45 protein-coding genes and 2 tRNA genes are annotated in these 47392 nt (G+C 30.3%); 39 read left to right on the plus strand and 8 right to left on the minus strand.

Annotated elements, in window-relative coordinates; translation table 11 throughout:
- Nucleotides 1-1048: 1048 nt before the first annotated feature.
- Genes panD through ELQ16_RS07970 form a run of 5 tightly spaced genes read left to right on the plus strand, consistent with a single transcriptional unit; the run spans nucleotide 1049 to nucleotide 7010 of the window.
- Complete coding sequence (panD, locus tag ELQ16_RS07950) at nucleotides 1049-1432, plus strand: aspartate 1-decarboxylase (protein ID WP_134239022.1); 384 nt, start codon at nucleotides 1049-1051, stop codon at nucleotides 1430-1432.
- A complete protein-coding gene (locus ELQ16_RS07955) occupies nucleotides 1429-2508 on the plus strand; it encodes an FUSC family protein (RefSeq protein ID WP_134239023.1) in 1080 nt (359 codons plus the stop codon). Before panD ends, ELQ16_RS07955 begins: the two co-directional genes overlap by 4 nt.
- A gap of 48 nt (nucleotides 2509-2556) precedes the next feature.
- Nucleotides 2557-3729, plus strand: coding sequence for an efflux RND transporter periplasmic adaptor subunit (locus ELQ16_RS07960; RefSeq protein ID WP_134239024.1), 1173 nt, complete (start codon nucleotides 2557-2559; stop codon nucleotides 3727-3729).
- Entirely contained in the window at nucleotides 3726-5660 is a 1935-nt protein-coding gene (locus ELQ16_RS07965; protein ID WP_134239025.1) for an ABC transporter permease, read from the plus strand. Before ELQ16_RS07960 ends, ELQ16_RS07965 begins: the two co-directional genes overlap by 4 nt.
- 3 nt (nucleotides 5661-5663) lie before the next feature.
- Nucleotides 5664-7010, plus strand: coding sequence for a TolC family protein (locus tag ELQ16_RS07970; protein ID WP_134239026.1), 1347 nt, complete (start codon nucleotides 5664-5666; stop codon nucleotides 7008-7010).
- A 490-nt stretch (nucleotides 7011-7500) separates the two neighbouring features.
- Here ELQ16_RS07970 and ELQ16_RS07975 read toward each other — a convergent pair.
- The 3 genes from ELQ16_RS07975 to tgt form a co-directional block, all read right to left on the minus strand.
- Nucleotides 7501-7577: transfer RNA gene (locus ELQ16_RS07975), tRNA-Arg, on the minus strand.
- 38 nt (nucleotides 7578-7615) lie between these two features.
- The gene (locus ELQ16_RS07980) at nucleotides 7616-8377 is read right to left on the minus strand and encodes a CorA family divalent cation transporter (protein WP_134239027.1); all 762 of its coding nucleotides are present in this window, start codon (nucleotides 8375-8377) and stop codon (nucleotides 7616-7618) included.
- A complete protein-coding gene (gene tgt, locus ELQ16_RS07985; protein ID WP_134239028.1) occupies nucleotides 8367-9497 on the minus strand; it encodes a tRNA guanosine(34) transglycosylase Tgt in 1131 nt (376 codons plus the stop codon). Before tgt ends, ELQ16_RS07980 begins: the two co-directional genes overlap by 11 nt.
- Before the next feature lie 106 nt (nucleotides 9498-9603).
- Here tgt and ELQ16_RS07990 point away from each other — a divergent pair, with 106 nt between their 5' ends.
- From ELQ16_RS07990 to ELQ16_RS10195, 7 genes are all read left to right on the plus strand, one after another.
- A complete protein-coding gene (locus ELQ16_RS07990; protein WP_134239029.1) occupies nucleotides 9604-11007 on the plus strand; it encodes a COG3400 family protein in 1404 nt (467 codons plus the stop codon).
- A gap of 107 nt (nucleotides 11008-11114) precedes the next feature.
- Nucleotides 11115-12170: a 3-dehydroquinate synthase gene (gene aroB, locus ELQ16_RS07995; RefSeq protein WP_134239030.1), complete on the plus strand. Its 1056-nt coding sequence runs from the start codon at nucleotides 11115-11117 to the stop codon at nucleotides 12168-12170.
- A complete protein-coding gene (locus ELQ16_RS08000; RefSeq protein WP_134239031.1) occupies nucleotides 12167-13711 on the plus strand; it encodes a mechanosensitive ion channel family protein in 1545 nt (514 codons plus the stop codon). The genes aroB and ELQ16_RS08000 overlap by 4 nt, the downstream gene beginning before the upstream one ends.
- A complete protein-coding gene (gene mtaB / locus ELQ16_RS08005; protein ID WP_134239032.1) occupies nucleotides 13708-14958 on the plus strand; it encodes a tRNA (N(6)-L-threonylcarbamoyladenosine(37)-C(2))-methylthiotransferase MtaB in 1251 nt (416 codons plus the stop codon). Before ELQ16_RS08000 ends, mtaB begins: the two co-directional genes overlap by 4 nt.
- 2 nt (nucleotides 14959-14960) lie before the next feature.
- Entirely contained in the window at nucleotides 14961-16562 is a 1602-nt protein-coding gene (locus ELQ16_RS08010) for an AAA family ATPase (RefSeq protein WP_134239033.1), read from the plus strand.
- A 2-nt stretch (nucleotides 16563-16564) separates the two neighbouring features.
- Nucleotides 16565-17098 carry a molybdopterin adenylyltransferase gene (gene mog, locus ELQ16_RS08015; protein ID WP_134239034.1) on the plus strand — a complete coding sequence of 178 codons (534 nt, stop codon included), beginning with the start codon at nucleotides 16565-16567 and terminating at the stop codon, nucleotides 17096-17098.
- Nucleotides 17099-17177: 79 nt separating this feature from the next.
- The gene (locus ELQ16_RS10195; protein WP_243832615.1) at nucleotides 17178-18017 is read left to right on the plus strand and encodes a hypothetical protein; all 840 of its coding nucleotides are present in this window, start codon (nucleotides 17178-17180) and stop codon (nucleotides 18015-18017) included.
- On the opposite strand, the gene msrA is transcribed toward ELQ16_RS10195, so the two are convergent.
- From msrA to aspS, 4 genes are read right to left on the minus strand one after another with little or no spacing between them, the layout of a single operon-like run.
- Nucleotides 18014-18508, minus strand: a complete 495-nt coding sequence (gene msrA / locus ELQ16_RS08025; RefSeq protein WP_134239035.1) for a peptide-methionine (S)-S-oxide reductase MsrA — start codon at nucleotides 18506-18508, stop codon at nucleotides 18014-18016. The two genes, ELQ16_RS10195 and msrA, sit on opposite strands and share 4 nt — an antisense overlap.
- A 42-nt stretch (nucleotides 18509-18550) precedes the next feature.
- Entirely contained in the window at nucleotides 18551-19069 is a 519-nt protein-coding gene (gene ppa, locus ELQ16_RS08030; RefSeq protein WP_134239036.1) for an inorganic diphosphatase, read from the minus strand.
- A 9-nt stretch (nucleotides 19070-19078) separates the two neighbouring features.
- Nucleotides 19079-19654 carry an adenylate kinase gene (locus ELQ16_RS08035; protein WP_134239037.1) on the minus strand — a complete coding sequence of 192 codons (576 nt, stop codon included), beginning with the start codon at nucleotides 19652-19654 and terminating at the stop codon, nucleotides 19079-19081.
- Nucleotides 19651-21402 carry an aspartate--tRNA ligase gene (aspS, locus tag ELQ16_RS08040; RefSeq protein ID WP_134239038.1) on the minus strand — a complete coding sequence of 584 codons (1752 nt, stop codon included), beginning with the start codon at nucleotides 21400-21402 and terminating at the stop codon, nucleotides 19651-19653. Before aspS ends, ELQ16_RS08035 begins: the two co-directional genes overlap by 4 nt.
- A gap of 90 nt (nucleotides 21403-21492) precedes the next feature.
- Here aspS and ELQ16_RS08045 point away from each other — a divergent pair, with 90 nt between their 5' ends.
- The 25 genes from ELQ16_RS08045 to ELQ16_RS08170 all read left to right on the plus strand — a co-directional run bounded on the left by ELQ16_RS08045 (nucleotide 21493) and on the right by ELQ16_RS08170 (nucleotide 44678).
- Nucleotides 21493-22353 carry an NAD(+) kinase gene (locus ELQ16_RS08045; protein WP_134239039.1) on the plus strand — a complete coding sequence of 287 codons (861 nt, stop codon included), beginning with the start codon at nucleotides 21493-21495 and terminating at the stop codon, nucleotides 22351-22353.
- Nucleotides 22353-23876, plus strand: a complete 1524-nt coding sequence (locus ELQ16_RS08050) for an AAA family ATPase (RefSeq protein ID WP_134239040.1) — start codon at nucleotides 22353-22355, stop codon at nucleotides 23874-23876. Before ELQ16_RS08045 ends, ELQ16_RS08050 begins: the two co-directional genes overlap by 1 nt.
- Nucleotides 23877-23950: 74 nt before the next feature.
- Nucleotides 23951-25186 (plus strand): diguanylate cyclase, encoded by a 1236-nt coding sequence (locus ELQ16_RS08055; protein WP_134239041.1) that lies wholly within the window; start codon nucleotides 23951-23953, stop codon nucleotides 25184-25186.
- Entirely contained in the window at nucleotides 25177-25983 is an 807-nt protein-coding gene (locus ELQ16_RS08060; protein WP_134239042.1) for a TatD family hydrolase, read from the plus strand. Before ELQ16_RS08055 ends, ELQ16_RS08060 begins: the two co-directional genes overlap by 10 nt.
- Nucleotides 25983-27110 carry a lytic transglycosylase domain-containing protein gene (locus ELQ16_RS08065; protein WP_134239043.1) on the plus strand — a complete coding sequence of 376 codons (1128 nt, stop codon included), beginning with the start codon at nucleotides 25983-25985 and terminating at the stop codon, nucleotides 27108-27110. The genes ELQ16_RS08060 and ELQ16_RS08065 overlap by 1 nt, the downstream gene beginning before the upstream one ends.
- The gene (locus ELQ16_RS08070) at nucleotides 27055-27882 is read left to right on the plus strand and encodes a septal ring lytic transglycosylase RlpA family protein (protein ID WP_134239044.1); all 828 of its coding nucleotides are present in this window, start codon (nucleotides 27055-27057) and stop codon (nucleotides 27880-27882) included. The genes ELQ16_RS08065 and ELQ16_RS08070 overlap by 56 nt, the downstream gene beginning before the upstream one ends.
- Nucleotide 27883: 1 nt before the next feature.
- Nucleotides 27884-28372, plus strand: a complete 489-nt coding sequence (locus ELQ16_RS08075) for an HAD family hydrolase (RefSeq protein WP_134239045.1) — start codon at nucleotides 27884-27886, stop codon at nucleotides 28370-28372.
- A 17-nt stretch (nucleotides 28373-28389) separates the two neighbouring features.
- Entirely contained in the window at nucleotides 28390-28866 is a 477-nt protein-coding gene (locus ELQ16_RS08080) for a hypothetical protein (protein ID WP_134239046.1), read from the plus strand.
- The gene (lptA, locus tag ELQ16_RS08085) at nucleotides 28851-29312 is read left to right on the plus strand and encodes a lipopolysaccharide transport periplasmic protein LptA (protein ID WP_134239047.1); all 462 of its coding nucleotides are present in this window, start codon (nucleotides 28851-28853) and stop codon (nucleotides 29310-29312) included. The genes ELQ16_RS08080 and lptA overlap by 16 nt, the downstream gene beginning before the upstream one ends.
- A complete protein-coding gene (gene yihA / locus ELQ16_RS08090) occupies nucleotides 29309-29896 on the plus strand; it encodes a ribosome biogenesis GTP-binding protein YihA/YsxC (RefSeq protein WP_134239048.1) in 588 nt (195 codons plus the stop codon). The genes lptA and yihA overlap by 4 nt, the downstream gene beginning before the upstream one ends.
- Nucleotides 29896-30390, plus strand: coding sequence for a hypothetical protein (locus ELQ16_RS08095; protein WP_134239049.1), 495 nt, complete (start codon nucleotides 29896-29898; stop codon nucleotides 30388-30390). Before yihA ends, ELQ16_RS08095 begins: the two co-directional genes overlap by 1 nt.
- Nucleotides 30390-32189: a penicillin-binding protein 2 gene (mrdA, locus tag ELQ16_RS08100; RefSeq protein ID WP_134239050.1), complete on the plus strand. Its 1800-nt coding sequence runs from the start codon at nucleotides 30390-30392 to the stop codon at nucleotides 32187-32189. The genes ELQ16_RS08095 and mrdA overlap by 1 nt, the downstream gene beginning before the upstream one ends.
- Complete coding sequence (locus ELQ16_RS08105; protein ID WP_134239051.1) at nucleotides 32189-32716, plus strand: rhomboid family intramembrane serine protease; 528 nt, start codon at nucleotides 32189-32191, stop codon at nucleotides 32714-32716. The genes mrdA and ELQ16_RS08105 overlap by 1 nt, the downstream gene beginning before the upstream one ends.
- A 572-nt stretch (nucleotides 32717-33288) precedes the next feature.
- Nucleotides 33289-33363: transfer RNA gene (locus ELQ16_RS08110), tRNA-Gly, on the plus strand.
- A gap of 129 nt (nucleotides 33364-33492) precedes the next feature.
- The gene (locus ELQ16_RS08115) at nucleotides 33493-35016 is read left to right on the plus strand and encodes a hypothetical protein (protein ID WP_134239052.1); all 1524 of its coding nucleotides are present in this window, start codon (nucleotides 33493-33495) and stop codon (nucleotides 35014-35016) included.
- Nucleotides 34997-37183, plus strand: coding sequence for a carbamoyltransferase HypF (hypF, locus tag ELQ16_RS08120; protein ID WP_134239053.1), 2187 nt, complete (start codon nucleotides 34997-34999; stop codon nucleotides 37181-37183). Before ELQ16_RS08115 ends, hypF begins: the two co-directional genes overlap by 20 nt.
- Before the next feature lie 72 nt (nucleotides 37184-37255).
- Nucleotides 37256-38014, plus strand: a complete 759-nt coding sequence (gene hypB, locus ELQ16_RS08125; protein WP_134239054.1) for a hydrogenase nickel incorporation protein HypB — start codon at nucleotides 37256-37258, stop codon at nucleotides 38012-38014.
- Nucleotides 38014-38295: a HypC/HybG/HupF family hydrogenase formation chaperone gene (locus ELQ16_RS08130; RefSeq protein ID WP_134239055.1), complete on the plus strand. Its 282-nt coding sequence runs from the start codon at nucleotides 38014-38016 to the stop codon at nucleotides 38293-38295. Before hypB ends, ELQ16_RS08130 begins: the two co-directional genes overlap by 1 nt.
- Nucleotides 38279-39370 carry a hydrogenase formation protein HypD gene (gene hypD, locus ELQ16_RS08135; protein ID WP_134239056.1) on the plus strand — a complete coding sequence of 364 codons (1092 nt, stop codon included), beginning with the start codon at nucleotides 38279-38281 and terminating at the stop codon, nucleotides 39368-39370. Before ELQ16_RS08130 ends, hypD begins: the two co-directional genes overlap by 17 nt.
- Nucleotides 39367-40341: a hydrogenase expression/formation protein HypE gene (gene hypE / locus ELQ16_RS08140; protein WP_134239057.1), complete on the plus strand. Its 975-nt coding sequence runs from the start codon at nucleotides 39367-39369 to the stop codon at nucleotides 40339-40341. Before hypD ends, hypE begins: the two co-directional genes overlap by 4 nt.
- Complete coding sequence (gene hypA / locus ELQ16_RS08145) at nucleotides 40341-40685, plus strand: hydrogenase maturation nickel metallochaperone HypA (protein ID WP_134239058.1); 345 nt, start codon at nucleotides 40341-40343, stop codon at nucleotides 40683-40685. Before hypE ends, hypA begins: the two co-directional genes overlap by 1 nt.
- Nucleotides 40686-40688: 3 nt before the next feature.
- On the plus strand, nucleotides 40689-41564 hold the full coding sequence (locus tag ELQ16_RS08150; RefSeq protein ID WP_134239059.1) for a hypothetical protein: 876 nt from the start codon (nucleotides 40689-40691) through the stop codon (nucleotides 41562-41564).
- A 67-nt stretch (nucleotides 41565-41631) separates the two neighbouring features.
- Nucleotides 41632-42468, plus strand: coding sequence for a hypothetical protein (locus ELQ16_RS08155; protein ID WP_134239060.1), 837 nt, complete (start codon nucleotides 41632-41634; stop codon nucleotides 42466-42468).
- The gene (locus tag ELQ16_RS08160) at nucleotides 42456-43271 is read left to right on the plus strand and encodes a hypothetical protein (RefSeq protein WP_243832616.1); all 816 of its coding nucleotides are present in this window, start codon (nucleotides 42456-42458) and stop codon (nucleotides 43269-43271) included. The genes ELQ16_RS08155 and ELQ16_RS08160 overlap by 13 nt, the downstream gene beginning before the upstream one ends.
- Before the next feature lie 684 nt (nucleotides 43272-43955).
- Nucleotides 43956-44678 carry a hypothetical protein gene (locus tag ELQ16_RS08170; RefSeq protein WP_208335086.1) on the plus strand — a complete coding sequence of 241 codons (723 nt, stop codon included), beginning with the start codon at nucleotides 43956-43958 and terminating at the stop codon, nucleotides 44676-44678.
- 133 nt (nucleotides 44679-44811) lie between these two features.
- Here ELQ16_RS08170 and rpoD read toward each other — a convergent pair whose 3' ends face one another.
- Nucleotides 44812-46695: an RNA polymerase sigma factor RpoD gene (gene rpoD, locus ELQ16_RS08175; RefSeq protein WP_134239062.1), complete on the minus strand. Its 1884-nt coding sequence runs from the start codon at nucleotides 46693-46695 to the stop codon at nucleotides 44812-44814.
- Nucleotides 46696-46859: 164 nt separating this feature from the next.
- Here rpoD and ELQ16_RS08180 point away from each other — a divergent pair, with 164 nt between their 5' ends.
- Both ELQ16_RS08180 and ELQ16_RS08185 read left to right on the plus strand, forming a co-directional pair.
- Nucleotides 46860-47024 carry a hypothetical protein gene (locus ELQ16_RS08180; protein ID WP_243832617.1) on the plus strand — a complete coding sequence of 55 codons (165 nt, stop codon included), beginning with the start codon at nucleotides 46860-46862 and terminating at the stop codon, nucleotides 47022-47024.
- Nucleotides 47025-47203: 179 nt separating this feature from the next.
- Nucleotides 47204-47392, plus strand: coding sequence for a hypothetical protein (locus ELQ16_RS08185; protein ID WP_134239063.1), 189 nt, complete (start codon nucleotides 47204-47206; stop codon nucleotides 47390-47392).

The following is a 47392-nucleotide window of genomic DNA, read 5'->3' on the forward strand; positions in this document are numbered from 1 at the left end:
TTTTGAGAGTACAACTCGAAGAAATCCCTTGCGTGGTGCGTCATTCTAAGCTTTTTTTGTCATGCTGAGCAATCCTTTGCGTTGCTTGGTGACAAACCCTCACCATTGCGAACCTCGGAACTTCTCACGCAATAAATTTTAAGAAAATTTTGATAGAATTACTCCGTTTAAGTGGTTAATTTCTCTTGGTGGGAAAGGAATTGCTATGTTAGATAGGTTTTTAAACATTGTTTTAAAACTGCTAAAAATAGTAAAAGAACTGATTAAAATAATTAACCAGCTCTAATTTCTCTTCAAAAATTATAGAAAAGCCTTGCTTAACCTATACTTAAACAAAATCCACGCCAAGAGTGCAAGGCTCTTGGCTTTACTAACATTTCATTTTTTAACAAAACAAAAATTTCCTTAAAACAAAAATCCTTTGCGTTGCTTGGCGATAAACCCCAGTGTTGCGAAGATCAGAACCGCTCACGCAATAAATTTTAAGAAAATTTTGATAGAATTGCTTTGTTTAAGTGGTTAATTTCTCTTGGTGGGAAAGGAATTACTATGATAAATAGGATTTTAGATATTGTTTTAAAATTACTAGAGATAGTAAATGAGCTGATTAAATTACTTAATCAGCTATAAAAAATTTTTCATCAAAAAATTATAAGAAAGCCTTGCTTAACCTATACTTAAACAAAATCCACGCCAAGAGTGCAAGGCTCTTGGCTTCGCTAAACACCCCATTCACTCATATTCTAAGCCTTCTTTTTTCGTCATGCTGAACGAATGCGAAGAATTTCTATTCAATCACCCATTTTATTCAATAAAAGAAAAATTTCTTTAAAACAAAGTTCCTTTGCGTTGCCCAGATGACAAAACCACACAAAAACCCATTATCCTTTTATCCATTGCTATTTTATAGCGCTAAGTCTTATAATTGCTATTAAGCTAATATCTTAAAGCCTTGTAAAATAGCTAAAAAACACTTAAGATTTTATAGATATAATTTTATACTTTAAACCAACTTATTTATAATTTATTTATTTTTTAAGGAGAAAAAATGCAAGTAACCATGCTAAGAGCCAAAATTCACAGAGCCACAGTAAAAGAGGCGCGTTTGGATTATGTAGGAAGCATTACCATTGATGAGGCTTTGCTTGAAAAAAGCGGAATTTTAGAGTATGAAAAAGTTCAAATCGTAAATGTCAATACAGGTGATCGTTTCGAAACCTACACTATAGCCGGAGAAAGAAATAGCGGTATGATATGTTTAAATGGTGCAGCTGCAAGACTTGCGCAAATTAATGATAAAGTCATTATTATGGCTTATGCAAATGTGGATATCAAAGAGGCTAAAAATCACAAACCTTGTGTGGTTTTTGTAGATGATGATAATCAAAGCACGCAAATTTCTCATTATGAAAAACATGGAACTTTGGCTTGAAAAAGTATTTTTCAAAACTAGCGCCCATTTTTAAATTTAATCCTTGTCAAAGAGTTTGGCAACTTCCATTTTTTGCAGCTTTGGGTGTGGGTTTGATTTTAAGTGTTGCTATGTTTTTTCAAAGAATGGATTATGGACTTATAGCGATTTTGGGCGTGGCGGCATTTTTATATGTGCCAAATACCCCAATGCACCATAGAATGGCTGTGGTGATGTGCGTTTCTTTTGGTATAAGTCTTTCTTTCTTTTTGGGTTTATTGGCTCATTTATCGCCTGTTTTAACGCCTTTTGTTGTGGCTTTTGTGGCAGCTTGTAGTTCTATTTTGGTGCGTTATTATGATTTGGGAGCGCCGGGTTATTTTTTCTTTGTGTTTGCTTGTATTTTAGGGACTTTTTTACCTTTTGAAGTTAAAGATTTTATCACTTTAATAGGACTTATTTGCTTAGGGACTATGGTGGCAAATGTGATGGCTTTTTTGTATTCCTTAAGCGTGATTTATGTTTTTAAAAATAGCTTGCCCAGCGAAGTTCCGCCTAGAGGGCATTTGGGCTTTAATACCACTGTGGTGGATTCTTTAATTATGGGTGCTTTTGTGGGTTTTGCGATGTTTTTAGGCTCGTTTTTATCTTTGGAGCGTAGTTATTGGGTTGGGGTAAGCTGCACGGCTGTAATGCAAGGAATTAGCGTAAGCGCTATTTGGATTAAACAGTTTCAAAGGATTATTGGCACTTTTATTGGGGCGATTTTTGCTTGGTTTTTGTTAAAAATTCATTTTTCGCCTATTGCTTTTATTTTGCTCATGATGTTTTTGATGTTTATGACAGAATATGTCGTGTTTAAAAACTATGCCTTGGCGATGGTTTTTATCACTCCTTATGTGACTTATTTAGTAGAGAGCGCGACTTCTATGAGTTATGATGCGGATTTAATCACAAAAGCAAGATTTATCGATGTGGCTTTAGGAAGCATTTTGGGACTTTTGGGCGGTTATGTGATGTATAATCAAAAATTAAGAATTTATTTTTTACATTTCGCTCATAAAATTTTCAAATTTAAAAACAACAAATTCACATAAACTTCACTTTTATAAGATAAATTCTTTGTTTTATCTTTAAGGAAAAAAATGAAAAAAACACTAATTATTCTTATTTTGCTCACTGTTTTTATATTAGGAATTTATTATTTTTACTTTTATAAAAAAGAAAATTTTAGCTATCTTACTTATGAAGTAAAAACTATGGATATTTCAGAAAATATAGAAGCTATAGGCGAAGTTTATGCAAAATCACAAGTTGATGTTGGCGCTCAAGTTAGCGGACAGATTACAAAGCTTTATGTGAATTTGGGCGATCATGTAAAAGCAGGGGATTTAATCGCACAAATCGATAAAGACAAACAACAAAACGAATTTGATATCACAAAAGCCCAGCTTGCAAGCGCTAAGGCAAATTTAGAAAGCAAAAAAGTTGCTCTAGAAATTGCCACAAGACAATACGAAAGAGAGCAAAAGCTTTATAAGTCAAAAGCCACTTCGCTAGAAAGTTTAGAAAGCATTAAAAATAATTTTTACTTACTCAAAGCCAATGTTGCAGAGTTAAACGCCCAAGTAACCCAGCTTGAAATTTCACTCAAAAATGCTCAAAAAGATCTTGAATATACTACTATTACTGCTCCAAGTGATGGACAAATTGTCAATATCGCTGTTGAAGTAGGTCAAACCGTAAATGCCTCGCAAAATGCTCCTACTTTGGTGCGTTTGGCGGATTTAAGCGAGATGGAAGTAAGGATGCAAATCACCGAAGCAGATATCAATAAAATCAAAATCGGCGAAAAGGTGAAATTTAGCATACTTAGCGATCCGGATAAAAAATACGAAGCCACAATTTCAAGCATAGATCCTGCCGATACGGTTTTAAGCGATTCTACAAGCACTTCAAGCTCAAGTGCGAATTTAAATTCAAGCTCCACAAGCAATGCCATTTATTATTACGCGCGCTTTTTTGTCAAAAATGAAAACAATTTCTTACGCATAGCCATGAGCACAGAAAATCAAATCGAGATTAATCATGCAAGCAATGTCCTAGCCGTACCAACCATAGCCATAAAAAACGATGAAAAAGGTTATTTTGTCGAAGTTTTAAAAGATGAAAAAGTGCTTAAAAAACACATAGAAATTGGCATTAAAGACAGCTTAAATACTGAAGTGAAGCAGGGCTTGCAGGTAGGGGATTTGGTTATTGTTAATAAACAAAGTCAAAATGTAAAAAGCCAAAATATAGGCAGAATTCCAAGATGATAAAGCTTAGCAATATCTGCAAAAGTATCAATCAAACACCCATTTTAAAGAATGTTTCTTTAGAGATAGAGAAGGGCGAATTTGTTGCCATTATAGGCCAAAGTGGGAGTGGTAAAACTTCACTTTTAAATATCATAGGTACTCTTGATAGTCCAAGTAGCGGATCTTATATTTTTGAAAATTACGAAGTTACAACCCTTAGTAAAGATGAAAAAGCAAGGCTTAGAAGAGAAAAAATTGGTTTTATTTTCCAGCGCTACAATCTTTTATCTTTATTAAGTGCGGGTTCGAATGTTGTTTTACCAGCCATTTATGCAGGAAAGACCACAGAAGAAAGAGAGCAAAAAGCAAAAAAAATTTTAAGCGAATTAGAATTAGGACATAAATTTAATGCAAGACCTAATGAATTAAGCGGTGGTCAACAGCAAAGAGTGAGTATTGCAAGAGCTTTGATTAATGGCGGAGAGCTCATTTTAGCTGATGAGCCAACTGGTGCATTAGATAGTAGAAGCGGCATTATGGTGCTTGAGATCTTGCAAAAGCTTAATAAAGAAGGTCATACCATTATTTTAGTTACTCACGATAAAGACATAGCCGCTAAGGCAAAAAGAGTGATTGAAATCAAAGATGGCGAGGTTTTAAGCGACACTAAACAAGAGCAAAGCCAAAGTAATTATGAAATTCATAAAATGCCTAAAGAAAAAAAGAATTACACTCTTTTTAAAAACCAAATTTCAGAATGCTTTAAAATGTCTATTACTTCTATCATCGCACATAAATTAAGATCTGTTCTTACTATGTTAGGTATCATTATAGGCATTGCTTCAGTTGTTTGTGTCGTGGCTTTAGGGCTTGGGACCCAACAAAAAGTACTTTCATCTATCAGTGCCATAGGTACAAATACTATACAAATCGTTGCAGGTAGAGGACTTGGAGATATAAGATCAGGTCGTACTAGACTAAGTTTGAGTGATTTAAATGTTTTAAATGCTTTACCTTATTTAGAAGCTGCAGAAGCTGATGTAAGGGATTCTAGTATAGTAACTTATGCTAATACTTCTTTGCAAGCAAGGGTAAATGGCGTTGGGGTAAATCGTATGAAAATTCGCGGTTTAAAACTCGCTGCAGGAAGATTTATCAATGATATTGATATCAAAGAAAATGCCAATATCGCCGTGCTTGATGATAATGGACGCAAAAATTTATTTCATGGCATTAGTGCAGAGCAAATTTTAAACAAAGTTGTTATTTATGATTCTCAACCCTTAAGAATAGTTGGAGTCTTGCAAAGACAAGATGATCAAAGTGGCTTTGATCCAACCAATGGCACAGTTGAGCTTTATGTGCCCTACACTACAGTGATGAATAAAATCACCGGAGATAAACGCCTAAGATCCATAGTAGCAAAATTAAAAGATGGTGTAGATCCTAATTTAACCGAACAAACTATAGCCCAAGTTTTAGAAATCAAACGCGGTAAAAAAGATTTTTTTATGGTAAATTCTGATGCTATACAAAAAGCAGTAGAAGCTAATACTCTAACTCTAACACTACTTATTGCCTCTATTGCAGTAATTTCTTTGATTGTTGGCGGTATTGGTGTGATGAACATTATGTTAGTTTCGGTGAGTGAGCGAACAAGAGAAATTGGCATTAGAATGGCTATTGGAGCAAGAAAAGAAGATATTTTGATACAGTTTTTACTTGAAGCGGTGTTAATTTGTACTATAGGTGCGATTTTGGGTGTGGCTTTGAGCTTTGGTGTGATGTATGTTTTTAATCAACTTAGCAAAGATTTTTTAATGATAATGTCTTATAATTCCATATTTTTAGGGCTTTTAAGCTCTGTGATGATTGGTATTATTTTTGGCTTTTTCCCTGCAAGAAATGCAGCCAATTTAAATCCTATCAATGCTTTATCTAAGGAATGATTTATGAAAAATTTATTTTTTTTTATATTTTTAAGCTTTTTTTTATATTCTTGTGCAAGTAAAAATTCGCCCATTACTATAGAAAACAATTTAACCCAAAAAGAATTCAGCGAATTTAATGCTTCAAGGCTTTGGTGGAAAAACTATCAAAATGAAAAATTAAACCAAATGCTTGATTTTGTGATTTTAAATAACAAAGATATTAATGTTGCAAGGGCAAATCTTTTAAGTACTGTGGCAAGGTACAAACTCATTGATTTTGATCTTTATCCAACTTTGAGTGCGAATTTGGGTGCAGATATTGCTAGAGATTTGAATTTAGGTAGCGAGAGTAAAAGCTTTTCAAATGCCTTGAATTTAAGTTATGAGTTAGATATTTATGGTAAAATTTCAGACAGTGTAAAAGCTAAAGAATTTAGCGCAAAAGCCAGTGAATATGATCTTGAAAATTTAAAACTAAGTATTGTAAATCAAAGCATTAATTATCTTTTTGAACTTTTGTATTTTAATGATGTGGAAAAATTACTAAATGAATATATTTTAAATTTAGAACAAATGAAAAGCATTTATGAATTTAAACTTAAATATGGTAAGATTGAAGAGCTTGATTTGCTAAATATCGAGCAAAATCTTTTAAGTGCTAAGCAAAATCTTTTAAGCAATCAGCAAAACAAAGAACTCATTATTAAAAATCTTCAAGAACTCATTGGAAAAGAGCAGGGTTTTACTTATATTTCTTATTTTCAAAATCTTTCTTTGTCAGATTTTAAGGAATTGGCTATTGATTTTGATATTCCTTTATATATTTTTGCTAATCGTCCTGATGTAAAGTCAAAAGCCAATAATCTTCAAGCGGCATTTAAAGATTATCAAAGTATAGAAAAATCAATATTTCCAAGCATAAGTCTAGGGGCAAATTTAAATGGTGATGCAAGTGAATTAAATGATAGTTTTGAATTTTTGATTTTAGGTGGAAATGTAAAAATTTCCCTGCCTTTTTTAGACTATGGTAGAGTGAAGCAAAACATTAAAATTTCACAATACGCCTATGACATTTTAGTTTTTGAATACGAGCAAATTTTACAAAGTGCTTTGAATGAATTTAGGCTTTGTTATAAGGATTATGAATACAATACAAAATTATTAGAAAATGTAAAATTAATTAATGCCAAACAATTCCTTATCAAGGAAGCTTACCTACAAAAATACGAACTTGGGAAAAGTGAGCTTAAAGATTATTTAGATGCGAGTAATTCTTATATTACTTCGGCCCAAGAAATTTTGCGCTCAAGAGTGAATCTTTTAAAAACCATTAATCAATATTTTCAGATCACAACCATTTTACCTTAACCTTTTAGATCCTTCGCGTTGCTTGGTGACAAACCCTCACCATTGCGAACCTCGGAACTTCTCACGCAATAAATTTTAAGAAAACTTTGATAGAATTATTTCGTTTAAGTGATTAATTTCTCTTGGTGGGAAAGGTGCTACTAATGATAGAAAAGATTTTAAATGTAATTTTAATATTATTAGAAGTAATAAACGAGCTGATTAAATTGCTTAACCAGCTCTCTTAAAACACCAAAAAAATTATAAGAAAGCCTTGTTTAACCTATACTTAAACAAAATCCACGCCAAGAGTGCAAGGCTCTTGGCTTTGCCAGCATTTCATTCACTTGTGAACAACTCCTAGTTATTCTAGAACCCCTTGTCATATTAAGCACAGCGAAACATCTCTTTTTAAACCATCTATTTTTCTTAAAACAAAAGATCCTTTGTGTTTGGATGACAAAATGATGAAAAGTTGAATGATGGTTTGGATAAATAAACGCAGATAAAGTGGTGCGCCCAAGAGGATTCGAACCTCTGACCTTTTGAACCGCAATCAAATGCTCTATCCAGCTGAGCTATGGGCGCAAAAAGTGTAATTATATCACTATTTTCTTAAAATTAAGTTATTTTTTTGACTTTTTTGTTATTTTGTCATCAAAATCTAATTCTTTTTCCTTTTTGTTTTTATAAAAAATAAGCCCAAAAATCAGTATAAAACAAATAGTAGAAAAGATATACCAAGTGCCGTTTTTATTTCCATCAAAAAACAAACCCTCGGTATTCATTCCAAAAAATCCTACGATAAGATTTAAGGGTAGAAAAATTGCCGAAAGCACACTTAGAAAATAAATGCTTTTATTCATTCTTTCATTTTTCATAGCGCTTACAAGCGAATACATTTCATTGAGTCTATTTAAGCTTTCTTTGGCTGTTCTTAAAGAAATATTAGTGCTTAAGAGTAGGGGTTTTAGGGCTTTTTTGCAAAAATTTTGTTCACTTATAAGCAAATTTAAAGCTTCGCTAAGCAAATTTAAGGTTTTTATGTTTTTATTGATTTTTTGCTTTAAAATGAATATTTTCTTAAAAAAATGTTTGATTAAAATTCCTTTTAAAAGTACATTCTCTTTGTGTTCTAAGATGCTTTCAAAATGAAAATTATTTGCCTTACATTCTTCTATATTAAGGCGTATAAGAGCTATGAAATCTTCAAATTGATAATTTTGAAATTCGCAATTTTCTAATTTATAAATTTGATTTTCTTCGAAACCAAAAATATAGATTTTATCGGCGTTTAAAATAAAAATTTTTTGTCCTAAAAAATCTGTATAAAGTGTATTTAAATTTTTATTAGCTAAAAATTTAGCTAAGTTTTCATCATAGTGCATTTTTAAACCTTTTGGCATAAAATTCTTTTTTAAATTCAGTAAATTTACCTTTTTTGATAGCTTCACGCATTTTACTGACTAAATCAAGATAATAATGCAAATTATGCAAACTAGCAAGGCGAAAAAAAGTAAGTTCTTTGGCCTTAAAAAGATGATTTAAGTATCCACGCGAAAAATTACGACAAGTATAGCAAGAACAGGTATTATCGATGGCTTCGTGATCGTTGATAAACTCGGCTTTTTTGATATTAAATTTACCAAAGTTTGTAAAAAATGTACCATTTCTTGCATTTCTTGTTGGCATAACACAATCAAACATATCAACGCCACGCTCTACATTTTCCACCAAATCTTCAGGCGTTCCAACGCCCATTAAATATCTAGGGCGATTTTCATCCAAAAAAGGATTTAAATTTTCTACCGTTTCATACATTAAAGCATTTTCTTCCCCAACACTAAGCCCGCCAATTGCAAGTCCATCAAAATCCATTTCATTTAAAGCTAAAGCGCAACGCTTTCTTTCTTCATAGTCAGTCCCACCTTGTATGATACCAAAAATATTTTGTTTCAATCCTATGCCTTGACTTTGCTTAAATTTATGATAATTTATAGCTTCTTTCGCCCATTTTATCGTGCGATCAACTGAAATTTTAATTCTTTCTTTGCTTGCAGGAAGTGCAACTAAATCATCTAAAATCATCATAATGTCAGAATTAAAATCATACTGAGTATCCAAAACGCTTTGTGGGGTAAATAAATGCTTACTCCCATCAATATGGCTTTTAAATTCTATCCCTTCTTTAAAATGCTTAGAATTTGCAGAAAGTGAAAAAGCTTGAAAGCCTCCGCTGTCAGTTAAAAAACTTCGATCAAATTTGCTAAAACCATGCAAACCGCCAAATTCTTTTACGATTTTTGATCCTGGTCTTAAATACATATGATAAGTATTAGCAAGGATGATTTTTGCATCGAGTTCATTTTTTAAATCAAGCGCATCAAGGCTTTTTACTGCACCGATTGTGCCAACGGGCATAAAAATTGGAGTTTCAAAAGTGCTATGTGCTGTGGTAATTTGACAAACTCTTGCGTGATTATCTTTGTGTTTTACTTTAAAATCCATAATTTCCCTTAAATTTTATAAAAATTAAAATTGTAACAAAAGCTTACTTAAAAAATTTATTCTAATTTTTGCTATAATTAGCCTTTTTCTTTCGGAGTTTTTGTGAATGAATAATATTTTAATTATCCTAGATGGCTTTTTGGCAAAACATTTTTTAGAAAGACTTTGTTTACAAAAAGGTTTAAAGCATTATTTTACGATACTTTATTATAATGAAGATAGTGTAAATTTAAGTATTAAAAACGAATATATAGAATTTGTTAAATTTGATCCTACAAGTACTGCTAAAATGCAACGCATTATGATGAAAGAATTCTCACAAGTTTTTATTTATATGCAAGATGAATTTGATGTAAGAAAAACTTATGAAAACTTAAGAAGTTTTAATAAAAAGCTTGATATTGTGATTATGGATTTTTGGGGGTTGCCTATTAATGATGAATATTGTGATTTAATTGATTCTAAAGCTACGCTTTCACATAGACTTTTGGATTTTTTGCCTGATGTGGCCTTAACAGCACAATTTATTGGACTGGGTATTGGCGAAATTATGGAGATTAAAATTCCAGCTGGTTCAGCTTTTGCTTATCGTCATATTGGTTCTATTGCACAAAAAAAATGGCGCATTGCACTTATTTATAGAAATAATAAAATATTTTTTGTCAAGCCTTCTTTTATGCTTCAGCCTAATGACAGTATTTTGGTGGTGGGCGAACCTAGTGTTTTGCAAGGTGTATATCATAATGTTAAAAAAGACAAGGGGCAGTTCCCAAGTCCTTTTGGAAGTAATATTTACTGTTTTTTGGATATGAAAACAATGACTCAAGAAACTCAAGAAAAACTTCTAAGCACTTGTTTGTCTTTGCATGCAAAAATCAACAATAAAAAGCTTTTTATAGAGGTTTTTAATCCTACTTTGGGTCAATTATACGAGAAGTTAAAAAATTTAGATATTGAAAATATGAATATTTATTTTAATTATACGCAAATTAAAAAAGAATATTTGGATTCTTATTTAATAAATAATAATATCGGGGTTTTTGTGGTTGATAAAAGTTTTTTTGAAAAAAATAAGAAAAATTTATATGAATTAAAAATTCCGCTTCTAAAAATTGGCGAAAATGATTTTGATAAGCTTAATGAGGCTACGATTTTAAGCTCTGGAGAAAGTGAGATTGAGGCACAATCTAATGTCGTGATGGATCTTAGTGCTCAGCTTGATTTGGGCGTAAAATTGTATCATTATGAGTCAACTCATTCTGAAGAGAGCTCTTTTGTTTTGGAGTATTTTCAAAGTCTTGCTAGGCTTTATAATAAAAAAATAGAAATCATTCATACTAAAGACGAAAATCCTATTTTAGCTATGACAAAAAAAAGCGATGCTTTGCAATTTATCAGTTTTAATTCTAGGCTAACAAGTACCAATCTTGGTAAAAGTTTTAGTATGGATCTAAATCGCTTGTATTATAAAATGGATAAGAATTATCAACTTTTCATACCCGTAGAGTAAAAATAACATTTTATATCAAAATTTTTATTTTATTTTGACAATAAGACAAGAATTAGCCTGAATTTGTTACAATAAAAACTTATTTTAAAATATACAAAAGTGATAAAATGCAAATAGATATAAATTTAAAAGAAAATGCGTATAAAGTTTATGTTGATGAGTTAAAAAATTTAGAGTTTGACACTAAGGTTTTTATACTTTCAAATCCAAAAATTTTAGGTCTTCATTTAAAAAGCTTGCTTTTAAAAATCAAAGCCAAAGAAGTGTTTATTGCTACGGTTAAAGATGGGGAAGAATATAAAAATTTAAACACCATAGAAGAAATTTTAAACCAAATGTTTAATTCTAAACTCGATAGAAAAAGTGTGCTTATCAGCTTTGGTGGCGGAGTTATTAGTGATATGGGAGGATTTGCGGCAAGTATTTATCAAAGGGGGATAGATTTTATAAATATCCCTACAACACTCTTAGCTTGCGTTGATGCTGCAGTGGGTGGAAAAACAGGTATTAATAATGCTTTTGGTAAAAATCTTATCGGCACTTTTTATCAGCCAAAAGCCGTGTATTGTCAGAGTGAATTTTTGAGGACTTTAAGCGCGAGAGAATTAGCCGCTGGTATGGCTGAGTTTATAAAAATGGCCATAATGTTTGATAAAAATTTGCTTGAATTTATAGAAAGTATCGATGCAAAAGCCTTTTTAAGTGCAAGTTGTGGGGATGAAATTTTAACTAAAATTATCGCAAAAAGTATAGAGCTTAAAGCTAGGGTTGTGGAAAATGATGAAAAAGAAAGCGGAGTGAGAATGCTTTTAAATTATGGACATACTTTTGCCCATGTGATAGAAAATTTTACAGAATATAAAACTTATTTGCATGGTGAAGTAGTAGCGATAGGAATGAATATGGCGAATTGCTTGGCTTGCAATTTAGGCTTTTTAAGTCAAGAAGAATGTAAAAAAATAGAACAAATTCTACTTAAATTTAATCTGCCAATATCTTATAAAATCGCAAACATTGATGAGTTTTATCAGGCCTTTTTTAGGGATAAAAAAAGTTATAATTCTAAGATAAATTTCATTTTGCCTTCACAGCTTGGTAAGGGCTTTATCAAAGAGGATATTTCCAAGGAAATTATCCTTAAAACGCTTAAGGTTTTTGCATGAAAAAAATTATATTGCTTTTGATTTTTTGTACGGCTTTGTTTGCAAATAAAACTATAGGCGATGAATTAAATGAGAAAATTATGTCTTTGGATAAGGCGATTGAAAATAGCATTTGGAATGTAAGATATGAAAATTTTATAAAATATCAAGAATTAAAAACTCAAATTAATTTTTTAAATTCAGAGCTTGATAAAGCAAATTCAAATCGAGAAAAAGAAGAAATTTTACGAAAAATAGGTCATTTAGAAGAGCAATTAAGTTTGCTTGCAGAATATAAAGAATTAAATTTTGCTAAATTTTTATCCTTACCTGATAGTGTGGAAAGTTTGCCTAAATTAACTAATCCTTTTGCCATCATTTCTGGACTTTCGCATATTAGAAAACTAAGAAATGCTAAGGAAGAATACCTTAATCGTTTTAAAGAATTTCAAGATTTATTTAATATTATCAAAGAAAAAAATGAAGAGTTAAAAACCCTTGTAAAATTAAATCCTAGTAATGAAAATTTTAAGCTTCTTAAGGCTTCGGATAAAAAGTTAGAAGAATTTGAGCAGGCTTTAAATTTTAGCGAGGTTTCTTTTTCGGTTTATGAAAAAAATGTAGATGAGGAAATTCAAAGGGTAAGAAGTGATATCAAGACTCAAAGTTTAAGGGCAATTAATATCGTAGCGGCCATTATTTTCGTGCTGATTGTTTCTTTTTTGCTTAAAATTGCAAGTAAGAAATACATTAGTGACAATGAACGCTATTATACTGCAAATAAAATTATAAATTTTATTAATATTAGCATTATCTTTTTGATTTTACTTTTTGCTTATATTGAAAATATCACTTATTTAGTTACGGTACTTGGTTTTGCTTCGGCGGGCTTGGCTATTGCAATGAAAGATATGTTTATGTCTATGCTTGGTTGGTGTGTGATTATTTTTGGTAGTAGTTTTAGGGTGGGCGATCGCATTAAAGTGTGGCAAAATAATACTACTTATGTGGGTGATATTATTGATATTTCTTTTTTAAGAATGACAATTTATGAGGATATTACCTTAACAACTTATACAACCAATCGTCGCAGTGGACGAATTATTTTTATCCCTAATAATTATATTTTTACAGGACTTATTGCAAATTATACTCATCATGGAATGAAAACCATTTGGGATGGTATAGATATTACTATCAGTTTTGATTCTAATCATAATAAGGCTATGGCGATAGTGGAGCAAGTTGTGACAAAGCATGCGAAAAACTACACAGATTTAGCTAAAAAGGGTATGGGAAAATTAAGAAATGAATATAGCATTAGAAATCTTAAAGTTGAACCGCGGTTTTTTATGTTTTTTGAAGAATATGGCATGAGAATTTCGGCATGGTATATGAATAATTCTTACACTGCTTTGGTTTTAAGAAGTAAGATTAGCCGTGAAATTATTAGCGAATTTAATAAATGTGAAGATATAAAAATTTCTTATCCGAGTCAAAATCTTTATTTAAGCAATAAAGAAAAACCGATTTTAGAAGAACAAGAAGGAAGTTTATTTTGAAAGAAAAAGTTTATTTTAAGACTTTTGGTTGTAGGACAAATATTTATGATAGTGAATTATTGAAAAAATATGTTAAAGACTATGAAATCACAGATGAAGAGCAAAAAGCACAAATCATTGTGGTAAATTCTTGCACGGTTACCAATGGTGCTGATAGCGGTATTAGAACTTATATTCATACCATGAAAAAACAAGGAAAAAAGATTATTTTTACGGGTTGTGGGGCTGTAAGTAGAGGAAAAGAACTTTTAGAAAAAGGCGAAATTTTTGGAGTTTTAGGTGCTTCAAATAAACATAAAATTAATGAATTTTTAAAAAAAGAAAATTCGTTTTATGAGCTTGGAAATTTAAATTTTATCGATGAGGATATAGTGAGTGAGTATAAAAATCATACCAAGGCTTTTGTGAAAATTCAAGAAGGTTGTGATTTTGCTTGTTCGTATTGTATTATTCCTAGTGTTAGAGGCAAGTCAAGAAGTGTTAAAGAAGAAAAAATTATAGAGCAAGTTAAAATTTTAGCCCATAATGGTTACAGTGAAATTGTTTTAACTGGTACAAATATCGGATCTTATGGAATTAAAGATAATACAAGTTTAGGCAAGCTTTTACAAAAATTAGGCAAAATTTCAGGCATAAAACGCATAAGACTTGGAAGTTTAGAACCTGTACAAATTGATGAGAGTTTTTTGGAAATTTTGGATGAAGTTTGGTTAGAAAGGCATTTACATATTGCTTTGCAGCATACGCACGAGAAAATGCTACGCATTATGAGAAGAAGATCGCATACAGATAATGACTTAAAATTATTTAATTTTTTAGCAGACAAAGGTTTTGCTTTGGGAACCGATTTTATAGTTGCTCATCCTGGTGAAAGTGAAGAAATATGGCAAGAAGCTTTAAAGAATTTTAAAGAATTTAGGCTTACTCATATTCATGCTTTTATTTTTTCTCCAAGAAATAACACTCATTCAGCTAGCTTAAAAGATACTATAAATGGGGATATTGCTAAGTCAAGACTTAAAATTTTAACTCAAATTGTTAGTGAAAATAACTTTAATTTTAGACAAAAAAATAATCAAAATTTAAGCATTTTGGTAGAAAATAAAAAAAATGATTATTATGAAGGTTATGATCAATTTTATAATAAAATTAAAATCTATGCCAATGAAGATTTGTCGAAACAATGGATTAATATAAATGAATGTAAGGTTAATTTTAGCGACAATGAAGTTGATTTAAGGGGATAATGATGAAAAATTTGAAAATTATTTTAAGTTCTTTTCTGATTTTATGTGTTTTAATGGCGATTTTATATTTGAAAAATGAACCAAAATATATAGATAAGGCTTTTTACGATGGGCTTTTAAGAGAAGGTTTGATACAAAAAGCCATTGTTGATGAAAATAAAATTTTTATAAAAACGGAGCAAGAAAATTATCTCATTATTAAAGAAGGGGTGAATTTAGAGGAACTTTTAAGTCAAGTACCTGTAGAAATTAGTGCAAATTATTTTGATGTTATTTTGGTATTTTTGTTTGCATTTTTTATCGTATTTTTGTTGGTATTTATGTTTTTAATGCAAAGAAAGCAAAGAAAAAAATTCCCAATTTCCGCCAATGCAAATTCTAGTGTTTCTTTAAATTCTTTTGAAAATAAAGACATTAAACCCGTTATTACAAGCGTGAGTTTTAATGATGTTGCAGGTGTAGATGAAGTAAAATTAGAGCTTGGTGAATTGGTAGATTTTCTAAAAAATCCTATAAAATATAAAGAATTTGGAGTTAAGATGCCAAAAGGGGTTTTATTAGTAGGTCCTCCGGGTGTTGGAAAAACTTTAATCGCTAAAGCCATAGCTGGCGAAGCAGGAGTGCCATTTTTTTATCAAAATGGTTCAGCCTTTGTTGAAATTTATGTAGGAATGGGTGCTAAACGCGTCAGAGAGCTTTTTTCGCGTGCTAAGATGATGGCTCCAAGTATTATTTTTATCGATGAAATCGATGCTGTAGGAAAAATCAGAGGAGAAAATTCAAACACTGAAAGAGATACAACGCTCAATCAGCTTTTAACTCAAATGGATGGCTTTGAAGATAATAACGGCGTGATAGTCATCGCAGCCACAAATAAAATTGAGCTCATAGATCCTGCACTTTTAAGATCAGGGCGTTTTGATAGGCGTATTTTTGTTTCTTTGCCAGATTTTAAGGATAGACTTAAAATTTTAGAAATTTATATGAAAGATAAAAAAAATAATGTTGATTTAAGTAAAATTGCTAAGGCAAGTGTGGGATTTAGTGGAGCTGGACTTGAAACTTTGGTTAATGAAGCAGCCATTAATGCTTTAAGAAGGCAAAGTGATAGAGTTGAAGAAAGTGATTTTTACGCCGTGTTAAATAAAGTTCTTTTAGGACAAAGAAAGGTGCTTACTTTTAATGAGAATGAGAAAAAAATTCAAGCCACCTATCAAGCCGCTAAAGCACTTTGTGCTTATTATTTTGATATAGGTTTTGAAAAAATCACCTTAATGGAAGATCGCTTTAAAGAATACGAGCATACGCTAAGATCAAAATCTGAGCTTTTAAACAAAATTAAAGTGTATTTGGCTGGAAATTTAGCAATGAAAATCATCTATAATGAAACTTATACCAATTTTCAAATGGATTTGATTAAAACAAAAGAACTTGTGGCTTATATGATAAATTACGATATGTTAGATGAAGCAAATTTGGAGACGATAAAGCAAGAATTGCAAGATTTTTTAGAGCCTATGAAAGAAAAAATCATACAACTTGCCAACTTGCTTTTAGAGCAAGAAAAGCTTGAAAATTCAGATATTAAAAAAATAATGGAGTGAAAATGCAAAGTATAAATATAGGAATTTTAACATTAAGCGATAGAGCTAGTGCCGGAATTTATGAAGATAAAGCAACTTGTGAAGTGAAAAATGTTTTGCAAGCTTATATTAAAAATGAGCTTATTTTTCATTGTGAGCTTATTCCTGATGAATATGAGAAAATTATAGAAAAATTGGTTTTTTTAAGTGATGAGAAAAAATGCGATTTGATTATCACCACTGGTGGAACTGGTCCAGCACTTAGAGATGTTACGCCTGAGGCAACACAAGCGGTTTGTGACAAAATGCTTCCAGGTTTTGGCGAGCTTATGAGAATGCAAAGCTTAAAATATGTCCCAACGGCGATACTTTCAAGACAAAGTGCAGGCATTCGCAATAAAAGCTTAATTATCAATCTCCCAGGCAATCCAAAGGCCATAAAAGAATGTTTAGAGCCGATTTTTCCTGCAGTGCCTTATTGCATAGATTTAATTGAAGGAGTATACATAGAAGCTAGAGAGGAGAATATTTCAATCTTTCGTCCTAAGAAAAAATAAATTTATTAAAAATAAGTGAATTTAATGACTTTGCTTAGGACTTTTAATATAAATTCCTTTAAAGTAAAATGGAATACAAATGAATAAACCTTTTTACAAACTTAAAAGATTTTATATACCTTGTATTATATTGATCATAATACTTGCTGTGCTTGCAAAATTACTTTATTCTCCTTTATATACGATTTATTGGGAAACAAATCATCGCTTTGAAAAAGAACAAGAATTTAGAATCATTGAAAAAATGACTTTAAACCCAACTCATAAAGACATGATTAAAATTGTAGATGATTATCAACCTAAACTAGAAGATTTTAAAGATTTAAATGCAAAAATGCAAAAGGCTATTTTTGATTTTAAGGTAGCTAAATTCTTTGGATTTGAGGATAGGTATTATCAAGTTTCTCTTAAAAATTACGCTGATACATTTTACTTTTTAGTCGGTAGTGAACGATTTTTTTTTCTTTACCTAAATTTCATAAGCAATTTAAACTCAAATGAAAAACAAAAATACCTAAGCTTAAAAGCATCTACTAAAGATTTAGAAAAACAAATCTTTGAAGAAAAACTTAAATTTATAAAGCATTATGAAGAATTTTATGATCATTTAGAGAGTATAGGTTATTTGGATAAGGGAACTGAATATAAAAATGCAGCAATTTATTTAAAAATATCAATTCCAAGCTCTTTTTTGCTTTATAGTAATCAATTATGCTCTTTTAAAGATAGAAACTTAATGTTTAATCAAATAAAGAAAAGTTATACTATATTCATTAACTTAGATCCAGATGGCTCAAAACTTTTCGACAAGACATTAAAAGAAAATTTTAGGAATTATCGTAAGAATATATCACCTTTTCTAGAAAATACAATAAATAAAATTCAAAAGGCTTTAGATAAATGCAAGATAACTAACTAAATAAATATTTTTTGTAGTTTTGGCAAAATAACAGCTTGACAATAGGCGTGATTTGGATTTTTGCTAAAATAATTTTGATGATAAGTTTCTGCACTATAGTAATGTTTTAGTTTGTAAATTTTTGTCACTATGGGCAAGGAAAATAATTTTTGTTGATTAAGGATAAAATTTTCAATGATTTTTAGCTCATTTTCATCATCATAAAAGATTGCAGAGCGATACTGAATTCCCTCATCAGCTCCTTGCTTATCAAGACTTGTAGGATCGTGAATTTTGAAGAAAATATCAAGAATTTTTAATAATGAAATTGTATTTTCATTGTAAGTTAATTTTACCACTTCTATATTGCCATCGCCAGCGCAAACACTTTCATAGCTAGGATTGTGGGCCCCTCCGCTATATCCAACTTCAGTTTTTATAATGCCTTTAATGCGTTCAAAAACAGCTTCTATGCACCAAAAGCATCCACCACCTAAAATGATATTTTTCATTGAAAAATCCTTGAGGGTTTAGCCCAAAATAGGGCTAAAAGATTATTTGTAGTTTTTTATCGCTTTTTCTAAAATTTCAATTGCAGCTTTTTCATCTTTGAAATCTTGCACTTTTACCCATTTATTTGGTTCTAAAATTTTATAGGTTTCAAAGAAATTTTTGATTTTATTTAGTGTTGCTTGCGGCAAATCGGTATAAGTTTTGATATTATCATATCTTGCGTCAATTTTCGAATTTGGAACTGCAAGAAGTTTTTCATCCATTCCACTTTCATCTTCCATAATCAAAACGCCAATCAAACGACAAGGAATCACAGCGCCAGCTTGAACAGGATACTCATTTAGCACTAAAATATCCACAGGGTCGCCATCATCAGCCAAAGTATTGGCAATGAAACCATAATTTGCAGGATAAAACATCGCACTAGCCATTACACGATCAACAAAAATCGCACCACTTTCTTTATCAAGCTCGTATTTAACACTAGATCCGTATGGAATTTCAATCACAGCGTTGATTTTATTTGGAATGTCTCCTATTTTAATTTTACTTAAGTCCATTTTTTCTCCTTATGAATTTTGAATTTTTTTGATTAAATCTTTCATATCGGCGACAATCACTTCAATCGTTCTTTCGCCATCAATCACAAAGTGTAAATTTTTGCTTTGATAAAAAGAAATGATTTCTTCTAAAGGTTCGGTATAAACTTTCATTCTGTTATGAAACACTTCTTCATTATCATCAGCTCCACGGTTTCTTCCTAAAACACGATCTTTAGCTACTTCTTCGCTTACTCTAACTTCTATAACGCCTTTAAGACAAACTTCGTTTTGCTTACTTAAAACTTTATCAAATTCTGTCATTTGCTCTACGCTTCTTGGATAACCATCAATAATAACGGTTTTTGTAGGAGCAACTTTGAGTGCTGAAACGATAGTATTTACCACTACTTCTAAAGGTACTAAATTTCCTTTGGAAATAAAGCCATCTATGGTTTTGCCAAGCTCACTTCCGCTTGCAACTTCAGCTCTTAAAAGATCGCCTGTAGAATAATGTGTGATATTTTCATCAGCCTTTGCGATCAAACTCGCATCGGTGGTTTTTCCGCTACCTGGCGCACCTATGATTAAAAACAATTCTTTCATTTTATATTCTCCCTTAATTTTAGTCCCAATTCTCTCATTGCTTCATTGCTTGGTGCACTTGGTGCGTCTGTCATTAGACATTGTGCTCTTTGTGTTTTTGGAAAAGCAATCACTTCTCTAATGCTACTTGCACCAGTTACTAGCATAATTAGCCTATCAAGTCCTATGGCAATGCCTCCATGCGGTGGTGCACCAAAGCTTAAAGCGTCAAGTAAAAAGCCAAATTTTTCTTTTTGCTGTTCCTCATCAATGTTTAAAAGCTTGAAGACTTTTTGCTGAATTTCGTTTTTATGTATTCTTATGCTTCCACCGCCAAGCTCGATGCCGTTTAATACTACATCATAAGCAATGGATGAAATTTCTTCTAAATCGCTTTCATCAATATTTTTTGGCATAGTGAAAGGATGGTGCATTGCAGAATAACTTCCATCATCATTTTGTTCAAACATAGGAAAATCAACAACCCATAAGAATTCTAAAGCATTTGGATCAATTAAATTTAATTCCTGTGCTAAGAAAATTCTAAATCTTCCCATATAATCAAGTACGGTTTTTTTAACTCCTGCGCCAAAAAAGACTACATCGCCCACTTCAAGTTCGCAACGCTTAGTAAGTTCGTTTAAATCAGTCTCATCAAAGAATTTGCAAAGTGGGCCTTTAAGTCCATCTTCTTTTACTTGTATGAAAGCTAGACCCTGTGCACCAAATTTACGCACGAATTCTTCAAATCTTTGCATTTGTCTTTTTGAAAAAATCGTATCACCTTTTGGAACGCGTAGGGCTTTAACGCGGTTTTTCTTGCCATCTTTAGCAATATTTGCAAAAATTTCATTGTTTGACTTAGCAAAAATATCAATCACATCAATAAGCTTTAGATCAAAACGTAAATCAGGCTTATCGCTTCCGTAATTTTCCATTGCTTCGCGATAAGGCATTTGCCTGAAAGGAGTTTGAATTTCTTTACCGCAAGCTTTAAAAATATCTTTTAAAAAGATTTCAGCTACACTCATCACATCTTTTTGTTCGCAAAAACTCATTTCCACATCAATTTGCGTAAATTCAGGCTGACGATCCGCTCTTAAATCTTCATCTCTAAAACATTTTGCAATTTGAAAATAGCGATCAAAGCCACTACACATTAAAAGTTGTTTAAAAAGTTGCGGACTTTGTGGGAGGGCATAAAATTCACCTTGATGAACGCGAGAAGGCACTAAATAATCTCTTGCTCCCTCAGGGGTAGCCTTTGTTAAAATTGGAGTTTCAACTTCTAAAAAACCCATATTAGCTAAAGAATTTCTTGCCGCTATGCAAGCTTTAGAACGCAAAGCGAAATTATCGTAGAGCTTAGGATTTCTTAAATCTAAAAAGCGATACTTAAGACGCAACTCCTCATTCACACTTTCATCGCCTATGCCAAATGGTGGTACTGCACTTTCGTTTTCTATGGTAAGTTTATTCACTACCACTTCTATTTCCCCTGTTTTAAGCTTAGGATTTGTCAGTCCTTCGCCACGAGGACGAATTTTTCCTTCGGCAATTAAAACAAATTCGTTTCTAGTGCGAGATGCGATTTCATGAGCTTCTTTGCTATCTTTTGGGTCGCAAACAAGTTGAATAAGACCGCTACGATCCCTTAAATCAATGAAAATCACACCGCCATGATCGCGGTAGCTATTCACCCAACCACAAAGTTTTACAGATTCTCCTATGTTTGCAGAACTTAAGTCTGTATTGTAATGACTTCGCAAATTTTTTCCTTATTTAATAAAATTTCAAAAATAACTTAAAATTATAGTATGTTTATTCTTTTGCTTAGCTAAGATTTGTTATAATTTTTTATGCAAAAAATAATTGATTATAAGAATATTAAAAAAATAGGGCTCGTAACGCGCCCAAATTCGAAACTAGACAAAGAGATTTTGAGCTTAAAAGAAATTTTAGAGCCAAGAGAAGTGGAGCTTTTGCTTTTAAAAGGAAGTTCTAAAGACTTAGAGTTAAAAACTTATGAATTAGATGAGCTTTTCAAAAAAAGTGATTTTATGATTTCTTTAGGAGGAGATGGGACTTTAATTTCACTTTGCAGAAAAGCTTATGAGTATGATAAGGCGATTTTAGGTATTCATGCTGGAAAATTAGGTTTTTTAACGGATTTTAAAGTTGAATACGCTAGAGAATTTTTTGATGATTTTTTTAAAGGGAATTTTAGAGTTGAAAAGCCTTTTATGCTAGATATTACATTGAAGGATAAAAAGGGAGAAGTAGTTCATAAAAATGCCTTTAATGATATTGTTTTTTATAGAAAACAAAGCTTGTCAATGGCACATATTGAAGTGTATCGTAAGGGTAAAATTTTTAATGAATATTTTGGCGACGGTTTAATTATTGCTTCGCCTGCAGGTTCAACGGCTTACAACTTAAGTGCAAATGGACCTATAGTTTATACTTTGGCTGAAGTTTTTGTTTTAACTCCTGTGTGCTCTCATTCTTTAACACAAAGACCTATAGTTTTACCGCGTGGTTTTGAACTTGAAGTTGGAGCTAGAGATTGTATTTTTAGTATCGATGGACAAGAGAATTTTAATGTCGATGAATTTGAAAGTATCAAAGTAGGTTTGAGTGATAAAAATGTCGCATTGATCCATCCTAAAAAAAGGGATTATTTTCAAATTTTAAAAGAAAAATTAAATTGGGGTTCTTAATGATTAATAGAATTTTGATGAAAGATAATTTAAGTTTTACAAAAGCTGAACTTGAAATTTCAAAAGGGCTTACGGTATTTACGGGTTTAAGTGGAGCTGGAAAATCAGTGCTTTTTAAAGGAATTTTGTCTGCTTTTGCTTTGACTGAGAGTGAGGCTAAATTTGTGGAGCTAGAGCTTGATGATGAATTAAATTTAGAAGAATACGGTATAGAGAGCGAAGAGGATAATGTTTTTAAGCTTTTAAAAGAAAAAAATACAAAATATTTTATCAATAACCAAAGCATAGCCAAAAAAAGTCTTCAAAATTTAAGTAAAAGTTTTGTGAAATATTTAAGTGCAAAAGAAAACAATGAATTTAGTAATGAAAAATTTTTAACGCTTTTAGATGCTTTAGAATGTGATAAAAATCCTAAATTTGCGAAATTAAAAGATGATTTTATAAAAGAATTTGAGCGTTTTAGCGCTGCAAAAATGGAGCTTGAAAAAATCATTAATGAAGAAAAAAAGGTAGAAGAACTTAAAGAACTTGCACAAAATCAGATTGAAAAAATTTCAAGCATTAATCCCAAAATAGGCGAATATGAAGAGCTTTTAAGTCTGAAAAAAAAGCTTTCAAAAAAGGATAAATTAGAAGAAGCTTGGGCTAAGGCGAGTGGAATTTTTGAATTCGAACAAGCTGTTGTAAATGCTTTGAATTTAAGTGAGGTTGATGGCGAATTTTTTAGTGAGTGTATGAATGAATTGCGTGTGATTGCCGAAAATCAATCTTTGGAAGAACTTGAATGCGATATTGAAGTCATTTTAGATAGGATAGAAAAATTATCTTTTCTTGTAAAGCGCTATGAGAGCATTGAAAATGCTTTGGAGGTTTTAGAAAATAAGAAAAAAGAATTGGAGCATTATGAAAATTTAAGTTTTGAGAAAAAAGATCTTGAAAAAAAACTTGGTATTTTGGAAAAAAACTTAAAAGAATATGCTAACTCTATCACTCTTGCCAGAAAAAATAATTTAAAAAAATTACAAAATTATCTTAATGAGTACTTGAAAAATCTTTATATGAAAGAAGCAAATTTAGAGCTTATCGAGTGTGATAAAATTTCGATTTTAGGGCAAGATGAGATTAAACTTAGTATCAATGAAGCACAATTAAAAAATTTAAGTTCCGGAGAGCTTAACCGCCTAAGACTTGCTTTTATTGCGACAGAATGCAAAATTTTAAATTCGGGAAAAGGCATTATATTTTTAGATGAAATTGATGCCAATTTAAGTGGAAAAGAAGCCATGAGTATTGCTAAAGTTTTAAATGAGCTTGCTTTGTTTTATCAAATTTTTGCCATTTCTCATTTGCCACAGCTTTCATCTGCAGCCAATAATCATTTTTTAATCGAAAAAAAAGGCAAAGAAAGTTTTGTTAAAAAATTACAAACACAAGAACGGGCTTATGAGCTTGCAAGAATGGTAAGCGGGGAAGTTGTAAGCGATGAGGCTTTGGAATTTGCTAAAGCTTTATTAAAAAATTAAGTTTTTTAAGTAGTAATTAATGTTATACTTCCGAAAATATAATGAAAATAACTTAATTGGGATTTTTAGTTTTTATGAATAAAATTTTAGTTGTAGATGATAACAAAACTCTTGCAAAGCTTTTTGCTAAGAAGATAGAAGCGGTTTTGGAATTTAGCTTAGATGTTGCATTTGATATTTCGCAAGTGCAAGAGTATATCGCTAAAGAAAAATATATTTTATGCTTGTTGGATGTACATTCATTTCAAGCTCAAGAAGAATTAGTGAATTTGTGTTTTAAAAATAAGATTCCAAGCATTATTTTAATTAATGATTATAATGAGAAAAAATATACGCATTTTTGGGAAAAACAAGTTGTTGATTTTATCATTAAAGATGATTCTTGTGTTGAAAAAATTATAGAAAGTATTGCTGATTTTTGCAATTATCAAAAAAGAAAGATCATTTTAGCACTTTGTAATAATAATGAAAGAAATGAAATTAAAAATTTTTTAAATAAAAAGGGATTTGAAATTTTAGCTGCAGCACATGGCGAAGAAGTTTTGAATTATTTAGAATTTCATCCAGATGTAAAAATGATTATTTGCGATACTAAAATGCCTGTAATTAATGCTTATGATCTTTTAATTCATATTAGACAAAAATACAATCAATCAGAGCTTGGACTTATAGTATTAAATGATGATAATGATGCCGAGCTTAAGCTTTTAAAGCAGGGTGCAAATGATGTTTTAAATAAGCCTTTTTCTATGGAGTTACTTTCATATAAAATAATGCAAAATTTTAAAAATATGCAAAATTTAGAGCTTGTAAATAAGTATTCAAATTTAGATTCTATTAGTGGGTTGCAAAATTCTCAAGCCCTAATGAAAGAATTAGAAAAATATTTTTATCATCTTAAAGAATATCAAGAAGAATTTGCCTTTGCGTTTCTTGATATTGATAAACTTAAAACTATTAATGAAGAATATAGCTATGAAATAGGAAATAAAGTTATCAAGCAATGTGCTAAAGAATTAATTAGCGAAACTAAAGGACGTGATATTATAGGGCGCTATTCGCCTGAAAAATTTTGCATTTTATTAAAAAATATTAACAATGAAAGAGCAATTAAAATTTTTTCTCATATTCGGGTGAATATCAAGAGTACAAAAGTTGCTGATTTGCTTGATGATTTGTATTTTAGTGTTTCTATAGGGCTTTGTTTTGGGAATACGCAAAGTTCTTTAAAAGAGATGATGCAAAAAGCAGAAAAAGCTTTATTTGAGGCGAAAAATAATGGAGGAGATAGGGTAGAGGTATGTTTTTAGGACTAGATTATAAAAATAGTGAGAGTATTATTGATACACATTGTCATTTAGACGATGAGAGCTATTTTGGGGATTTAGATGAAATTATAAAACATTCAAAACAAAATAAAATTGAAAAAATCATTATTCCAGGCGCCGATTTAAGCCATTTAAGTCGTGCCAGAGAAATTTCTTACAAATATGATTATGTTTATTTTGCAGCAGGCGTTCATCCCTATCACTGCGATGAATTTGATTTAGAATATCTTAAAAAATATTCTTACGATGAAAAATGTGTGGCTATAGGTGAATGCGGTTTGGATTATTTTTACCTAAAAAGCGAAAATGAGAGTGTAAAGCAAAAACAAAAAGAGATTTTTAATATACAACTTGAACTTGCTCGAGATACCAGAAAGCCAGTGATTATTCACAGTCGTGATGCCAATGATGATACTTATCAAATTCTAAAAAAATATGCTAAAGATTTAAAAGGTGGGGTGATTCATTGTTTTAATGCAAGCGAACATTTATTGCGTCTTAGTGATGAAGGATTTTATTTCGGGATTGGCGGGGTTTTAACCTTTAAAAATGCAAAAAATTTAGTTGAAATTTTGCCTAAGATTCCAAAAGACAAGCTTTTATTGGAAACTGATGCGCCTTATCTTACTCCAACGCCTTTTAGGGGTAAGCGTAATCATCCCATTTTGACGCATTTGGTTGTAGATAAAATGTCTGAAATTTTAAATATAGACCGTCAAGAATTGATACAAATTTGCACTAAAAATGCTAATGATTTGTTTTTTCAAGGAGTAAAATGATGAAAAAAATATTATCTATTTTAACTATTGCTTTTAGCATTAAGGCAGCTATTTTTACTCCAGAGCACTATCAAAAACAAGTAGATATTTTAAGAAATTTAGATATAGATCCAAGTTATATGAGTGATTTAATTTTTTTAGAAGATAAAAATCTACTTGAAAATACACATGGAGGAAACCTTCAAGCCTTAAAGTCTTTTGATTTTGCACCTTCAATACGCAAAATGATTTCTCAAAAAGAGATGCCAGAAGAGATTTTGTATTTAGCGATTGTTGAATCGGGTTTAAAAATACATAGCACTTCAAGCGCTAAAGCTGTAGGTATTTGGCAGCTTATGAAACCTACGGCGAAAAGTTTTGGTTTAAGAATTGATCCTTATGTGGATGAAAGACGAGATCCTTTTAAATCCACTCAAGCTGCACTTGAATATCTTAAACAACTTAAACAAGAATTTGGAAAATGGTATTTGGCTATTTTGGCTTATAATTGCGGACACGGCAAGTTAAGACAAGCTATTAATGAAGCAGGAAGTGATGATTTATTTGTTTTGGTTGATCCTGAAAAAAGATATTTACCTTTAGAAACTAGGATGTTTATTAAAAAAATCATTACTTTGGCATTTTTGGCTAATAATAGTGATTATTTGCTTTCAAATAACGCGGCTTTATTTAATTATGCCTTATTTAATAATTTTGTTGAAATAAAAGTGCCTTCAGCGGTAGCTTTAAAGGAAATTTCTGATATGATAGAGCTTGATTTAAAAACCTTTAAACGCTATAATCCGCAGTTTAAATATGATTTTACTCCACCCGATAAAGAATCTTATGTTTATATTCCTATCGATAAATTGGCACTTTTTAAGGAAAAATTTGATCCTAAAAAAATGACAAAGGTGGATACCACTATTCCAAAAACAAAAATTTATATTGTAAAATCAGGAGATTCTTTGTATAAAATTGCAAAAAAACACAAAATCAGTGTTGCAACTATAAAAGAATATAACGAGCTTAAGGGTTCGCATCTAAGCATTAATCAAAAATTGGTTTTGCCTATAATGAAGGAGAAAAATAATGATAATTATCAAGCAAAAAACAAAAATAAAGACACTCATATCGTTAGCCGCTAGTTTTAGTATTTTGGGTTTTAGTGGCTGTTCTAGTTTTGTTTCAAGCACACCAAGCGTGTATTATCCAAGTAGAGATTTTAAAACAAATACTAGTACACCAAGTGGCGCAAAAGGCACTATGAAGCCTTATACTATTAATGGAAAAACTTATTATCCAACAGTGGTTGAAGTGGGGGAAGTTGCTGATGGTGTTGCGAGTTGGTATGGACCAGGTTTTCATGGAAAAAAAACATCAAATGGCGAAACTTATGATCAAAATGGTCTTACAGCAGCGCATAAGACTTTGCCGATGAATACCATGTTAAAAGTGACTAATTTAAATAATCAAAGACAGGTTATCGTAAGAGTAAATGATCGCGGTCCTTTTGTGGCAAATCGTATTATAGATTTATCCAAAGGTGCGGCCAGTGAAATTAATATGATACAAACAGGCACAGCTCCAGTAAGACTTGAAGTTATAGGCTTTGCATCAGGAGCAAATTCAAATATTATCCATTCAAATGCAAATACAGCAGGTGGAAATATTACTCATAATGGACAAGTTTATGAGGGTGGTAAATTTATGGTTCAAATTGGAGCTTTTAAAAATCCAGAAGGTGCAAATTATATTGCAGGCAAATATAAAACTTATAGAACTTATTCTTCAGTTGTTAAAAAAAGTTCTATAGACGGTTTAAATAGAGTATTTTTAACAGGATTTAGAAGTGAAGAAGAGGCTAGAGATTTTGCGAGCAGTGGAGCATTTAGTGGAGCATTTGTCGTAAGGGAATAAAATGATAGAATTGATTATTTTAGATATTGATGGCTGTATGACAGATGGAAAAATCATCTATACTTCAAGCGGTGAAGAAATAAAAGAATTTGATGTTAAAGATGGTGCAGCCATTGAAGCTTGGCTTAAACTTGGTAAAAAAATAGCCATTATCACAGGTAGGAATTCAAAATGCGTAGAACTTCGCGCAAAGGCTTTAAAAATAGATTTGCTTTATCAAGGAGTAAAGGATAAGCTTGCTTGTGCTAAGGAAATTTTGGCAGATTTAAGGCTTGAATTTAGTCAGGTTGCTGCTATAGGAGATTATTATAATGATTTAAAATTGCTTGATGCGGTGGGTTTAAGTTTCAAACCCAATGACGCACATGAGGCTTTAAAAGTAGATTTTACTTTAAATCAAAATGGTGGAAAAGCGGCCGTAGCGGCAATGATAGAAAAAATTATTGATATAAATAATATGCAAGAAGAATGGAATAAACTTTGGTTATAAAAATCTTTGGGATTTTGATGAGTTTATTTGCTATTATTTTGGCAATCTTAGGCACTCAAGATCCTTATATGTTTAATTTTAAGTCTTATAATTTAGATATAAAAAATATTCAAGCTAATGAAATTACTGTTTATGAGTTGAATTCAAGTTCGGTAAATTCTAGTTTTATGGCATTAAGTTGGAGTCGCTATAAAGATAAAGATGTTTTTTATGATTTTAAAGCATTTTATCCTGATTATAATGTAAGTAGTTTGGTTTTAAATATTTTTGAAGATAAGGCCGAGTTTCAGGGAAATGTAAATTATGAAGATATTAATCAAACTCGCATCAATGCGCAAGAAGTTTTTTATAATATTAAAGATAAAAATATTACCAGTGATAAGGAATTTTATGTATATAAAGGCACTGATATTATTTTCGGACAAAAATTAGAATACGATATGATAAATAAAAAATTAAAAATAATGGGAGCAAAAGCGTGGCTTGGCGAATAATAATTTTATTGTTTTTTGGGATTTTTGGTTTGAAGGCAGCGCCGGTTGAAGTAACGGCTATGAATTTTTTTTCAGATGAAAATAGCGGACAAAGCATACTGAGTGGAAATGTGTTCATTAAAAAAGAAGGAGATGTGTTAAACTCGGATAAAGTGGTTATTTACACAGATAAAAACAAAAAACCTATAAGATATGAAGCTACTCAAAATGCTCGTTTTGAAGTGAGATTGAAAGATAAAAGCTATAAGGGAAGTGGCGATAAATTTATTTATTATGTGAATTCTGATATTTATGAAATCATAGGCAATGCTTATATTATCGAGCTAGAAACCAAAAGAAAAATTTTTGGCGATAAAATTATTGTAGATAAAAAACAAAAAATTTATAAGGTAGAAAGTTTTAATAAAAAACCTATAAGATTTGTTTTTGATGTAGAAGAAAAATGATTTTAAGTGCCAAATTTATTACTTCAGCACCAAAATTTACTTATGAGCTTTTAAGTTCTCATTCTCAAGTGGCTTTTTTGGGGCGTTCTAATGTTGGAAAAAGCTCTTTAATTAATGCCTTGTGCAAACAAAAACAATTGGCTAAAAGTTCAAGCGTTCCAGGTAAAACCCAGCTTATAAATTTTTTTGAAGTTTTATGTAAAAAAGAGGAAAAATTTTCTTTAATTTTTGTGGATTTACCAGGATTTGGTTATGCAAAAGTTTCGAAAAATTTAAAAGAAATTTGGAATAAAAATTTAGATGAATTTTTAAAGCTTCAAACCAGCATTAAGCTTTTTGTGCATTTGATAGATTGTAGGCATTTTGATTTAGATATCGACACAGAAGTTGATATTTACTTAAAAAGCTTTCTTCGAGAAGATCAAAAAATTCTTAAGGTTTTTACTAAAATAGATAAATTAAATCAAAGTCAAAAAGCCAAGCTTAAAAAATTATATCCAGATTCTTTATTTGTATCAAATTCAAAGAAAATAGGATTGGAAATTCTGGAAAAAACCATTATTGATAAGGCTTTGGGCTTATGATGGAAAAAAAATATAAAAGCTATGATAATGCTTCTATTGTTGGTTATATTGTTTTACTTGGCTTTTTTGTTGTATATCAAATTTTTACTTCAATTTTTGCCTACATGCCTATTTTATTTGGAGTGCTTTTTTGTTATATGTGTTATTTGCTAAAAGAGCAAGAAAAAAGCTTATATCAGCTTGATTTTAGGTGGTATTTTGCTTTAGCTTATTTGGTATTTATAGATATAGTGCATAATTTTTATATTTTTTCATCTTGGATTGCTTTTTTTGTTTTTTATTATGTTTGCGCGGATTGGATAAAAACAAATTTAAAAATTGGAAAATTAGTTCCTGTGATTTTTGTTGTTAATGCTTATGTTTTTGTTTATTTATTTGATGCGGTTTTGTCTTATATTGATAATAAAAGCATTAAAGATTTAAGTTTTGAATATTTGATTTTTATTATTATAGAATCTTATATTTCTTATGTGTTTTTTAAGGATAAGTTGTAATGAGAATGCGCGTAGTGATAATTTTTATTATCATATTTTTTATTTTGCTTTTATCAAGAATTTATTACTTAAGCATTAAATCAAATGTATATTATGAAGAAATGGCGCAACAAAACGCTATTAAAACACAGTTTCTTGCTCCAGTGCGAGGTGAAATCTCGGATGCAAATGGCAAACTTTTAGCGACCAATGATTTGGGTTTTAGTATCTCAATTAAGCCATATTTAAGTTTAAGAAAGTCTTCGTATGCTCTTTTAGAACGCGAGATCGAGGAGCTAACAAATACTTTTAAAGATTTAAATGCTACTGTGCTTTATAGAACCTATAAAAAAAATGACTCTTATTATAATCAAGATTATGTAGAAGTTGTAGATTTTATAGATTATGCGACTATGATACCGCATTTTTCAAGATTGAATTTAAGGGAAAATATCAGAATAAAACCAGCCGTAAAAAGACAATATCCCTATAAGGCTTTAGCTAGTCATATCATTGGTTATGTTGGTAAAGTAAGCTTAAATGATATTAGCGAAAATGAAATTGCTAAACTGACTAATTACATTGGAAAAAGTGGGGTAGAGCTTTATTATAACGAAGTTTTGCAAGGTGAAAAAGGAGTAAGGCAAGTTAAGGTAAATGCTTTAAATCAAGAGCTTGGGGAGCTTTTTTATAAACAGGCTAATTCAAAAGATATACAATTAAGCATTGATATAGAGTTACAAGAATATCTTGCTAAACTTTTTTCAGATAACGCTGGAACAGCCATTGTAATGAATTTAGAAGATGGTAGCATTTTAGCAGCAGGGAGTTTCCCAGAATACGATCTAAACCCTTTTGTTACAGGAATTTCTGTAGCCGAGTGGAAAAAGCTATCCAATAGCCTTGATCATCCTTTTACCAATAAATTAGTCAACGGTCTTTATCCTCCTGGTTCGGTTGTGAAAATGGGTGTGGGTTTATCTTTTATGGGACAAGAAAATATTAATGCCTCTACCCAATTTTTTTGTTCAGGCTCTATAGAGCTTGGTGGCAGAAATTTTAGATGTTGGAATCGTGCAGGACATAAACAAGTAGATTTAAAATCTGCCATTAAGGGAAGTTGTGATGTGTATTTTTATGAGGCTGGACTTAGGGTTGGCATTGATCAAATCAGCTCCATGATGAGTCGCATAGGTTTTGGGGTAAAAACTGGAGTAGATTTGCCTAATGAATTTGTGGGAACCGTACCAAGTAGAGAATGGAAAATGCTTAAATTTAATCAACCTTGGTATCAAGGAGAAACTTTAAATACTAGCATAGGACAGGGTAATTTTTTGGTTACTCCTATGCAAGTGGCAAAATATACCGCTGCCATAGCTAAAGGCGTAGAGATTACTCCTACTTTACTTAAAAGTATTGATAATAATTTAACTCAAAGTAAGCAAAAAGAAGAAATTTTCAATATTTTTGAAAAGTCCCAACTTCCGCTTATCAGACAGGCTATGTATGAAGTGGCAAATGAGCAAGGTGGCACAGCCTATCGCTATTATAAAGATCTTCCTTTAACTGTAGCAGCCAAAACAGGAACAGCCCAAGTGGTTGGATTTTCTCAAGCCGAAAAACAAAGGATAAAAGAAGAGGATTTTAAATATTATTTAAGATCGCATGCGTGGATTACAAGTTATGCACCTTATCAAAATCCTAAATATGTAGTTACTGTTCTTGTCGAACATGGAGGACGCAGTCTTTCTGCAGGTCCTATAAGTGCTAAAATTTATGAAAAACTCATTGAAATGGGTTATTTACAAAGGAAAAATTAATGGCGGTCATTGTTTTAATTGCTATAAATATTTTATGTTTTTTACTTATTTCTAGTGCTTATAATGCTTATTTTGGTCTAAATCTTTTAATGCTTGAAAAGGCTTATTATTGGCAAGTTTTAAGCTCTATGTTTATCCATGCAAACTTTACGCATTTGATTTTAAATATGATGGTTTTGTATCAATTTGGCAGCATTTTAGAAAGATGGCTTGGAGCTATGAAATTTTTTGTTTTGTATTTTTTGGGTGGTTTATTGTGTTCTTTGCTGAGTTTTGTTTATATTTATTTTGAATTTACAATGACTCAAGAAGTTGTTAATGTTGTTGGAGCTAGTGGGGCAATTTGTGTTTTGATGGGTTATTATGCTTTTTTAGATAAGAATAGCTTAAAAGGTTTGCTTATTGCCATTTTACTGATAAGCTTTTTGCCTTTGTTAATGGGTGTTAATATTGCTTGGTATGGGCATATTTTTGGTTTTGTTTGTGGATATATTTTGGCTAGAACTGGTTTTTTGCAAGGAAGATAGTATTGTTTTAAAATGCACGAAATTTAACTCTGTATAATTTTAAACTTAAATTAGTCAAAACTCACCTATTAATCAAGGAAAAGTTTATATAAATAGGGCTTATTTGTGTTAAAAATTATAAAGATTTATGATTCTTAAAGAATTTATAGCTCATAATATTATTTTGCCTCAGTAAAATTAATACACTCAAGTTTTAAGTTATAAGCCCTGCTATATAATACGCCTTGAAAAAAAGATGATAAAAGTGCTAAATGTTCTGAGTGGATATAGCAACACAAAGAATCTTTATGCATTACAACTATTTTTAATAACCAACTTTTTAAATAGATCCTTCAGTCGCCTTGTTCCTTTAGGATGACAAAAGTCGCTTAGTGCTTTTGTTTTACTTAGAATCGCAAAATTACTCCTTTAGGATAACAGAAGATGTTATTTATTATTTAGGAGATGAAGAATTGCTTAAATCCCTCATCAAAGACTTAGAATGGTGTGTAGCACTTGATAAATTTGTCTGTCTAAAAGTATATACTTCAAATATTTTTAAGTTTATTTTGATAAAATTAGAACTTTATTTTGCGGGAATAGCTCAGGGGTAGAGCACAACCTTGCCAAGGTTGGGGTCGCGAGTTCGAATCTCGTTTCCCGCTCCACTTTTTATTCGATTTTTTTCATCTAATTTAAAAATTTAACATCTATTAAGTAAAAGCTTTTGAAAAAACTAAGACTTTTTAAGCTCATATTTGTTACTATAAAAATTTATTTTAAAAAAAGGTAACAAATTGGTTTTAAATTTTAGTTTTGAATACACAGTAGATAATGATATTTTTGAATATATTTTGCAAAATTATGCTAAAAATTATACATATAATTTTACAAAAAATCAAAATACTTATAAACTTCAAATTAAAGGTAATGAGCAAGAACTAAAGACTTTTTGTGATTCTTTGCAAAACATAAGTAATAGTATTTTTTTAAGGAAATTTGATGTGAGTACAGGCGAAGATTTTGATATTTTTTGCAATTTTAAAGAGGAAAAATTTACTAAATTTGCTTATTTGACACATAAAAATTCAAGCACTTATGCAGAAAAAAAAGAACTTCTAAGCAATGAATGGGGCGTGTTTTGTGAGTGTGAATTTTCAAGTGATTTAAATGAATTTTATAAAATCAATGAAGAAAATTTTAATGATTTGCTAAAAAAAGCCTTTGATTTGTTAATTCAAGAAAAAGGTATTTATCTTAAAGATGATAAAGGTATTTATAAATTTGCTTTATTTAACAATAAATTTGATTGTGATTTTTTACTACCTTGTGATATAAAAGCGATCAATTCAATTTTTATTTGTTCTAACGAAAATTTAAAACTTCTTGCAAGTTTGGAAAAGCCTTTGATGAAATTAAGATTAAATGTTATGTTTAGAAAAAATCACAATCTTGATTTTAGTGATTTTAAACTAAGGCTAGCAAAGGATTTATTTAGCTTTGCCTTAGGACTTAAACTTTTTCAAAATGAGTATAAATTTTTAAGTGTTAAAAAAATTCAAGATTATCAAAATGATTTTGAAATTATGAGTTTAGATGATAATATCGTCGTTTTGGAGGGCTTTGAGTTTATTAACCCAAAAGCTAAAGAGCTTATTTTTTCAAAAACTGATAAAAATATGGCAAGAATTTCTTATATTTTAAGTCGTTTTGATGAAAGGGCTTTGATTTTAGAACTCAGTAAAAATTATGATGATATTTTGCTTGTAAATAAAGAGTTGAATTTACTTAAACTTTCTTTACCAAAAGATTCTAAAGAGCTTTACGAAGAAATCAGAAAAGATGAAATTGGCGCAAGGCTTTTAGAAAATTTTGCTAAAGAATTTCCGCTTTTAGATGAAAATTTCGAGCTAAAAAATAATTTTTATTCTTTGCTTGGTTTGGTAGGTAGGGTATTAAATTTAGATCAAAATGTGAAAAAAGCCACAGATGCACTTTTAAAAATTGCCGATGAGTCAAAAATGCCACGCGGAGTAAAGATTGATTATCGCTTAAAAGAAGATAAAAGCTTTGATTATACAAGGACTTTGCGTTCGGTTATGAGTTTTATGTTGGCTGGAGTTGATAGCGCAAATATTGCTTATGGAGCGGTGGAGAGTTTGGCTTATTTCTTACGCGATGTGTATGATGATTTAAGAGAGAAAAAGCAGTGCGATATGGCTGTTGTTAGTGGATCTTTGTTTGAGCATAAAGCTTTACTTAAAAATACTTTAAAACACCTTAAAAATTGTCAGTTAAGCGATGTGCCACTTTGGATATAAGATAAGAATTTCGGGGCTTGTTCAAGGGGTAGGCTTTCGCCCAAAAGTTTATGAAATAGCCTTAAATTTAAAGCTTTTTGGAGAGGTTAAAAACGATGGTTTTGGTGTGGAAATAATTCTTTCTTGTACCAAAGAAAAATGCGAAAAATTTATTTTTTTATTAAAAGAAAATTTACCCCCTTTAGCAAGGATAGATAGCATTGAAATTTCACAAGTAAAGCTAAAAAAATACGACAATTTTGGCATAACAAATTCGCTCCAAAATGCTAAAAGTGTGCCAATGCTTAGTGATTTTGCGCTTTGTAATGAGTGTAAAAAAGAATTTTTTGATGAAAAAAATAAGCGTTTTTTGTATCCTTTTATTACTTGTACACATTGCGGGCCAAGATTTAGCATTATAAAAAACCTTCCTTATGATAGAGTAAATACGACTATGGATAAACTACCTATGTGCGAGTTTTGCAAAAGTGAATACGAAGATCCTAAAAATAGGCGTTTTCATGCACAACCTATCAGTTGTCCTAAATGTAAAATAGATGTTTTTTTGAAAAATAAAAAGGGCGAAGTTTTAGTCCATGATGAAAAGGCTTTTGTAGAATGTGCTAAGCTTTTAAAGCAGGGCAAAATTTTAGCCATCAAAGGAATGGGCGGCTTTCATTTAATGTGTGATGCAAATAATGAAAATGCTTTAAAAGAATTAAGACTTAGAAAAAATCGTCCTAAAAAGCCCTTTGCTTTGATGTGTGAGAATATAAATGAGGCTAAAAAACTTTGTTTTATTGATGAAAACGAAGAAAAACTTTTAAAATCTATTTTAGCGCCTATTGTGATTTTAAAAGCCAAAAAAGCTTTTTCTTTAATCGCACCTGATGTTGATAAACTGGGTATTATGTTAGCTTATACTCCGCTTCATCTTTTACTTTTTAAACATTTTAAAGGCATTTTAGTTGCTACAAGTGCAAATTTAAGTGGTGAAAGTATTATAAAAGATGAGAAAAATTTACTTTTAAAACTTGGCAATGTTTTTGATTTTTATTTAGACTATAATAGAGAAATTCATAATGCAAGCGATGATAGCATAGCACAAGTTATAGATGGAAAAACTATGTTTTTACGCACTTCAAGAGGCTTAAATCCTACATATTTGGATTTTAAAAGTGAAAAAAACGGCACTTTTTTAGCTTTGGGGGCTGAACTTAAAAATGAATTTGTAATTTTTTATAAAAATAAACTTTTAATTTCTCCTTATATTGGAGATCTAAAAAGTGTTGATGTGCATGAGAGATTTTTTTCTTTACTTGATTTTTTTAAGCAAAGTTATGATTTAAAATTTGATCAAATTCTTTGTGATAAGCACCCAAATTTTAGCTATGCAAAAGAATTTCAAAATACTTATAAAATTCAGCACCATTACGCACATTTTTGTACTGCTTATTTTGAGTATGAAAAAGAATTTATCAAAGATGAAAAAGCACTTGGTTTTATCTTTGATGGCACGGGTTATGGCGATGATAAAAGTATTTGGGGTGGTGAAATTTTCAAAGCTAATTTAAAAGAATATGAAAGAATTGCGCATTTTAAAAGCTTTAAACTTATTAATAGCGATATAAAAAATATACAAAATTTAGCCTTAAGTCTTATTTGGGCGTATGATTTAGAAGAAAAAGCTTCGCATTTTTTAGCAAAAATTCCTAAAATAAAACTAGAAAATCTTAAGAAAATTTATGAAAGTTCTATACTTCAAACAAGTTCTTTAGGACGCATAATTGACGCTTTTGGGAGTATAGTTTTTGATATAGAAAAAATTTCTTACGAAGCACAAATCGGGCTGATGTGCGAAGCATTTTATGATGAAAATTTAGACTTTTCTTATGAAATTTTGATTAAAAATGGGGAAATTGATTTTAAAGAATTAATCATGGGTGCATTGCGAGATGATAAGACAAAGGCAATTACAGGAATGTTTAATGCCTTGGCAAATTTCATTGTGGAATTTAGTAAAAATTATGATTTAAAAGTACTTTTAAGTGGCGGGGTTTTTCAAAATAAAACTTTGCTTGAAATTTTAAAAGCTAAAAATTTTAACTTTTTTGTGCCTCTAAAATTTCCTTGTAATGATAGCTCTATAGCCTTAGGACAAATGGTGCATTTTTTAAAAAAGGATTAAAAAGACTAAAACTCATTAAATTTTAATGCTTTTAAAGATAAAATCGAAAAAAACTTTCAAAAGGAGCATAATATGTGTAAAGATTGTGGTTGTTCTATCAATTCAAGTCACACGCACGAGCATACTCACTCGCATGATCATCATGCGCATACTCACGAAAATCCAAGCTTAAAAGAAAGTAAAACCATAGAAGTAATTTCTAAAATTTTAAGCAAAAACGATGAGCAAGCAAAGCATAATAGAGAGCATTTTAATGAAGCAAATACGCTTTGTATTAACCTAATGAGTTCCCCAGGAAGTGGAAAAACCACGCTTTTAGAAAGCACTATAAAAACTTTAAAAGGTGAGCTTAAAATCGCAGTGATTGAAGGGGATTTAGAAACAAACAATGATGCTTTAAGAGTGAAAAATGCGGGAGCTTCTTCTTATCAGATCACTACGGGACAAAGTTGTCATTTAGATGCTTTTATGGTGCATGAAGCCTTACATCATTTAGCGATTAACGATGTGGATTTGCTTTTTATCGAAAATGTAGGCAATTTAGTTTGTCCTGCAAGCTATGATTTAGGAGAGCATTTAAATGTGGTTTTGCTTTCAGTAACCGAAGGTAGCGATAAACCACAAAAATATCCTGTAATGTTTAAAAAAGCAGATATTGTGTTAATCACAAAGGCTGATTTAGCGCACCATTTTGACTTTGACATGAAAGAAGCAACTAAATTTGTAAAAGAGCTAAGCCCTAGAGCTGATATTATCGCAATTGATGCTAAAAATGGCACCAATATGGAGCTTTGGTATAAATTGCTTAAACTTAAAAAGGAGCTTTTTTAATGTGTTTATCTATACCATCTGAAATTTTAGAAATTGATGAGTTTAATAATGCCTTAGTGCAAACCTTAGGCGTAAAAAGAAAAGTGAATTTAGATCTTATTGATGAGCCTTTAACAAAGGGCGATTATGTGTTAATCCATGTGGGCGTTGCTATGGAAAAAATCGATAAAGAGGCTGCATTAGAGAGTATTAAAACCTACCAAGAAATAGTAGAAAAAATGAATAGTGGAGAAATAAAAGAAAATGAAGGGGATTTGGGTTTAAATGAATTTCATCGATGAATTTAGAGATAAAGAAAGCATTTTAGCTTTAAAAAAGCTTATAGAAAAAGAAGTTAAAAGCCCTATTAATATCATGGAAATTTGTGGCGGACACACGCATAGCATTATGAAATACGCTTTGCCTTCCATTTTACCAAAGGAGATTAATTTTATCCATGGGCCAGGTTGTCCAGTTTGTGTAATGCCAAGAGAGCGTATTGATACAGCCATAAAGCTTGCTTCTATGTTAAATAGTATTTTTTGCACTTTAGGAGATCTTTTAAGAGTGCCAGGAAGTGAGAATTCATTGCTTGATTTAAGGGCAAAAGGAGCTGATGTAAGAGCACTTTATACCCCGCTTGAGGTTTTGGAAATTGCTAAGCAAAATCCTAGCAAAAATATCATCTTTTTTGCCATAGGTTTTGAAACAACAACGCCTATGAGTGCTTTACTTCTTGAAAAAGTGATAGAACAAAACTTAAAAAATGTCTTTTTTCATATCAACCACATTAGCGTTCCAGAGCCAATAGAAGCGATAATGAGTGATGAAAATGTAAAAATCAATGCTTTTTTAGGACCTTCTCATGTGAGTGTGATTACGGGTTGTGGAATTTATGTGCCTTTAGCGGCTAAGTTTAAAACTCCTATCGCGGTGAGTGGTTTTGAACCGGTTGATATTTTAGAAAGTGTTTTAAATATAGTAAGACAGATTAATGAAAATAAATCCCAAGTTTTTAATCAATACAAAAGAGCGGTAAGCGAAAAAGGCAATGTAAAAGCACAAAATTTGGTCAAAAAATACTTCGAAAAATGTGATTTTGAATTCCGCGGTTTAGGACTTATAAAAAATGGTGGACTTAGATTAAAAGATGAATTTAGTACTTTTGATGCGAGTAAAAAATTTGATTGTGCGGTGCAAAGCAAAAGTGAAAGCAAAGCTTGTATTTGCGGACAAATTTTAAGAGGTTTGGCAAAGCCTTATGATTGTAAAGTTTTTGGCAAAGCTTGCACTCCAAAAAGCCCTATAGGAAGTTGTATGGTTTCAGGCGAGGGGGCATGTGCGGCTTATTATAAATATTCAAAGGTGAATGCATGAAAAATATTTCTTTAGCCCATGGGGGTGGCGGAGAAGAAATGAGTGAGCTTTTAAACAAAGTTTTTAAGCTTTTTGATAATGAAATTTTAAGTGCCACAAATGACGCGGCGATTTTGGGAAATTTGGCATTAAGTACGGATTCTTTTGTATTAAGTCCTGTGATTTTAGATGATGAAATAAATATAGGAAAGCTTTGTGTTTGTGGCTCGATAAATGATGTTTTAATGGTGGGTGCAAAGCCAAAATATCTTAGTTTAGGACTTATCTTAGAAGAAGGTTTGGAAATTCAAAAATTAGAAATAATTTTAAAAAGTATCAAAGAAGAATGCGATAAATGCAGTGTAATGCTAGTATGTGGCGATACTAAAGTCGTACCAAAAGGTAAGGGCGATGAAATTTATATCAACACCACAGCGCTTGGCGAAATTATCGCTAAGAAAGAGACTAAGAACATTAAAGCAGGGCTTAGTGTGCTAGTTTCTGGCGATATAGGAAGACATGGGGCTAGTGTTTTAATCAAAAGAAATAATCTAGAAGCGAGTATAAAAAGTGATTGTAAGGCTTTAGATAAAGAAGTTTTAGAGCTTTTAGAAAATGGTGTTAAAATCGTAGCTATGCGTGATGCGACGCGTGGGGGTTTGAGCGCGGTTTTAAACGAGTGGGCGAAGCAAAGTGGGAATGATTTTTTAATTTTTGAAGAAAAGATAAAAATACAAGATGAAGTTTTGGGGCTTTGTGAGCTTTTTGGTTATGAGCCTTATGAATTAGCAAATGAAGGCACTTTTATACTTTGCGTGGAAAAAGAAGATGAAATAAAAGCTTTAGAAATTTTGCGAAAATATAACGAAAATGCAAGTATTATTGGCGAAGTTTTAGAAGAGAAAAAAGCACGCGTGATTTTACAAAATGCTTATGGAGCTAAACGCTTTTTAGAAAGCCCAAAAGGCGAACTTTTACCGAGAATTTGCTAATGCACGAACTTAGTATTGTAGAGTCTTTAATAGAACTTTGTGAAGAAAATGCCTTAAATAATAATGCTAAAAGCGTGCAAGAAATTTATGTAAAAATAGGGCGTTTAAGTGGTATAGAAGTAGTTCTTTTTAAGCGTTGTTTTGAAACCTTTAGAGAAAATTCAGCACTTTGCAAAAATGCTAAGCTTTTTATAGAGCTTGCGCCGCTTGAAATTTTATGCTTAAAATGTGATGAGCTCAGCATTTTAGAAGAAAATGTTTTTAAATGCCCAAAATGTCAAAGCATAGAATATAAAATCACCCAAGGACAAGACTTACATTTAATGCGACTTGTGATGGAGTGAAACTTGCTTAAAATATCAAAACAAATTTCTACTATAGTTTTTATTGTGTTGATTTTTATCATAATTATTAGTAATGCTTATGAGTTTATCTATGAAGCTTTAGAATTTAAAAAAGCAAATGAAAATAAAGCAAGAGAAAATCTTAGTGCTTTAATTAAATGGAGTGAAAATGAAGGCAAGGAAGAATTAAAGTATGCTAAGAATTTAAGCAAAGAAACTTACAATCAAGAAAAAGTTACACAAATGATTATTAAAAATCTTAAGATGATACAAGCTAGTATTGAAGATATGAAAACTTTAATTATCTTCAATATCACAGATGAAAATGTTGAACTTATGAGACAAGCAGGGCATGTTATAATAAAATCAAATATGGATATTATACTTTATCTTATGGATAGAGAAAAAACTTTTATAGGACATCAAACTTATTTTTTATTTGACAAGGAGAGATTTGATGCACTTGAAGATTTTTTGCTATATTTAAATACTAATTTAGAAGATTTTTTAGAAAAAGGTTTTTTTAAAAAATATATTGATAGTTACACAATAGTTGAAATTGGGATATATATCAACATGTTAATTACCTATAATCGCTCATTTGCTGTTATATATCCTGATGAATTTCCTCAAGATTATATTTGCAATTTAAATAATTCTAAAACTATAACAATTTTAAATGGTATGAGTCAAATTAACACTGCTATTGATAAAGTTTTATTATTTTTAAATCAGAAATCAAAAATATATATTGATGATGATTTAAAGGGAGACTTTAAAAAAGCAATTGATGATTTTCAACGCTTAAGACTTAATTCCAAAGAAATTGATGGGCTTAAAACCATACAAAATAAATTAAAGGAATGTACCAATGAATGAAGAATTGCAAAAAGAAAATAAAAGAGAATTAAACGAAACAGAAAAAGAATTGCAAATAGGAGTATAAATGAAAAAACTTCAGTTTTTATTTGACACAAAATTAAAGAAATTAGCTTGGATTATAGCTATATTGTTTATCGGATTTATAGGATATAAAATACTTTTTTATACTGAATTTAAAAATGGTTATGCAAAAGTGATTTTACGCTCCAATGCAACACTTAACCGAGAAGGTTATTGTATAAAAGCAAATAGAAAATTAAGTCTAGATGAATTATTTGAAAGAGCTACTAAAGATTTGCTTGAAAAGTTTTACAATGAAGCACATGATCCATTATTTACAAATATAGATGGAGAATGGCTTAGTGTCGATAATTGTTATTATGAGAGCAAAGAAAAAGCAAAGAATGCTCCAAGTTGTCAATTTTCTAGCAATGGAAAGCAATTTGATATCAACGATATCGTAAAACAAATTGATCTTAATAAAACTGAAGAAGAAAATATGCAAAAAATAATGCAGGGTTTTAGCATTGTAAGACCTTTTGAAGAAGAAGAAATCTTAACAGATGATTTAGAGTTAAAATATTCTTTATTCTTGGAAGACAAATTTCATAATTATATTTTTATCCCTTATGATATTGACTTTATTGCGATTGGTGGCGATATTGCCAATAACTCAAAGTTTGGTTATTCTGCTTATGCTTTAATGATAAAAGAATATTATATAGGGAATCATGGTTTCAAATTTACAAAAGGACAATTAAAATCTTGGGAAAATATACTTTATAGATATTACCCTATTACAAATTGTGGTGAGGTTGAAATGCGTTATGATTTTGATCCTCCTGGATTATATTATCAGTTATTTTATGATATGCAATGGAGAGATGAATGGCATCGTTAAATTTAAAAGGTGATTATGGAGTGGAAATAAATAAACCTTTTTATAAACTTAAAAGATTTTATATACCTTGTGTTGCACTCGTAGTTTTGATTATTTTTACAAGCTTAACTTATCATTTTTTACAACGACCTTTAGAGCTTATCTTTTGGAATAAGTGTTATTACGAAAAAGAAGATCAAATTAGAAAAGATATATTTAAATTATTCTGGAGCAATGAAGAAGAATTTAAAAAAGTTTTTATAGAACAAAACCTAAATCAAGAATTAAAAACAAATCAAAAAGAATTGTTAAACTATATGCATTATTTCAAAAAAGATTTTAAATTTATGCAAATTTTAGGCTTGGATAATGCTTATCTTAAAGCCCTTAGAAACAAAGCAAGTGTATTTGGAAGAAAAAGCGAAAATAATCTTAATTATTTTTATCTTGCTTCTAATAGTACTACCAATTTAGATGAAATGAACAATTTTATAAGTATTATAGACAAATATACCATTTTTATTGATGAAATAAATGCACTGCCTGATACATATACACCTATGAAAATAGCCTTTAATGCTGATTATTTTCTTTTTAATTTCGTCCCATTTGCCTCAAGTGTAGATAAAAACTTTATTTGCTCTATACCCCAAAAAGAACAATTATTAGAAAATATGATAAATTCTTATGCAAAAATGGATTTGTTATATAAAACAAAACTAGAAGCTGAAATTCAAGAAATATACTCAGCAATGTTCGGAGCAGAAAGATATAATCATTTCATAAATATTGCCAAAGGAAGATTAAATGCATGTGGAAAATAATTTAAATTTTAAAGATAAAAATTTCGGCTATATTGGAGAAATAAATGTCCCTTTATAAAGAATGTGAAGTTTGTAAAACAAAAATCAATAAATTGCAAAATATTTGGAATATATTCTCAAGCAAATTAGAAATCAAATGTAAAAATTGTAAAAATAAATATCGTGCTTCTAATAAAGTTATAGATTGGATATATGGTATTTTTGAATATGTATCAATTGATCCAAACAGTATGTTTTTAATTATAATATTTTTTGGCGGATATTTTTTTATTAAATATGGATTATTTTGGTTATTAGCAATAATTATTCTTGCTAGAAAATCAGTCAATATTATTTTACTTTTTCTTTGTAAAGTAAAAAGGATAGAAAATGAGAGATAAATTTTTAAAAAGGGTATTAAAATTATGTTTTTTGCATTTTTTATTTGTAGCACCGCTTATGCTTTATGCACTGATGAATTGAGTGATGAAGATTTAAAAATTTATACAAAATACAAATTTAAATCAAGTTAATTTTAAATGTAACATAAACAATCAAACATACTACTATAACAACCTTACTCAAAAAGAATATTTACAAAACTTAGAAGAACTTAAGGCAATTTTTAATCTGAACAAAGAAGAATTAAAAACACTAAGCTATATCATCTATCTCAATGAGGCACTTTTTTATCTAAAACTTGATTTGAATTTTTTTAAAAACTTTTTTTCTGCACAAAAAAATGATATTTCAAACCTTGAAAACTTAAGAAATTCTCACTACAAACAAATAGAAAATAGCCTGACATTAAGTCAGAAAGAAGAATTACAAAACTCTTTTGTTTTAGCAGATCAAATTTTACAAAAAAACGAAATTGCAAAAGATTATATTAATATTTCTTCCAAACTTATAGAACAGAGTAAACAAGAAAATAGAGAAATTTTAAACTATATTGAAAATTCAAACAAAGATATTTTCTCTCTTAAAAACATCAATCAGTTAATATTCCTTTATAATGCAAATTTGCTTATAAATGAAGCTAAAAATTATCCACAAAGATTAGTTCTTGCTTACGATAAAAATGAGGCATTAAAACTTTTAGAAATACTTTTAGAAACAATGTATAAAATTCCAAACAAAGAAGATAAGCTCGTGCTTTTACAAAGTGCTTTGATCGCTTACGATAAAGCAATATCGAGCTTAGATATTAATCTACCACTGAATGAACAAAAATATAAAAAAATAATAAAAAGAAAAGAATATATTGTTTTAATGGGACGATTTTTTCAAAGCGATGCGTTTGCTTATTTTAATACAAATATTAAAAGAAAATTTGATTTTAAAGATGATTTTATTCAAATTTTTCCAGAAAGAACGAGTGAAATTTTAAAACTCATTGCAATTTACAATCAAACAAAAAAACTTTAATGCTTACAAAAGAAGCTTTAAAATATAAGGAATAAAATAGGTTTGATGTAAGATAAATACGCAATAATTTAAATCATTTGAAAATCATCTTTTATGCGTTAATAATCAGTCAAAAGATGATTTTTGTTTAATATTATTTCCAGCCTTCAATGTAGTTTTTAAGCTTTCTTCCTACTTTTGGATGTTTTAGTTTTTTTATCGCAGAACTTTCAATTTGCCTTACTCTTTCGCGCGTTACATTAAGTTCTTTGCCAATTTCTTCTAAAGTTCTATCGCTTTCATCATCCATCAAGCCAAAACGCATACGAATGACAGCTTTTTCTCTATCATTAAGCTGATCTAGTACATCATCAATTTGCTCTTTTAAATCATCTTTTAAAATATGATCCATTGGCGAAAGTGAATTTCTGTCTTCCACAAAATCTCCAAATTTTCCATCCTCTTCAGCACCTATAGGCGCTTCTAGTGAAATCGGTTCTTTAGTGATTTTAATAACTTGTTTTACTTTATCAATACTCAAACCTACTTCTTGTGCTATAACGCTAACATCAGGTTCTTTGCCATCTTTTTGCAAATGTTCTCTTATGATTTTATTGATTTGATTGATTGTTTCTATCATATGAATTGGAATTCTTATAGTTCTTGCTTGATCAGCAATTGCTCTTGAAATCGCTTGTCTGATCCACCAAGTTGCGTAGGTTGAAAATTTATAACCTCTTTTATACTCAAATTTATCAACCGCTTTCATAAGGCCGATATTACCTTCTTGGATAAGATCTAAAAACGGCAATCCACGATTTGTGTAGCGCTTGGCTATACTTACAACAAGACGCAAATTTGACTTTGCCATCCTAGCTTTTGCATCGTCTGAGATATTTTTGCCCCTTTTGATTTGCTCTAAAATTTCTTTTAAGGCGTCTTTTTCTAAGTCAAAAGAATTTTGACTTGCTTCTTTGGTTTGGAAAAGTTTTTTAATCTCCATATAAGTGCTAACCATAGTTGTCTCTAAGGCTAATTCTGAAATTTCTTCTTTGCTAAGTTTGGTAATATCTTTTAGAATATTTGCATGGCGTGTTTTGAGTTCTTCTGAAAACATTGGTAAGCGATATTCTAAGCGCTTAAGCTCTTTATCAAATTCATCATCGCTTTTCAGCGCAGTTTCCATAGATTTCACGATTTCAGAAATGAGTTTAGAAGTCGGACCAAGATCCATTAATTTTTCTTTTAGTATGTTTTTCTTAAAGGTAATGCTGAGTTTATTTAAAAGTTCATCGTCGCTTTCTTTGCCTATTTCTTTGGAAATTTTTAACCAATCTTTTTTTGCTTTTTCTAAGGCTTTAAATTTTTCTATGACTTTTAGCGTTCTTTCATCTTCTTTTTTGTTTGGAAGTTTTGTATTTTTTTTGCTTTCTTCATTTTCCTCATCAACATCTTCAAGCTCTTCATTTTCCTCATCAACATCTTCTTCATCGAGTTTGTCATCATTTTTTTCTTCATCTTCAAAACTTTTAAAAAGCTCTTTAACGCGTCTTTCACGATTAATTAAAGGTTCTTTATAATCTAAAATAAAATCAATCAAATAAGGCACAGAACAAAATGCATCGATAATTATATCTTCTCCAAGTTCTATTCTTTTTGAAATTTCAATTTCTTCATCTTTACTAAGCAAGGCAATTTGCCCCATTTCTCTTAAATACATTCTCACAGGAGAATCTGAGCGACTCCACTCCAAAAGATCGTTTTCATTGGCAAGATCAAATTCATTTTCTAAACTGATATCTTGTAATTTTTGTTTTTCTTCTTGGAGTTTTTTTGCCTCTTCTATATTTTTCATTTTGGCGATTTCAGCAGATGAATAAAGTTTAACATTGTATTTTTTCATTAAGCTTTGAACTTTTTTTGCTGTGCTAGTTGTTGGAACTTTAGCTAAAAATTTTACTAATTTTTCATAAGTAACATAGTCTTTCGCATTTTCTTTAAAAAGTTCTTCTAATTCATCAATTTGCTTATCTGCCATTTATTTTCCTTTGGATTGTTTTGTTAAAAACTTAAGATTATACCTTTTTTGTCTTAAAAACATATAAAAATTAAATTTAAAGGAAAAAAGCAAAATAATTAAGAGAGTTTGCAAGAAATTATGGCGGAATCTATATTTTTGATAAAGAGATAAGAGAAGAGATATTGGAAAAAAGAGAAGAATTTCGTAGTAAATATTTGGATAGCGAAATCAAAGTAGGAAATGAAACTCATTTTGTAAATTCTACCTACTTAAAAAACAAATTCCCTCAAGTTCTTTCTAATGGTTGTAAATATTATTGCAATGATTATAATATGGAAGAACATTAGGTTGTGATGGCATTAATAAATATAAGAAAAATTAAAAAACAAGGCTACTAATGTATGAGAAATAAGCCAAATATAAAACTTTATAAATGAAAGAATGTGCCGATTTAGTTATTCTACAAATTTAAATGAGAATATGCTTGAGAAATTTCTAAAAAATATAAAAATAATAGGATAAAATGATGGATGAAGGACTTATTTTTGAAAACCTTGTTTCGGCAGAATATATAGGAGTAATGCAAGAGAAAATATCAAATGAATTATTTTCAAATAATATAAGTTTTAGTTCTTTAGAATACAATGAAACAGTTCTGCCTACAGAATTAGAGTGTTGCTATAATGAATTTAAATACTATCAAAAAAAGAAATAA

It is taken from the genome of Campylobacter sp. US33a (assembly GCF_004378855.1).
GTDB lineage: Bacteria > Campylobacterota > Campylobacteria > Campylobacterales > Campylobacteraceae > Campylobacter_D.

Coding starts and splice junctions, on each gene's coding strand:
- panD (WP_134239022.1), top strand. CDS start 1,049: ATGCAAGTAACCATGCTAAGAGCCAAAATTCACAGAGCCACAGTAAAA.
- ELQ16_RS07960 (WP_134239024.1), top strand. CDS start 2,557: ATGAAAAAAACACTAATTATTCTTATTTTGCTCACTGTTTTTATATTA.
- ELQ16_RS07965 (WP_134239025.1), top strand. CDS start 3,726: ATGATAAAGCTTAGCAATATCTGCAAAAGTATCAATCAAACACCCATT.
- ELQ16_RS07970 (WP_134239026.1), top strand. CDS start 5,664: ATGAAAAATTTATTTTTTTTTATATTTTTAAGCTTTTTTTTATATTCT.
- ELQ16_RS07980 (WP_134239027.1), bottom strand. CDS start 8,377: ATGCACTATGATGAAAACTTAGCTAAATTTTTAGCTAATAAAAATTTA.
- tgt (WP_134239028.1), bottom strand. CDS start 9,497: ATGGATTTTAAAGTAAAACACAAAGATAATCACGCAAGAGTTTGTCAA.
- ELQ16_RS07990 (WP_134239029.1), top strand. CDS start 9,604: ATGAATAATATTTTAATTATCCTAGATGGCTTTTTGGCAAAACATTTT.
- aroB (WP_134239030.1), top strand. CDS start 11,115: ATGCAAATAGATATAAATTTAAAAGAAAATGCGTATAAAGTTTATGTT.
- ELQ16_RS08000 (WP_134239031.1), top strand. CDS start 12,167: ATGAAAAAAATTATATTGCTTTTGATTTTTTGTACGGCTTTGTTTGCA.
- ELQ16_RS08010 (WP_134239033.1), top strand. CDS start 14,961: ATGAAAAATTTGAAAATTATTTTAAGTTCTTTTCTGATTTTATGTGTT.
- mog (WP_134239034.1), top strand. CDS start 16,565: ATGCAAAGTATAAATATAGGAATTTTAACATTAAGCGATAGAGCTAGT.
- ELQ16_RS10195 (WP_243832615.1), top strand. CDS start 17,178: ATGAATAAACCTTTTTACAAACTTAAAAGATTTTATATACCTTGTATT.
- msrA (WP_134239035.1), bottom strand. CDS start 18,508: ATGAAAAATATCATTTTAGGTGGTGGATGCTTTTGGTGCATAGAAGCT.
- ppa (WP_134239036.1), bottom strand. CDS start 19,069: ATGGACTTAAGTAAAATTAAAATAGGAGACATTCCAAATAAAATCAAC.
- ELQ16_RS08035 (WP_134239037.1), bottom strand. CDS start 19,654: ATGAAAGAATTGTTTTTAATCATAGGTGCGCCAGGTAGCGGAAAAACC.
- ELQ16_RS08045 (WP_134239039.1), top strand. CDS start 21,493: ATGCAAAAAATAATTGATTATAAGAATATTAAAAAAATAGGGCTCGTA.
- ELQ16_RS08050 (WP_134239040.1), top strand. CDS start 22,353: ATGATTAATAGAATTTTGATGAAAGATAATTTAAGTTTTACAAAAGCT.
- ELQ16_RS08055 (WP_134239041.1), top strand. CDS start 23,951: ATGAATAAAATTTTAGTTGTAGATGATAACAAAACTCTTGCAAAGCTT.
- ELQ16_RS08060 (WP_134239042.1), top strand. CDS start 25,177: ATGTTTTTAGGACTAGATTATAAAAATAGTGAGAGTATTATTGATACA.
- ELQ16_RS08065 (WP_134239043.1), top strand. CDS start 25,983: ATGAAAAAAATATTATCTATTTTAACTATTGCTTTTAGCATTAAGGCA.
- ELQ16_RS08070 (WP_134239044.1), top strand. CDS start 27,055: ATGATAATTATCAAGCAAAAAACAAAAATAAAGACACTCATATCGTTA.
- ELQ16_RS08075 (WP_134239045.1), top strand. CDS start 27,884: ATGATAGAATTGATTATTTTAGATATTGATGGCTGTATGACAGATGGA.
- ELQ16_RS08080 (WP_134239046.1), top strand. CDS start 28,390: ATGAGTTTATTTGCTATTATTTTGGCAATCTTAGGCACTCAAGATCCT.
- yihA (WP_134239048.1), top strand. CDS start 29,309: ATGATTTTAAGTGCCAAATTTATTACTTCAGCACCAAAATTTACTTAT.
- ELQ16_RS08095 (WP_134239049.1), top strand. CDS start 29,896: ATGGAAAAAAAATATAAAAGCTATGATAATGCTTCTATTGTTGGTTAT.
- mrdA (WP_134239050.1), top strand. CDS start 30,390: ATGAGAATGCGCGTAGTGATAATTTTTATTATCATATTTTTTATTTTG.
- ELQ16_RS08105 (WP_134239051.1), top strand. CDS start 32,189: ATGGCGGTCATTGTTTTAATTGCTATAAATATTTTATGTTTTTTACTT.
- hypF (WP_134239053.1), top strand. CDS start 34,997: ATGTGCCACTTTGGATATAAGATAAGAATTTCGGGGCTTGTTCAAGGG.
- hypB (WP_134239054.1), top strand. CDS start 37,256: ATGTGTAAAGATTGTGGTTGTTCTATCAATTCAAGTCACACGCACGAG.
- ELQ16_RS08130 (WP_134239055.1), top strand. CDS start 38,014: ATGTGTTTATCTATACCATCTGAAATTTTAGAAATTGATGAGTTTAAT.
- hypD (WP_134239056.1), top strand. CDS start 38,279: ATGAATTTCATCGATGAATTTAGAGATAAAGAAAGCATTTTAGCTTTA.
- hypE (WP_134239057.1), top strand. CDS start 39,367: ATGAAAAATATTTCTTTAGCCCATGGGGGTGGCGGAGAAGAAATGAGT.
- hypA (WP_134239058.1), top strand. CDS start 40,341: ATGCACGAACTTAGTATTGTAGAGTCTTTAATAGAACTTTGTGAAGAA.
- ELQ16_RS08155 (WP_134239060.1), top strand. CDS start 41,632: ATGAAAAAACTTCAGTTTTTATTTGACACAAAATTAAAGAAATTAGCT.
- ELQ16_RS08160 (WP_243832616.1), top strand. CDS start 42,456: ATGGCATCGTTAAATTTAAAAGGTGATTATGGAGTGGAAATAAATAAA.
- rpoD (WP_134239062.1), bottom strand. CDS start 46,695: ATGGCAGATAAGCAAATTGATGAATTAGAAGAACTTTTTAAAGAAAAT.
- ELQ16_RS08185 (WP_134239063.1), top strand. CDS start 47,204: ATGGATGAAGGACTTATTTTTGAAAACCTTGTTTCGGCAGAATATATA.